General features: G+C 37.3%; 49 protein-coding genes and 1 tRNA gene. 13 read left to right on the top strand and 37 right to left on the bottom strand.

The genetic code is table 11. The features are described from left to right. The first annotated feature begins 430 nt into the window (after positions 1 to 430). From Q0W95_RS01275 to Q0W95_RS01300, 6 genes are all read left to right on the top strand, one after another. On the top strand, positions 431 to 619 hold the full coding sequence (locus Q0W95_RS01275) for a hypothetical protein (RefSeq protein ID WP_297788888.1): 189 nt from the start codon (positions 431 to 433) through the stop codon (positions 617 to 619). Positions 620 to 654: 35 nt separating this feature from the next. Further along, a complete protein-coding gene (locus tag Q0W95_RS01280; RefSeq protein ID WP_297788891.1) occupies positions 655 to 810 on the top strand; it encodes a hypothetical protein in 156 nt (51 codons plus the stop codon). Positions 811 to 937: 127 nt separating this feature from the next. Then, positions 938 to 1,120 (top strand): hypothetical protein, encoded by a 183-nt coding sequence (locus Q0W95_RS01285; RefSeq protein WP_297788894.1) that lies wholly within the window; start codon positions 938 to 940, stop codon positions 1,118 to 1,120. A gap of 314 nt (positions 1,121 to 1,434) precedes the next feature. Then, complete coding sequence (locus Q0W95_RS01290; RefSeq protein ID WP_297788897.1) at positions 1,435 to 2,187, top strand: PfkB family carbohydrate kinase; 753 nt, start codon at positions 1,435 to 1,437, stop codon at positions 2,185 to 2,187. Between the two features lie 12 nt (positions 2,188 to 2,199). After that, positions 2,200 to 3,540, top strand: a complete 1,341-nt coding sequence (locus Q0W95_RS01295; RefSeq protein WP_297788901.1) for an MATE family efflux transporter — start codon at positions 2,200 to 2,202, stop codon at positions 3,538 to 3,540. A gap of 61 nt (positions 3,541 to 3,601) precedes the next feature. After that, positions 3,602 to 3,677: transfer RNA gene (locus Q0W95_RS01300), tRNA-Ala, on the top strand. 564 nt (positions 3,678 to 4,241) lie between these two features. On the opposite strand, the gene Q0W95_RS01305 is transcribed toward Q0W95_RS01300, so the two are convergent. From Q0W95_RS01305 to Q0W95_RS01325, 5 genes are all read right to left on the bottom strand, one after another. After that, entirely contained in the window at positions 4,242 to 5,084 is an 843-nt protein-coding gene (locus Q0W95_RS01305) for a PHP domain-containing protein (RefSeq protein WP_297788903.1), read from the bottom strand. A gap of 58 nt (positions 5,085 to 5,142) precedes the next feature. After that, positions 5,143 to 5,379: a Veg family protein gene (locus Q0W95_RS01310; RefSeq protein WP_297788906.1), complete on the bottom strand. Its 237-nt coding sequence runs from the start codon at positions 5,377 to 5,379 to the stop codon at positions 5,143 to 5,145. A gap of 99 nt (positions 5,380 to 5,478) precedes the next feature. Further along, positions 5,479 to 6,861 carry an aminopeptidase gene (locus Q0W95_RS01315; RefSeq protein ID WP_297788909.1) on the bottom strand — a complete coding sequence of 461 codons (1,383 nt, stop codon included), beginning with the start codon at positions 6,859 to 6,861 and terminating at the stop codon, positions 5,479 to 5,481. 8 nt (positions 6,862 to 6,869) lie between these two features. Further along, the gene (gene htpG, locus Q0W95_RS01320; RefSeq protein ID WP_297788912.1) at positions 6,870 to 8,723 is read right to left on the bottom strand and encodes a molecular chaperone HtpG; all 1,854 of its coding nucleotides are present in this window, start codon (positions 8,721 to 8,723) and stop codon (positions 6,870 to 6,872) included. Between the two features lie 123 nt (positions 8,724 to 8,846). Next, a complete protein-coding gene (locus Q0W95_RS01325; protein WP_297788915.1) occupies positions 8,847 to 9,185 on the bottom strand; it encodes a hypothetical protein in 339 nt (112 codons plus the stop codon). A gap of 90 nt (positions 9,186 to 9,275) precedes the next feature. Here Q0W95_RS01325 and Q0W95_RS01330 point away from each other — a divergent pair, with 90 nt between their 5' ends. Beyond that, positions 9,276 to 9,503 (top strand): DUF1858 domain-containing protein, encoded by a 228-nt coding sequence (locus tag Q0W95_RS01330; protein ID WP_297788919.1) that lies wholly within the window; start codon positions 9,276 to 9,278, stop codon positions 9,501 to 9,503. 150 nt (positions 9,504 to 9,653) lie between these two features. Here Q0W95_RS01330 and Q0W95_RS01335 read toward each other — a convergent pair whose 3' ends face one another. The 5 genes from Q0W95_RS01335 to Q0W95_RS01355 form a co-directional block, all read right to left on the bottom strand. Continuing rightward, entirely contained in the window at positions 9,654 to 10,883 is a 1,230-nt protein-coding gene (locus Q0W95_RS01335) for a dicarboxylate/amino acid:cation symporter (RefSeq protein WP_297788922.1), read from the bottom strand. Between the two features lie 144 nt (positions 10,884 to 11,027). Further along, positions 11,028 to 14,228 carry a hypothetical protein gene (locus Q0W95_RS01340; RefSeq protein ID WP_297788925.1) on the bottom strand — a complete coding sequence of 1,067 codons (3,201 nt, stop codon included), beginning with the start codon at positions 14,226 to 14,228 and terminating at the stop codon, positions 11,028 to 11,030. A 100-nt stretch (positions 14,229 to 14,328) separates the two neighbouring features. Then, positions 14,329 to 14,844 (bottom strand): NUDIX domain-containing protein, encoded by a 516-nt coding sequence (locus Q0W95_RS01345; protein WP_297788928.1) that lies wholly within the window; start codon positions 14,842 to 14,844, stop codon positions 14,329 to 14,331. A 75-nt stretch (positions 14,845 to 14,919) separates the two neighbouring features. Further along, the gene (locus Q0W95_RS01350) at positions 14,920 to 16,572 is read right to left on the bottom strand and encodes a putative manganese-dependent inorganic diphosphatase (RefSeq protein ID WP_297788930.1); all 1,653 of its coding nucleotides are present in this window, start codon (positions 16,570 to 16,572) and stop codon (positions 14,920 to 14,922) included. A 9-nt stretch (positions 16,573 to 16,581) separates the two neighbouring features. Continuing rightward, complete coding sequence (locus Q0W95_RS01355; RefSeq protein ID WP_297788934.1) at positions 16,582 to 17,826, bottom strand: hemolysin family protein; 1,245 nt, start codon at positions 17,824 to 17,826, stop codon at positions 16,582 to 16,584. A gap of 176 nt (positions 17,827 to 18,002) precedes the next feature. Here Q0W95_RS01355 and Q0W95_RS01360 point away from each other — a divergent pair, with 176 nt between their 5' ends. Continuing rightward, positions 18,003 to 19,316 carry an NCS2 family permease gene (locus tag Q0W95_RS01360; protein ID WP_297788937.1) on the top strand — a complete coding sequence of 438 codons (1,314 nt, stop codon included), beginning with the start codon at positions 18,003 to 18,005 and terminating at the stop codon, positions 19,314 to 19,316. Positions 19,317 to 19,630: 314 nt separating this feature from the next. After that, positions 19,631 to 20,125 (top strand): tryptophan transporter, encoded by a 495-nt coding sequence (locus Q0W95_RS01365; protein ID WP_297788940.1) that lies wholly within the window; start codon positions 19,631 to 19,633, stop codon positions 20,123 to 20,125. 98 nt (positions 20,126 to 20,223) lie between these two features. Here Q0W95_RS01365 and Q0W95_RS01370 read toward each other — a convergent pair whose 3' ends face one another. Beyond that, positions 20,224 to 20,520 carry an MTH1187 family thiamine-binding protein gene (locus Q0W95_RS01370; protein WP_297788944.1) on the bottom strand — a complete coding sequence of 99 codons (297 nt, stop codon included), beginning with the start codon at positions 20,518 to 20,520 and terminating at the stop codon, positions 20,224 to 20,226. Continuing rightward, a complete protein-coding gene (locus Q0W95_RS01375) occupies positions 20,521 to 21,795 on the bottom strand; it encodes a M18 family aminopeptidase (protein ID WP_297788947.1) in 1,275 nt (424 codons plus the stop codon). Positions 21,796 to 21,880: 85 nt separating this feature from the next. On the opposite strand from Q0W95_RS01375, the gene Q0W95_RS01380 reads away from it, so the two are divergent. Beyond that, positions 21,881 to 23,080 carry an MFS transporter gene (locus Q0W95_RS01380; RefSeq protein ID WP_297788950.1) on the top strand — a complete coding sequence of 400 codons (1,200 nt, stop codon included), beginning with the start codon at positions 21,881 to 21,883 and terminating at the stop codon, positions 23,078 to 23,080. Positions 23,081 to 23,082: 2 nt separating this feature from the next. On the opposite strand, the gene Q0W95_RS01385 is transcribed toward Q0W95_RS01380, so the two are convergent. The 4 genes from Q0W95_RS01385 to Q0W95_RS01400 all read right to left on the bottom strand — a co-directional run bounded on the left by Q0W95_RS01385 (position 23,083) and on the right by Q0W95_RS01400 (position 28,461). Next, on the bottom strand, positions 23,083 to 24,768 hold the full coding sequence (locus Q0W95_RS01385) for a glycoside hydrolase family 13 protein (protein ID WP_297788953.1): 1,686 nt from the start codon (positions 24,766 to 24,768) through the stop codon (positions 23,083 to 23,085). A 249-nt stretch (positions 24,769 to 25,017) separates the two neighbouring features. Next, positions 25,018 to 26,877, bottom strand: a complete 1,860-nt coding sequence (locus tag Q0W95_RS01390; protein WP_297788955.1) for a fructose-specific PTS transporter subunit EIIC — start codon at positions 26,875 to 26,877, stop codon at positions 25,018 to 25,020. After that, a complete protein-coding gene (pfkB, locus tag Q0W95_RS01395) occupies positions 26,867 to 27,775 on the bottom strand; it encodes a 1-phosphofructokinase (protein ID WP_297788958.1) in 909 nt (302 codons plus the stop codon). The genes Q0W95_RS01390 and pfkB overlap by 11 nt, the downstream gene beginning before the upstream one ends. Further along, positions 27,772 to 28,461 carry a DeoR/GlpR family DNA-binding transcription regulator gene (locus tag Q0W95_RS01400; protein WP_297788962.1) on the bottom strand — a complete coding sequence of 230 codons (690 nt, stop codon included), beginning with the start codon at positions 28,459 to 28,461 and terminating at the stop codon, positions 27,772 to 27,774. The genes pfkB and Q0W95_RS01400 overlap by 4 nt, the downstream gene beginning before the upstream one ends. A 135-nt stretch (positions 28,462 to 28,596) precedes the next feature. Between Q0W95_RS01400 and Q0W95_RS01405 the strand changes: the two genes are divergently transcribed. The 3 genes from Q0W95_RS01405 (at position 28,597) to Q0W95_RS01415 (ending at position 30,855) form a co-directional block, all read left to right on the top strand. Next, positions 28,597 to 29,175, top strand: a complete 579-nt coding sequence (locus tag Q0W95_RS01405; RefSeq protein ID WP_297788965.1) for a xanthine phosphoribosyltransferase — start codon at positions 28,597 to 28,599, stop codon at positions 29,173 to 29,175. Positions 29,176 to 29,360: 185 nt separating this feature from the next. Next, a complete protein-coding gene (locus Q0W95_RS01410; protein WP_297788968.1) occupies positions 29,361 to 29,882 on the top strand; it encodes a sigma factor in 522 nt (173 codons plus the stop codon). Beyond that, complete coding sequence (locus tag Q0W95_RS01415; RefSeq protein ID WP_297788971.1) at positions 29,875 to 30,855, top strand: hypothetical protein; 981 nt, start codon at positions 29,875 to 29,877, stop codon at positions 30,853 to 30,855. Before Q0W95_RS01410 ends, Q0W95_RS01415 begins: the two co-directional genes overlap by 8 nt. A 115-nt stretch (positions 30,856 to 30,970) precedes the next feature. Here Q0W95_RS01415 and Q0W95_RS01420 read toward each other — a convergent pair whose 3' ends face one another. The 21 genes from Q0W95_RS01420 to Q0W95_RS01520 all read right to left on the bottom strand — a co-directional run. Then, positions 30,971 to 32,050, bottom strand: coding sequence for a discoidin domain-containing protein (locus Q0W95_RS01420; RefSeq protein ID WP_297788975.1), 1,080 nt, complete (start codon positions 32,048 to 32,050; stop codon positions 30,971 to 30,973). A gap of 21 nt (positions 32,051 to 32,071) precedes the next feature. Next, positions 32,072 to 33,367 carry a discoidin domain-containing protein gene (locus Q0W95_RS01425; RefSeq protein ID WP_297788978.1) on the bottom strand — a complete coding sequence of 432 codons (1,296 nt, stop codon included), beginning with the start codon at positions 33,365 to 33,367 and terminating at the stop codon, positions 32,072 to 32,074. A gap of 42 nt (positions 33,368 to 33,409) precedes the next feature. Next, a complete protein-coding gene (locus Q0W95_RS01430; RefSeq protein ID WP_297788980.1) occupies positions 33,410 to 33,532 on the bottom strand; it encodes a hypothetical protein in 123 nt (40 codons plus the stop codon). A gap of 6 nt (positions 33,533 to 33,538) precedes the next feature. Then, the gene (locus Q0W95_RS01435; RefSeq protein ID WP_297788984.1) at positions 33,539 to 36,331 is read right to left on the bottom strand and encodes a SpaA isopeptide-forming pilin-related protein; all 2,793 of its coding nucleotides are present in this window, start codon (positions 36,329 to 36,331) and stop codon (positions 33,539 to 33,541) included. Between the two features lie 24 nt (positions 36,332 to 36,355). Continuing rightward, positions 36,356 to 36,685 (bottom strand): hypothetical protein, encoded by a 330-nt coding sequence (locus tag Q0W95_RS01440; protein ID WP_297788987.1) that lies wholly within the window; start codon positions 36,683 to 36,685, stop codon positions 36,356 to 36,358. Continuing rightward, entirely contained in the window at positions 36,675 to 38,240 is a 1,566-nt protein-coding gene (locus Q0W95_RS01445) for a SpaA isopeptide-forming pilin-related protein (RefSeq protein ID WP_366800472.1), read from the bottom strand. Before Q0W95_RS01445 ends, Q0W95_RS01440 begins: the two co-directional genes overlap by 11 nt. Before the next feature lie 17 nt (positions 38,241 to 38,257). Next, positions 38,258 to 39,049, bottom strand: a complete 792-nt coding sequence (locus Q0W95_RS01450) for a prealbumin-like fold domain-containing protein (RefSeq protein ID WP_297788990.1) — start codon at positions 39,047 to 39,049, stop codon at positions 38,258 to 38,260. A gap of 18 nt (positions 39,050 to 39,067) precedes the next feature. After that, a complete protein-coding gene (locus Q0W95_RS01455) occupies positions 39,068 to 40,813 on the bottom strand; it encodes a hypothetical protein (protein ID WP_297788993.1) in 1,746 nt (581 codons plus the stop codon). A gap of 15 nt (positions 40,814 to 40,828) precedes the next feature. After that, positions 40,829 to 41,272 carry a hypothetical protein gene (locus tag Q0W95_RS01460; RefSeq protein WP_297788996.1) on the bottom strand — a complete coding sequence of 148 codons (444 nt, stop codon included), beginning with the start codon at positions 41,270 to 41,272 and terminating at the stop codon, positions 40,829 to 40,831. A 377-nt stretch (positions 41,273 to 41,649) separates the two neighbouring features. Then, on the bottom strand, positions 41,650 to 42,366 hold the full coding sequence (locus Q0W95_RS01465; protein ID WP_297788999.1) for a copper homeostasis protein CutC: 717 nt from the start codon (positions 42,364 to 42,366) through the stop codon (positions 41,650 to 41,652). A gap of 184 nt (positions 42,367 to 42,550) precedes the next feature. After that, positions 42,551 to 43,138, bottom strand: coding sequence for a ribosome biogenesis GTP-binding protein YihA/YsxC (yihA, locus tag Q0W95_RS01470; protein WP_297789002.1), 588 nt, complete (start codon positions 43,136 to 43,138; stop codon positions 42,551 to 42,553). Continuing rightward, positions 43,135 to 45,465 carry an endopeptidase La gene (gene lon, locus Q0W95_RS01475; RefSeq protein ID WP_297789005.1) on the bottom strand — a complete coding sequence of 777 codons (2,331 nt, stop codon included), beginning with the start codon at positions 45,463 to 45,465 and terminating at the stop codon, positions 43,135 to 43,137. The genes yihA and lon overlap by 4 nt, the downstream gene beginning before the upstream one ends. A 53-nt stretch (positions 45,466 to 45,518) precedes the next feature. After that, positions 45,519 to 46,733, bottom strand: a complete 1,215-nt coding sequence (clpX, locus tag Q0W95_RS01480; RefSeq protein WP_297789007.1) for an ATP-dependent Clp protease ATP-binding subunit ClpX — start codon at positions 46,731 to 46,733, stop codon at positions 45,519 to 45,521. 6 nt (positions 46,734 to 46,739) lie between these two features. Then, positions 46,740 to 47,333 (bottom strand): ATP-dependent Clp endopeptidase proteolytic subunit ClpP, encoded by a 594-nt coding sequence (gene clpP / locus Q0W95_RS01485; RefSeq protein ID WP_297789010.1) that lies wholly within the window; start codon positions 47,331 to 47,333, stop codon positions 46,740 to 46,742. 25 nt (positions 47,334 to 47,358) lie between these two features. Beyond that, positions 47,359 to 48,720 (bottom strand): trigger factor, encoded by a 1,362-nt coding sequence (gene tig, locus Q0W95_RS01490; protein ID WP_297789013.1) that lies wholly within the window; start codon positions 48,718 to 48,720, stop codon positions 47,359 to 47,361. Positions 48,721 to 48,771: 51 nt separating this feature from the next. Further along, positions 48,772 to 50,112, bottom strand: coding sequence for an HD domain-containing protein (locus Q0W95_RS01495; RefSeq protein ID WP_297789016.1), 1,341 nt, complete (start codon positions 50,110 to 50,112; stop codon positions 48,772 to 48,774). Further along, positions 50,105 to 51,046: a CdaR family protein gene (locus Q0W95_RS01500; protein WP_297789019.1), complete on the bottom strand. Its 942-nt coding sequence runs from the start codon at positions 51,044 to 51,046 to the stop codon at positions 50,105 to 50,107. The genes Q0W95_RS01495 and Q0W95_RS01500 overlap by 8 nt, the downstream gene beginning before the upstream one ends. After that, positions 51,030 to 51,842, bottom strand: coding sequence for a diadenylate cyclase CdaA (gene cdaA / locus Q0W95_RS01505; protein ID WP_297789022.1), 813 nt, complete (start codon positions 51,840 to 51,842; stop codon positions 51,030 to 51,032). Before cdaA ends, Q0W95_RS01500 begins: the two co-directional genes overlap by 17 nt. A 173-nt stretch (positions 51,843 to 52,015) precedes the next feature. Continuing rightward, positions 52,016 to 52,192, bottom strand: coding sequence for a hypothetical protein (locus tag Q0W95_RS01510; RefSeq protein WP_297789025.1), 177 nt, complete (start codon positions 52,190 to 52,192; stop codon positions 52,016 to 52,018). Then, positions 52,179 to 52,721 (bottom strand): GNAT family protein, encoded by a 543-nt coding sequence (locus Q0W95_RS01515; RefSeq protein WP_297789028.1) that lies wholly within the window; start codon positions 52,719 to 52,721, stop codon positions 52,179 to 52,181. Before Q0W95_RS01515 ends, Q0W95_RS01510 begins: the two co-directional genes overlap by 14 nt. A 58-nt stretch (positions 52,722 to 52,779) precedes the next feature. Then, a partial coding sequence (locus Q0W95_RS01520) for a ZIP family metal transporter (RefSeq protein ID WP_297789031.1) occupies positions 52,780 to 53,085 on the bottom strand: 306 nt, incomplete at its 5' end.

Here is a 53,085-nt window from a genome sequence, read left to right on the forward strand (position 1 = left end):
ACTATATTATTACTTATATTATATATTATTATTTATAAAAGTAAGTTAACCTGACCGCCAAATAAACATGATAACTAAAAACTTTTAAAAAATGGTTCACTTACGGTTACACGAATGTTATATTTATAGTAAGAAAGGAGGATAAAAAAGGAATATAGCAAGAGAAAAGAACGAACCAGAAGAGTTGACAAGACTTGAATTTTTAGGCTTCTTATTATCTCTAAAAAAATTATTAGATGATAACAAAATAGAAGAAATTAAAAAGCTAATTGATGAATTAATAAAAGAAGCTAAAAAATAAGCACAAAAAAAGACAGGGTAAAAGCTAGATAAGCCCCCTATCTTGACAAGATTGTAACTGTACCTTGGTAGGTCTTGCCTCCCACCTTAGTAAAATTAATATACCTTAATATAAAAGAAAGGGCAAGAAATGAAAGATAAAAAGAAAATGGGACGACCAACAAATGACCCTAAAAAATATCAAACAAGAATAAGGATGACCGAAGATGAAAAACAGACTCTTGAGTTTTGTGCCAACAAATTAAATAAAACTAAAACCGATATAATTAATATGGGAGTTAAAAAAGTTTTTGAAGAAATTAAAAATAATAATAAATAAAGCTTATTGAATAAGGTAAGAGAAAGGAGAAACAAATGGAACAAATGGGAATGACTGATAAACAATTCAACGGTTTTTTAAGAATGTTATTGGATAGACTTGAAGAATTAAAGAATGAAGATAATGAAGAAGAAAGACTTGAAAGACTCAAGAAATTAATTGAAGACTTACAAAAGACACTAGAAGACTAAAAAGCCCCCTTAAAAAGAGGTCAAGCAAAATTAAACGGTAGGTCTTGCCCCTACCCTTTTATTAATTATATATAAAAGGCAAGAAGCGACCAAATAACTTTAAGACTAGCAAAAGAAAAACTAGGAGATGATAAAAATAAATAATAAAGAAGAAGGAAAAAAGGATATATGGTTAAGAGCCAGAGGTTCAAATGATGACTTTAAAAAATTTGACTTAATAAGTAAAGAAACATACTTGAACGCCTCACAAATAATTAGAAAAGGTATTGATTTACAATACAAGGAAATAATCAATAAAAAGGAAAAGTAAACAAAAAAAAGATAGTCGGTACTACCAATACCAACTATCTAACAAAAATAAAGTAGTTTGAACCCCACTTTATAACATATAAGCAAGGACTTTTAAAGTACCTAAAACACCTATACGCTTATAAAGACTTTACAACAAAACTACTTTATAAGCAAACAAAAATTATAAAGGAGTAAAACCATGAAACAAAAAGCAACAAGACAAACAATAAAAAATAATTATACCCTATTATATCATTTTCTTAGAAAGATTACACTTAGATAGGTTGACAAGAGATTTATAATTCATAAGATATAAGGTGAGGTGAAAAAAACATGAAAAACATACTTATTATAAATGATTTTGTTTCTCTAGGTAAAATCGCAGGCAAAATGATGGAAAATGTCCTTTCTTACAAGGGACACAATACCTTTTTCTTGCCAACAGCCCTTATAGCAAACAACTTTTCCTATGGAAAAAATGCAATCCTAGACTGCACTACATACTTAGAAGATGCTTTGAAAAATTGGCAGAACCTAGACTTTAAATTCGACCTAATCTCTATAGGATACATTCACACGACTAAGCAAAGAGATATAATCTATGATTATGTAAAAAATCTATCCTACAAGGCTACTATTCTCTTTGACCCAATAATGGGCGATGATGGTAGCCTATATCCTACAGTAGATGAAGCAATTCTTGAAAATTACAAGTCCTTGATCGACATAGCCGACATTATCACCCCAAATTCAACCGAGGCAAAGTTCCTTGCTATAGACTACGATAAATACAAAAAAGCTGGCAAAAAATTCCTAATAACATCAGTCAAAGAAGATAATAAATACTTTGTCAAAGGTTACGATGTCTACGACTTTGAAATTCCTTATGAGAAACTCCCAAAAAGACTTACAGGAACTGGAGATCTCTTTGATGGACTCTTCATTGCCTACTATTTGGAGGGAGCTTGTATAGAAGAATCCGCCAAAAAAACTGTAGAAACAATATCTAAAATCTACAAGATGGTCATAGAAACAACCGACCAAGACAATATAAACATCGAAAAATACTTGAATTTTATCTATTAGAAAGAAGGAGACTTGGAACGTAAAACTTATTGGAAAAAGTCTATAGGGGTTGCTTGGCCAGCCCTCTTAGAATTTTTCTTTATTTCAATCGCAGATATAATTGATACCTTCATGGTATCGGGGATGGGCCCAAGTGCAGTCGCTGCAGTCGGTCTTACAACCCAACCAAAATTTATAGCCCTAACCATATTTTTCTCAATCAATGCCGCAGTTTCTGCCCTAGTCGCAAGAAGGCAGGGTGAGGGCAACAGAGAAGAGGCAAATAGAACCCTTGTTACTGCCATCTACATAGCAATTGCTTTTGTAGTCCTAGTAGACTTATTAATGATGCCCTTCCTTGACCCAATCCTAAAGTTTGCAGGCTCAAATTCCCAAACCCACGACCTATCCATCCAATACTTTCAAATCATAATGGGTGGAATAATTTTTAACGCCATAGCCATGGTAATAAATGCTGGGCACAGAGGTTGTGGAAATACAAGGATAGCCTTCATATCAAACCTAGTAAGCTCTCTTGTCAATATGACCTTTAACTACCTACTCATCTATGGCAACTTTGGCTTTCCTGCCCTAGGAATTAGAGGTGCAGCTATTGCTACAGTTTTGGGAACAGTTGTGGCAAGTCTTATGTGCATAATTTCCCTAACAAGAAAAGCATCCTACCTTAACTTTGTTCATTTTGTTAAAGTAAAATTCGCCTATAGCAAAAAAATTGCTAAATCCATAGCCAACTTAGGTTTTAATATTTTTGTAGAAAATGTATCAGCAAGAATAGGATTTCTTGTTACAGCCATAACTGCCGCAAGTCTTGGTACAGAAATATTCGCTGCCCACAATGTTGGAATGAACCTCCTATCCCTAACCTTCTCTCTAGGTAATGGAATGCAGGTTGCAGCAATAGCCCTCTCGGGAAATGCTCTAGGAGCCGAAGATAAGGAAGGTGCCAAAACTTACGGAAAAGTCTGCCAAGAAATCGGATTTCTCCTATCAGTTATAGTTTCTATAATTTTGATAGTATTCGGAAGAAATATCTTTAGCCTCTTCTTTACAGACGGAAAAATAATAAATTATGGCGTAATAATAACAAGATTTTTAACCCTCATAGTCCTCCTCCAAATATCCCAAACAATCTATGGAGGATGCCTAAGAGCTGCTGGAGATGTCAAATATACCCTAGCAGTCGCCCTAGTATCTGTAACCTTCATAAGAAGTGCAGTAACCCTCCTTGCCGTAAACATCCTCCACTTAGGAATAGTTGGAATCTGGCTAGGTATCCTATCCGACCAAACATCACGATTTGTAAGCCTAAGATACCGCTTCCACCAAGGAGACTGGGTCAACAAAAAAATATAAGCTTAGCCATCGCAAGATGGCTTGTTTTTTTTCCTTGAATATGTTAAAATAAAAACGACTTGGGGAATTAGCTCAGCTGGGAGAGCGCTTGACTGGCAGTCAAGAGGTCAGGGGTTCAAGTCCCCTATTCTCCACCATACAAAAAATATTCAGAATATACAAGAATAAGACGGAATATAAAGGAATTAGCTTTATAAATATTCTATTTTAATAATAAAAAGGAATAAATAATAATTAAAAGTAATGAGTTTGTAGCTAAAATGTAGCTAAATAATAAAAATACATTCGTAAAATTTAGAGGTCTCGAGCCTCTTTTTTATTTTAATAAATACCATTAACCCAATACAACAAAATATCCAACAATCACCTAAATAAAAACATTAACCTTATCCGCTCCTTGCAATTACTAGCATCACCCCTAGGTTAAAACACTCAAGATATGAAAATGGTTATTAAGCATAAGTTTAGATGTAGGGAGTTTGAGAACTTTACTAGAGCTTCTAGCAGACCCTCCTTTAGTTTTGATAATCTTTTGGAGGTTAACAACAATTGGAAGCACTCAGGAAGAAAGCTCTTAAAATTCACGAGTCCTTTGGTTTTAGGCTTATAAAGTAAGGATAAGTTTGTAAATATCCTACTAAAAAATCAGAACCTAAGTAATACAAGCTCTGACTTTTTTATTCTTTGTCCAAAATCATCTACTATTGATCCAATTGTCTGCCAGACTTTTCTAGCAAAGTATCAAATTCTTCCTTGCTTAGCCCAAATTCTCCAAAGTGTAGTTTTTGTGGGTCGTGGAAATCGGTACCTCCTGATTCTAGGAGGTCGTATTTTTTTGCTAAATCCTTGGTTATCTTATAGTCAATCTCTTTCATTTTTGAGTGAGAGATTTCGATTCCCTCTAAGCCAAAGCCAAGGTATTTTTCTATTTCTGGGTAGTTTTCATACTGGCAAGGATGGGCTATGATTGGGATTGCTCCATCAGCAAGAATCGCCTTAATCCCTTCTTCTACATCAATATAGCCCATTTTTATATTTTTCTTCTTATCCTTCATAGAACCAAATACGGACTTAAAGGTAATTTCATCAGCTTTTTCTGGATATCTCTCCTTGAGGGCTGAGATTATATTTGACTTAAAGACTATAGAATATGGAGAAAATTTTTTGCAAGCTTTATAATCTATATCATAGCCCTTAGTTTGTAAGTCTTTGATTAGTCTCTTGTGGTTGTAGTCCCTTCTTTTTAGAAAACCATCGCACAAGCGGTCTATATGCGGAGTTTTTTCTGGCATAAAAAGAGCTACTATGTGGACTTTTTTATCTACTTGATAATCATAACAACTCATCTCGAGTGCCTTTAGGGTTTTTATTCCTATCTCATCAGCTTTTTTCTTGATTTCACCAAAGTGGTTGCTAGTGTCGTGGTCGGTTATGGCAAGCACCTCGACACCAGCTTCTTTGGCTAGGGTCAATACTTCTTCTATTTCCAAAAGTCCATCCGAGTGGTTGGTGTGTGCATGTAAATCTGCATATATTTTTTTCATCTTTCCTCCTTTATGGCAAAAAAAGAACTGCTGCAAAAGTCTGCAACAGCCCTTAGTCTTAATTACCTACAAGTTTAACAGTTGATGTTAGGATGTCAGAATAAGTATAAGATACTGTTCTTTCTACATCAAAATCATTGTTAACCTTTACTGTAAATACACTTGGGAAAGCATTTACGATTATACCCGTCTTGGTTTTAACCCTTTTCCTTCCCATGTCTGCTTTGAGAATAACTTCCTTACCCACATTACTTCTTACTTCATCTCTAATGTCTTGAACTGATTTATGTGCCATTTAATCATCCTCTCATTCGTTATGTTTACTATTATACTATGAATAAGAAGTAATGTCAAATTAATTAATTAATTAATTATACGCTTGTAAATAGCCTTGTCAAATATTTTTATAAAAACTTTTGTAGGCCCTGTAAGTCTCATAAACATCGGCTTTGCTTACGAGTTCTAGGGGTGCGTGCATGGATATAACAGGTGTTCCACAATCGACTACTTGCATACCATATTCTGCCAAAATATAGGCTATTGTTCCACCACCACCTTGGTCGATTTTTCCTAGTTCTCCTGTTTGCCAAATTGTTTCTCCCTTGTCAAAGGCGAGTCTTACTTCTTGGAGGTATTCTGCATCAGCATCGTTAGAGCCTGCCTTGCCCCTTGAGCCTGTGTATTTGGTTAGACAAACACCATTGCCAAGTTTGGCTGTATTAGTTTCTTCTGTTGCCTCTAGGAAATTTGGATCTTCAGCTAGGGTTACATCTGCTGATAGAACTTTGGAAGTTTTCATGGCTATTTTAAAGCTTACTAGGTCGACTCCTCCTAAAAGGTTCATTAGCTCTACAACTGTATTTTCAAAAAACTTAGAGGTCATTCCTGTAGCTCCAACGGATCCTATCTCTTCCTTGTCTACAAAAAGTCCTACCAAAGTTTTCTCTGATTTTTCACATTCAAGGATGGCACGAAGAGATGTATAAGCACATACCCTATCGTCATGACCATGAGCCATAATCATTGAGGAATCAAGTCCTACAAGTCTTGATTTATCAGCTGGCACTACTTCAAATTCCGCTACTTGGAAGTCCTCTTCCCTGATAGCATATTTTTCATTTAAAATTTTTAGGATATTTTTCTTGACTGGATTTTCTTTCTCGTCTGCTAGAGGGATAGAACCTACTATGATGTTTAGTTGTTCTCCTTCGATAACATTGCTTGCCTTCTTTTCGTTCAAGTCCTTGGATAGGTGGATTAGGAGTTCTGATATGAAAAATACTGGTTCATCGTCATTTTCTCCTATGGAAACCTCAATTTTCTCACCTTTTTGGTTGTAGATTACCCCATGAAGAGCTAGGGGAATATTGGTCCAGTTATATTTTTTAACTCCACCATAATAGTGGGTTTTGAGGTAGGATATTCCCTTAGCTTCGTATAGAGGTAGGGGTTTTAGGTCAAGCCTTGGGCTGTCCAAATGGCTTCCAACTATGCTCATTCCTTCCTCAAAGCCCTTATCTCCGATTACAAAAAGTGCTACTGCCTTTTCCCTGTTTTTGGCATAAACCTTGTCTCCTGCCTTTAGGGAATTTTCTTTTATCACTTGGTCAATATTTCTAAATCCAACAGCTTCAGCCCTTCTTACAATCTCTTTTACGGCAAGTCTTTCTGTCTTTGCCTTATCAAGAAAGCTCATATAATCTTTAGCAACATTTTCTAGGTCATCTCTTTTGGCTTGGTCGATATTCAACCACACATTTTTTCTTTGATATTCCATATCATCTCCTAAATTAATTTCCAAATATTTTTTGTATAGGCTACAGGGTCATCTATTTCTAGTCCTTCCATAAGCCTTGCTTGGTCGAGCAACAGTCCTACAATCATCTTTGCCTTAGCCTCATCACTTCCCACATTTTCCTTTAGGATTGTGTAAGCCTTGGTATTTTTGCTAATTTCAAGAACCTTATCTGCCTTAATCCCCATAGCTTGTGGTTGATTTTTCAATGTTTTTTCCATCTCAATAGATACTTCTCCCCTTTGTTTGATGAGGGAAGGTAGGTCTTTTAGCTTGTCAGTAAACCTTACATCTACCACATCATCAGGGGTATTTTCCTTAACAAAGTCAATTAGCTTGCTTGTAGACTCGTCCTTTTCTTCGCCCTCCTTGTCCTCTTCTTGGTTGATAGATTTGAAAGGCAAATTCTTGTAGTCCTTGAGCATTTTGATAAGGAACTCGTCAAGTTTTTCATCAAGGAGAAGGACATCTGTATTTTCATCAACTAGACCAAGGGCTGGTGAATTTTTGATTTTATCAAGGCTATCTCCAACTGCATATAGAATATTTTCATCAGTTGACTTCATAGCTTCTTTGTACTCGGAAAGACTAACCAACTTATCTTCCTTCCTAGAATGGAAAAGCAAAAGATCTTGGAGGTCATCTTTGTTTGCTCCAAAGGATTCATAAATTGCAAGCTTCAAGCTATTGCCAAACTCCTTAAAGAAAGACTCGTATTTTTCTCTATCATTTTTCATCAAATCTGATAAGGCTTGCCTAATCTTCTTATTGATTTGCTTGGCTATAACTCTCACTTGCCTATCTTGTTGGAGGGTCTCTCTCGAAATATTTAGACTGATATCATCGCTATCAACAACTCCCTTCACAAAAGAAAAGGCATCATCAATTAGGTCTTCTGACCTATCCATAATCTTTACACCATGAGAGTAAAGTTCAAGACCCTTCTTGTAGTCCTTAGCATAGTAGTCAAAAGGAGCCTTCTTAGGAATATATAAAAGAGCCTTAAAACTTACCACTCCTTCAACTGCAAAGTGTATCCATGAAAGTGGCTCATCAAAGCCATAGTGACTTTCCCTATAAAAATTGATGTAGTCCTTATCTTTAAGGTCAGACTTGTTCTTTTTCCAAATTGGCTCCTTGGAATTTAGGATATCATAATCCTTATAGTCCTCGTATTTTGGCTCATCTTCTGTAGAATCAGCAGATTTTCTAGTCTTATTTACAAGCATCTTGATAGGGTATCTGATGTAGTTGGAATATTTTTCTACTAGATTTCTTATAGTATATTGGTCAAGGAAATCATCATAATTGGTATCTTCTGTGTTTTCCTTGAGCAATAACTTAATTTCTGTACCATGGTCTTTTTTATCTGCCTCTTTTATTTCATAGGAGTCAGCATTTACAGACTCCCACAAATAAGACTTATCTTGCCCAAATTTCTTAGTCAAAACCTCAATCTTATCTGCCACCATAAAGGCTGAATAAAAACCAACACCAAATTGACCTATAAGATCCTTCAATTCAGCTTTATCTGAACTTTTTTTGAAAGCCTCTGTCCCGGACTTGGCTATAGTTCCAAGATTTTCAACAAGGTCGGTCTCATCCATACCGATACCTGTATCCACAATAGTAAGGGATCTCTCTTCCTTATTTGGTATTATTTCTATATAATAATCTGCCTTATCGGTAGAATTATCTGATGAAAGATCCTTATAGTATAATTTATCAAGGGCATCTGAAGCATTTGAAATCAATTCTCTTAGGAAAATCTCCTTGTTTGTATAAATAGAATTAATCATCAAATCCATAACTTTTTTGGCTTCAGCCTTAAATTCTTTTTTCATATTTCCTCCTTAGCACTCTTAGTCTTTAACTGCTAATACTATACTGAATATAAATTCTTTTTCAATCTTAATCTAGTCCAAAGAAAAACTAAGAAACTTACAAAACCTAAGTTAGGAAGAGCCCTAGTCTTTTAGAAGTTTTCCTTGTTCAAAAATCCTATGTTGAATCCTCTTTCTTTCATCAATTAAGATTTCTCTTTGTTTTTGTTTGTTTTTCTTGATATTTATTGTGAAAATTCCAAGGGAAACGAAGAAAGTCGCCAAAAATATACCGATTTTTTGACCATTGCTAAGACTGGTTTTCCAAACCAAGCCACCTATGCCTAAAGATATAACAAGTGGAATTAGAAAAACCTCCCAAAAGGGTAAAGCCTTGCCCACTTCTTCGATTTCTTTATTTATAGTAAATAATCTTTTCCTATCTTCACTTATGTTTTTCAAAATATTTTCTTTCTTATCCATACAACCTCCACTACCTATATGATACCCTAGTGAAACACTTTGAATATGAAAATTTTTATAGTAAAATAATACTAACAAGGAGGGCTGTATATGGCTTTAGAAGAAAACAAAACAACAGACAAAACAGGTGATAAAAAAATTACTCGTGATATGATTATCGGAGAAATAATTCAAATAAAACCAGAAGCTATCAATACACTTTTGATGGCAGGAATGGGTTGTATAGCATGTCCATCATCCCTATACGAGACTTTAGAAGAAGCTTGTATGGTTCATGGTATGGACTGCGAATACCTACTAAATGAATTAAATAAATAAACTACTAGGAGCCTAGTAGTTTTTTTGTACATAAAAGGACTGGTTATATGAACAAATCCCTCAGATCATTAGAGCCTAAACGGTCTATTGCTTCTTAGACAAACCTCTAATGATGGGAATTTTATTCATAGTAATGACCAGTCCTTTGTTTTATGCAATTTTTCCTTTTTTCCTTAGCCTTGATGTGTTGATGATTGCTGCTGTTGCATCTCCTGTGATATTTAGTGTAGTTCTTCCCATATCAAAAATCCTATCAATGCCAGCAACTAAGGCTATTCCCTCTACTGGGAGGTTGACTGACTGAAGAACCATGGCAAGCATTATCATACCAGATCCTGGAACTCCCGCTGTTCCGATTGAAGCTAGAGTTGCAGTTAGCACTATTGTTAGCATTTGCCCCAAGTTTAGGTCTATCCCATAGCAAGATGCTATAAAAATAGCACAGACGCCTTGGTAGATGGCCGTTCCGTCCATATTTATAGTCGCTCCTAGAGGAAGGACAAAACTTGTTACATCCTTGTCTGCCCCCAAGTCCTCGCAACATTTAATATTGATTGGAAGAGTACCAACTGATGAGGCTGAGGAAAAGGCAAACATAATAGCGGGTAGCATCCCCTTAAAAAATTCCTTTGGACTCATGCCTGCCATAGTCTTTACTGTGAATGAATAAACGATAAGTCCATGAAGTAAGTAGGCCAGATAGGCAACAAGTAGGACTGATGCAAGGGATCCAATAATTTTTGGTCCATTTTCTGCTATAACTGGTAAAAGCAAGCAGAAAACTCCTATTGGAGATAGGCCTAGGATAAGTTCCATAGCCTTCATAAAGATTTCATTAAGAAGATTTACCGCATCAATCGCTTTTTCTTGTCTAAGCTTATCTATTACTAGGATTGAAAGTCCAATTATGATTGCTCCAACAATTATCTGGAGCATATTTGCCTCATACATTGGGGCTAGGAAGTTCTTAGGAAAAATATTGACCAAAGTATCGACAAAGGATACCTTGTTTTGAACTTCATACTCCAAGTTGCTCGTTCCTATCAAAGGAAAGATTCTCTTAAATATATTCCCAAAACCTAGGCCTATAACTAGGGCAAAGGCTGTCGTAAAAAAATAGTAAAGAATGGTAAAAATTCCAACTTCTCCTACCTTTCTAACATCTCTCATTGAAATAATCCCACCGATTATTGAGAAAAATACTATTGGAGTTACTATAAACTTGATTAGATTTAAGAAAATATCTCCAATTGGTTTGATGTAGGCGTTTAGCATTTGTGCCTTACTTTGTAGCAAAAGACCGAGCACTATCGCAGAAATAAGGGCGATAAAGATATTGCGAGTCAGGCTCGACTTCTTAGGTTTTTTATTCTTTTCCATATATTCTCCTTTTTCACTGCTATATACTATATCACAAAAGCAAAATTTTTTCCAAGTTTTTCCTAGAAAAATAGCCTTTGCCCAGAAAAAGACCAGCTACCTCGAGGACAGCTGGTCTTTGTAACTTTGGCAAAAGCTTTCTTACTAATCTTCTTTTTTCTTTCTATTTTTAACTAGACCCATTAGGGCTAGAAGGCTTAGACCAAGACTTGGAGCCTCAGAGCCTATACCTGTTTTAGGATTTTTCTTAGTATCCTTGCCTGCAATAATATTTGCTACCGCCAATTTTTCGCTTGTGGCTTTCTTTGAAGGGTTTGCCTTGCCACTAGGTTTTTGTTGGGTCTTCGCTGGCTTATTTTTTTCTTTTTGAGCATTTACTTGTGGAATTACAATCTTTTCCCATACAGCCTTGAAATTCATATCTCCAAGAACCTTATAGACAGATTCTGCCATGAGTTTTTCTCCATTAGCCAACCAATAGCTAAAGGCATAGCCTTCTCTTCTTGGCCTTTGGAGGGTGATTTCACTGTTAATAAGTTTTTCCATTGTTAGCTTATCACTTGAACCTTCAAGACTTCCACCGTCAAGGTCAAAAACAAGTTTTTTGGCAAACTTGTTAAGTTCTAACTCAGCTAATTTGAAGGTAGCTAATTTGTTCTTATAATCTTCTTCAAGTTTTGATTTTTTCTCAACTAGGTCAGCCTTTTGACTTTGGAGAAGGGCGATTTTATTAGAAAGTTCCTTTTGCTTCTCGGAAGTTTCTTTTTGCCTATCGACTACACTTAACATATCAGCTTCCAAGTCTTGAATTTCTTTACCTAGCTTAGCTATTTTTTCTTCCTTAGCCTTTATATCCTCGCTAGTATCCTTCAAGTCGTCTACAGCCTTTTGAGCCTTAGCTGTGGCTGTTTTTTTGTTAGTTAGGTCAAGGGCAAGAGCGTCCTTTTTATCTGCAAGTGCCTTTACATCTTCTTCAAGTTTTGCTTGGTCAGCCTTCTTTGTTGCAAGAGTTTTTTCATTTTCTTCAAGCTCAGTCTTAGCTTCCTCTAAAGATTTTTCATCCTTGGAGATTTTTTCTTCAAGCTCTGAAATTTCCTTATCAAGCCCACTTCTCTTGCTATCAAGACCTGCCAAATAGGCTTCCTTGCTTTTCTTCTCGCTTTCAAGTTCTTTCTTCTCATCAAGTAAGGTATCTAGTTTTTCCTTATTAGCAGTTAGGTCTTGGTTTCTTTCTGCTAATTCTTTCTTAAGGGCATCCTTCTTACTTTCATAGTCCTTGTTCGCATCCTTAAGCTCTTGGATTTTAGCATCGATAGCCTTGATTTCATTATTAATTTGACCTACTTCGGTATCATAGCTAGCCTTGGTATCTTGAATTTGTTTCTTAAGTTCAGCAATTTTTGACTGAAGGTCCTTAATCCTTTGGCTATCTTCACTACTCATACCTGGTTTTGCTTCCATTTTTCTCTTTAGGTCGTTATAGTAGGTATCAAATCTCTTTAGATATTCATCTACAGAATAGATTTTTGATGATGATCCACCTGCTGCTCTAAAGCTTACATCAGTATCCTTCCTATAGTTAAGAACCATAGATTGAACTGTTGGTTTGCCTTGGGTGTAATGTGGAGCTAGTGATTGAGTATATGATGAGTGCCTATAAGCATAACCAGCTACTGTCGAATCTCTTTTAGAGTAATCCACTGGCCACATCAAGTGATCGACAATATTAGTATAGTGGCCTACCATTGGGTGTTTAGCCATACGCTGAGCTGATTTCTTCGCTTGGTCGTCATTACCTAACTTTTCAGCATAGTATTTTGCAAGACCTGCTCTTTGCTCGTCAGTTAACTTCGCTCTGTCCATCTCTGTTCTGGACTTATAGCCAAGACTTCTCAAGTAGTCAAAAACATATTCTTCGCTATACCAGGACTTCAATGCAGTATCTGCATCTTCGGTAAAGCCCCAATATAGGTTTTCGAATGGTGGGTTGTATTGGGTAGCGTGATTTTTTTTATCTTGGGAATAGTTGGCATTTCCTTGGGCTACTGCCATTTCAAAGTCAGAAATCCCTACAATAGAGAGCAGTCTTTTATCAATTCCCCCTCGTTTTTGTCTAATCTCATTGAGTTTTCTAATATACTCAATAGATTGTCTCATCCTATCTAAGTCTCTGGAGTCATTTTCTCTGAGATTTTCTCCATTGGCTTCTAGGTACTTGGCTGAATTTTTTCCTGAATAAGCGTCAGCCTGAACTTGTTTGGTAAAAACATCCAAGGCATCTTGAGAGCCCATAGCCTCATAAAAGCCCATAGCTCCCCTAGCCCACTGAGCCTTAGCCTTGTCAATATCTTCTTGGCTTAGGGATTCCTTTGTTTTTTTCTTGAGATTTTCAAGTTCTTCTTCATAGGCCATAAGGTCTTTTTGAAGCTTGTCTTGCTCATCTTCTTTGGCTTTAAGTTGGTTTTCCTTAGCCTTTTTGTCATTTGCAAGTTTATTAGCCTGGTAAGTATAGGCTTTGTTTTCCTTCTCTAGTTGGTCGATGGCTTGTTCTTTGGCCTTCTTATCCTCAGTTAGGGTAGTTTTCTCAGCTTCAGCTTTTTTTACTTCTTCTTCATTTTCGGATAATTTTTTTGTTGCTTGGTCTATTTCAGCCTTAGCCTTCTTGTAAGCTTCACTTTCACCACCAAGCTTGCTAAGGTCTTGCTTTTTATCTTCCAAAGATTTTTTGTCTTTTGGAAGGTCTTTTTCTAGTTTTTCAGTCTCTTGCTTATTTTTATCAAGACTAGCTTTTAGATCATCTGCCTCTTTTTTAACCTTATCCAAGTCTTTTTCTTTGGCTTCTAGGCTAGCATTTGCTTCATCAAAGGCTTTTTGGCTTTGACTTTCTTCTTCTTTTGCCTTTTCCAAGGCTCCTGTCTTTTCTTCTTCTTGGGCTTTTAGGTTGGCATTAGCTTCCTTAGCCTCAGCCAAATCAGATTCAAGAGTCTTTTTCTCCTCTTGTTTTTCATTTAGGTCTTTTTGAACTTGTTGTTCTTTATCCTTTAGGCTTTCTGCTTGCTTAGCAGTTTCTTCTTCCTTTGTTTTTTCTTCGGCAATTTCATCATCCTTAGCCTTTATTTCTTTATCGGTTGTGGCAAGGGATTTTTCTGCCTCTTTTTTAGCTTTTTCAGCCTTATCAAAATCTTCCTTTGCTTTATCGTAAGTTTTAGCACTTGATTGATTTTCATCGGCTTTGGCTAAAGTTAAATCACTTGTCTCTGCATAAACAGGCTTTAAGCCCATAGATAAGAGACTTGTAGAAAGTGCCATAGCTACTGCCATTTTGGCAAAATTTTTATTCTTCATAATATCCTCTCAATCAGTTTTTTAATTTACTTAGTTACATTAATTATACAATAAATTCACAATTCTTACAAGTTTCTTCTGACCTTCTCATGTGGTTGTGCTAAATTTCCACAATCCTATCGTCTTTTCCTAGGTCGAAGATGAGCCTTACAAAATTTTTCTTGTATTTTACGAATTTCCCCTCATCAATCAACTTCATTACCAAATCCTCACTAGCCCATCTGGCATCTTGAACTTCACTTGTTTGCAGGGTCAAATCGCTTAGGGAGAAGTCCCTATGGACTAGGTAAAAATCATCAAAGCCATGTTTGAAATTAGCTGTAAATATAGGTCTTATATCAAAAAAATCTATATCCAAACCAAGTTCTTCCATAACCTCCCTTCTTATTGCCTCTTTGGAGCTTTCTCCTTTATCGCTCGCTCCTCCACAAGATAAGTCCCAGAGGTTGGCCATAGTCTTTGTAGCCTGCCTTTGTTGGATGAGAAGTTGGCCCTTAGCGTTAAAAATAGCTGCATGGACGATTAGCCTGTAGGTATTTTCTGGCATCTTCTCCCCTCTTATGTAAGTTTTTCCTGTCCTTATCCTGTTTTCATCATATAAATCTAATATTTCCATAAACTACCTTCCTATAAAAAATCCTAGAATATTTCCAAGTTTTCACTAAAAACTAGGTTATTCTAGGATTATTGCTTACTTATCAGCCATTACTGCTGCTGTTATTCTTGGTATAACTTGTTTCTTACGGCTTAACACCCCTGGAGCGTTGATTGTTCCACTTTCTTTTAGGTCGCCAAACTCTTGCTTAATAGAGTCAAAATGCTCACCAACAACAAGAAGTTCACTTCTCTCATTAAAAATATCCGTTAGGACGAGGACAAAGGTAGACTCGTTCTTAGCCTTTATCTTTTCTGCCATAAGAGTCTTTAAATCCTCCATTATAGGGGTCAGTTCTTCAGGATTCATGGTCATTACTTGACCAACCCTAAAGTCTTCCCCAGCTATATTAAAGGTCTTGACATCGCCCTCAACAAGATCTCCCGCAGATTTTCCCTTTAGAGAAGTCGCTGCCCTAAACATTTTGTCTGCAAATTCTTCTGGATTAAGGTCGGCAATCTTGCTCATCCTATCTAAGATTCTCTTATCAGTTTCTGTTGTTGTAGGAGATCTGAAAAGGAGGGTATCAGAAATTATAGCTGCACAAAGAATACCAGCTATTTGCTTGCTTGGTCTTATTCCACTTTCAAGGTACATCTCAGAAATAATTGTTGCAGTTGAGCCAACTGGTTCTGCCCTAAAGAAAACAGGCCCTGTAGTAAGGATATTTGCAACCCTATGGTGGTCGATTATTTCTTGGATTTCTGCCTCTTCGATATCATCAATAGATTGGTTTCTTTCGTTGTGGTCTACTAAAATTAGTTTTTTCTTATCTGAAGAAATTAGGTGGTATCTGGAGATAGAGCCTACGATTTTTTCAGAAGAATCAACTACTGGATAGGACCTAAACCTAGACTTTGCCATAGCCTCTCTTACTTGGTCTAAGCTATCTTCTGTTGTGAAATAGACAATATTATCGGTTGTCATAACATGACTAATAGGAATTGTCATAGGCAAAAGCCTTGCTGTCATAAAGGAGTTATATTCAGTCGAAAGAACTGTTACATTATTTTTCCTAGCAAGGTCAATCATTTCTTCGTTCATGGCTGCCCCGTGAGTTAGGATAAGTAGGGCAATTTTCTTATTTAGTAGGTACTCATAATAATCATCCCTATTACCAGAAATTATAATATCTCCCTCTATCACAATCTCCTCAAGGTTAGTATCATCGCTTTCATTCATAGCAAAAACCGTCATCTTGCCATCATATTTTCTAGGATTTGTTGGTAGATTAATTATCTTTGCAGATAAGACATCAATGATATTATCAATAGGAGTCTCGCTCCTTCCCAAAATCTTATCATCCCATACATCCATATATGCACGAGTGATGTTTGATAGGGAGGCAATGCCCACAATCTTTCCCTCAGCATCAACTACTGAAAGAGAGTTCGCATCCCCCATCTGAAAAATATCCCAAGCATTTCTTATGGCTATAGAAGGATCTATGATATTTCCCTTATCAATATCCAAATCCTTAACCTGAAGTTGCATAGATTCTTTGATTTTTGGAGGTTTTACCCCGAAATAATCTAGGACAAACCTGCTTTCTGGATTAAGTTTACCTAGTCTTATAGGGATGGCTTTTACTTCACCCAGCCTATTTTTAAGGTCTGCATAGGCTATGGCACTCATTATGGAATCAGTGTCAGGGTTTTTGTGTCCTGTGATATAAACTACTTCTCTCATACTCTCTCCTTATACAAAATTCACCTTCAACATCTCTATCTTATACCTATCCACCTTATAGACTGTGATATGGATATTATCAACCGTAATACTATCTCCAAGTTTTGGAATCCTTGAGAGTTTGTCTATAACAAAGCCTCCTATGGAGTCGTTTTTCATCTCTACCAACTTGGTATCAAAATAATCATTGAAATCATTTAGGTGGATAGATGGATTTACCAAATACTCCTTGTCATTTATCTTATAAATAGTCTCATAGGCAGTATCGTATTCGTCATCAATCTCGCCAACAAGTTCCTCTACTATATCTTCGATTGTAACAAGACCGCTCGTTCCCCCGTACTCATCGATTACTATAGCTAGGGAAAGATTTTCCGACCTCATAGTTGTAAAAAGATCAAAGATATGCATATTATCATAGACATAAAAGGCTGGTCTAATCACATCAACAAGCTTCCACGTCTTATCTTCGGCAAGAAAACTTACCAAGTCTTTCATGTGAAGGATGCCCAAAACATTGTCAATGTTTTTTCCATAAACTGGTATTCTCGAATGGTTTGACTTTTTTAGAAAATCCTTCAGTTCATCAAGAGGCATATCGGAAGCGATTACCTCCATATTTGTTCTTGCAGTCATTATATCAGAAACGTCTGAATTTCCAAATTCAAAAACGTTGTTAATCATTTCACTTTCTTCGTTATTGATAACCCCTTGCTCCTCAGATACATCCACAAAAGTCTTTAGGTCTTCTTCTGTAACTCTATCAGAATCAACAGTATCTGGCACAAAAATCTTGGCTATAGAATTTGTGATAAGACCCAAAACAAAGGATAGGGGTGTTAAAATTATATTAAAAAACCTTATTGGTTTGGCTACTCTAAGGGCTAGGCCTTCACTGTTTGATGCAGCTATGTTTTTGGGAGTAACCTCTCCAAAGATAAGAACCACAATAGTAAGAACTATAGGTGAAATCACCGCCCCCTTAGCCCCAAAAACATCTGTAAAGAACAAAGTGGCTATAGTTGTGGTTACGATATTTACTATGTTGTTGCCTATAAGGATTGTTGTAAGCACCTTGGTTATGTTATCAACTAATTTTTTTAGGATATTAGAGTTCTTGACTCCATTTTTTTCCATCTGTCTAATTTTAAAAGTGTTTATGCTAGTAAGAGCCGTTTCTGATGATGAGAAAAATGCTGAAAAAAGTATTCCTACCACAATCAAAACTAGCTCAATTAAATTCTTAGTCGTCAAAACTTCCTCCTAAATCTATTATAAAGGAGATTTTAATAAATTAAAAGCTTAAATCGCAAAATTTTTTTCTTCCTTATGAAGAATAGTTTTTATGTATATTTTTTAGGAATATGCTAGCTAGAAATTAAAATAATTAGGTATATAATGTTTGTGTATCATAAGAAAGGGAGGAAAAAATGGCAGAAAATTCATTTTTTGAAAAAGCTTTTAAATTAAAAAAGCATGGTACGGATACTAGAACGGAGATAATGGCTGGTATAACCACATTTATGACCATGTCATATATCTTGGCAGTAAATCCTCAGATTCTTTCGGAAGCTGGTATGGATTATGGGGCAGTTTTCACAGGCACTATCATCGCAAGTGTGATAGCAATGCTAATAATGGCTTTTTATGCAAATCTTCCATTTGGACTTTCAGCTGGTATGGGGCTTAATGCGTTTTTCACCTACACAGTTGTTATGCAAATGGGTAAATCTTGGCAGTTCGCACTAACTGCAGTGTTTTTAGAAGGAATTATTTTCTTACTTTTATCTTTCGTTGGCGTAAGGGAGGCAATTTTTAACTCTATCCCTATAAATCTCAAAAAGGCCGTTTCAGTAGGTATCGGTTTGTTTATAGCAGAAATCGGACTATTAAACACAGGAATTATCAAACCTGGCGAGATATCTCTATCCCTTGGTGAGCTTACAAACGCTAATGGATTTATATTTTTCTTTGCACTAATTATAATGATCGTTCTTACAGCAAGAAATGTTAAGGGAGCTTTGCTTTGGGGAATCCTAGTTTCTACAGTCCTATCTCTTATTTTGGGAGTTACACATTTTCCTAATGCTCACGTTGTTTCCCTACCACCATCAATTGCACCAGTATTTTTCAAGCTTGATTTTTCAAATTTATTCTCACTTGAGATGTTTTCAGTCTTGTTCTCATTCTTGTTTGTAGATATTTTTGATACTCTTGGAACTCTTACTGGTGTTGCAACTAAGGCAAAGATGCTTGATGAAAATGGCAACCTACCAGAAGCCACCAAAGCACTTGTTGCAGATGCAGTTGGTACAACTTGTGGAGCAATTCTTGGAACAAGTACAGTTACAACTTTTGTTGAATCATCTTCAGGAGTTGCCGAAGGCGGAAGAACAGGTCTTACAGCCCTTTCAACAGCAGCCTGCTTTGTAATTGCAGCTTTCTTCTTCCCTATTTTCTCAATAATCCCAGCTCCTGCCACAGCAGCAGCCCTAGTTACAGTTGGTCTATTTATGATTACAACTGTGGCAGAAATTGACTTTTCCGATATATCAGAAGCTTTTCCAGCATTTATGACTATCCTCATGATGCCACTAACTTATTCTATAGCAGAGGGTATATCTTTCGGAATGATTTCTTATGCAGTAATCAAGTTGTTTACAGGCAAAGGCAAGGAAGTTTCTCCGCTTGTTTACATCCTTGCAGTAGTATTTATCATTAGATACCTCTTGCCACTTTTATAAAATCTTTAGCTAAAACTTGACAAGTTAGTAAAAAAGATTTATATTTATACTAATATTAATCGTAAATAGAAGTAGTAGCAGACCAGAAAGTCTACAGAAAGAAAATGGTTGATGGAAATTTTCGGCGGATGGTTTGTGAATGGATCTATTAGATCAAAGGTGAATAAAAAGTAGCCTGCGGGTTCTCCCACCTTACAGGGATAGGATATGAATGTATCTCAAAGATGTCTTTGGACAAGATGGATGGCACCGTGGGCTTGTGGCTCGCTCCTTATATGGAGCGGGTCTTTTTGTTTTAAGCAAAGGAGGATTTTATGAAAACTAGAAACATAACTATTTCAGCAATTTTTATGGCACTTGGACTTGTGATGCACTTTATGGTTCCACCAATTTTTGGTGGTGTTAAACCTGATTTTCTTTTGTCAATGATGTTTATGTGTTTGATAATTACAGATGATATCAGAGAAGCAATCCTTGTAGGTCTTTGTGGAGGCGTGATGAGTGCCCTAACGACAAGCTTTCCTGGAGGACAAGTCCCAAATATGGTGGAGAAAATTCTTACAACCTTTTTTGTCTACTACCTATTAAAGGCTATGGGCAGGGATTTGTCTAACCTACAGATAATCATACTTTTTGCCCTAGGTACATTGGTAAGTGGGGTAAGTTTTCTTGCTATAGCCCTCTTTATAACAGGTCAGTTGGCTCTATTTATTCCATCTATGTCAGTTGTCCTTTTGGCTATGGTTGTAAATTCAATTTTTGGGGTAATTCTTATGAATGTTTACAAAAAAATAAAAGCTTATATTTGAAGATAAAAATGAGGCCCTAAGTAAATCTTGAGACCTCATTTTTTATTATAGCTTTTTAGTTTTTAAAATTATAGGCTTTTTTTAGCTAAATTCGGTTTTTATAGTTTATCTTCAACCGACTTGATTTTTTGCTCCATAGTTGCTTTTTTGTCTCTCCTGTCATCCATTTTGATTACAGAATAAACCCTATCGCAACCCTTGGCAAATACAGATTCTTGCATTTTCCTAATAACTTCGAGACACTTATCAGCATCAGCCTCTATTACAGTTCCCATAGGATTTAATTTATATTTTACACCCTCTGCCATGAGAATTTTCTCTGCTTCTGCAACATACTTACTTACTGATGTTTCCTTAGTTCCAATTGGTATTAGGCATACTTCTACTACTGCCATCTAGTCCTCCTCATAAAATTTCTTGTAAATTTGGTAGGCATCCATGTGATCATCAATTCCACCAAGCTCTCTTATCGAATGCATGGCAAGGATTGGTTCACCGACATCTATACTTCTTATACCCAGATTTGATGCAGTTATTGGACCAATTGTTGAGCCCCCTTGCTTGTCGTTTCTGTTGTGGAAGGTCTGAAGCTTAACTCCAAGCTCCTTTGCTATTCTTATAAGCCTTGCCTTGGTTTCAATACCTGTGCTATAAGCACCATTAGCTGCAATTTTTATTACAAGTCCCTCATTCATCCTAACCTCGTTGGTTGGATCAGAAAAACTCTTGAAATTTGGGTGGATAGCGTGGGCTTGGTCGGCACTAATTAGGTAGGAATTTTCTATAGCTCTAAAGTAATCTTCTTCGCTCTTTCCTAGGGCTAGGATTATCCTTTTTAGGCAAGTAGCTAAAAATGGTGAGAAAGCTCCAGTTCTTGTTCTTGACCCAATTTCCTCATTATCATTTAAGATTAGGACCTTGGTCCTTTTTGAGCAACTAGCCACAAAAGCCATAAGGGATGCGTGAACAGACCCTAGATTATCAATCCTTCCTACTTGGTACATATCGTTGATGATTGCTCCCTTTTGCCTGTCGTAGAGGGCAAGGTCATAGTCAATAACATCCTTGTCAGCTATGCCAAGCTCACTTGCTACAAGCTTTTGGACAAATCCATCAGCTTCAGCCACATCCTTTATAGTTTTAACTATAGGATAGAGGTTGTCTTGGGGGTTGTAAGAAAAGTCTTTATTTACAGTCCTATTCATATGAATAGCGGCATTGGGAATTGTTAATAGATCCCTGTCGATATTTACAAGGCTATTAGTAAGCTCTCCATTTTTTTCGTAAACAACCTTTCCTGCAAGAGATAGGGTTCTATCAAGCCATGTTGAATAAATCATTCCTCCGTAAAGTTCAACATTGAGCTTTAGATATCCATTTTCTGCCATTTCAGCCTTAGATTTCAGCTTAAAGGTAGGTGATTCTGTGTGCGAGCCAATTATATCAAAGCCATTTATAGGATTTTCTCCTAAGTCTATAGCAAAAAGGGCAGTCCCATCCCTTACAACAAAATACTTGCCCAGCTGGTCAAGCTCCCACTTGTCTTTTTCCTTTAGTTCCCTGTAGCCTTTTTCCCTCAAAATCTCACTAGCATTTTCAACTGCATAGTAAGAAACAGGGCTTGCGTCAATAAATTTTATTAAATCTTTTGTTAATTCTATCTTGTTCATAATTATATGATACCCAAATTTTTCGTGTAAGCATTAGCTAATAAAGGGTAGAATACTAATAGATATATTTTGAAATGAGGTTATTATGGAAAATACAATTATCAAAAATCCGACTAAGAGGGCAATTTTTATTGAAATTCTTATGTTTCTTGCCTATGCCTTCTTTGCGGTCAACTGGATTGCAGGCTCATCCCTCACTCCTCAAATTCTCGATACCTACGGAGTTTCCGGCCCCCATGCAGTTAGTCTTATAACAAATGTGGTAACTTTGGCAAAAATTATAGGAAACCTTCTTGCGGCTTCAATTTTCGCCAAGCTCTTTCCTAAAAAATCAATCTCCCTCGGAGCTTTGTTGATACCTCTGGGCTCTTTGTTGGCAGCCCTTGCCCCAAGTTTTCCTATCTTTTTATTAGGAAGATTTGTGATGGGCTTTGGTGGAGCACTATTTGTTGTTTACTTCTCACCTGTTGTCATGAATTATTTTGACCACAGCCACAGGCCTGTGGTAAATGCCATAAATAACGTCGCCTATAATGTGGGAGGAATAATCGCCCTCCTCATGGTTAAGCCAGTTCTTAGGATGATTGGTCACGGCAGGGGAACTCTTGTGGCCTTTTCCCTTATTTCCATGCTTGTTTTCATCCTTTGGATTTTCGTTGGTGAAGACTTTGAAATCAAGCAAACAAAAACGGCGACCAAGGAATTTTCCCTAAAGGATGCCTTCAAGGAGAAAATCGCCCTCCTTATGCCAACTATGTACTTCGGCCACCTAACCCTCTACATGGTTATGCTTAATATCTTTCCAAATACCAACTTTTTGACAATACCAGCAGAAAGAGTGTCAACCTACTTTACCATAGGAGCTATGGCAGGTACGCTGATTTCTATTGTTGTTGCCAATAAAATCAAAAAGAGAGTGCCTGTCCTAAAGCTTGGAGGAATACTTGTAACGTTAATTGGTCTTGGCCTAATTAATGCCAAAAATCCAACCCTTGTTACAATCCTCGCTCTAGGTCTTGGAACGATGATGTATGTTCCCCTAACCAACTTCGTCTTGGTTGTCCAAGAACTACCCAGTATGTATCCAGAAAAGCTCACCCAAATCATGTCAGTTTTCTGGTCTTTGGTCTATACTTTCGAGACTATAGCCTACCAGATAATCGTCCTTATCCAACACAATTTCGGAGATAAAACTGCCCTCACAGCGACAGTAATTCTTTCAGCAACCTTCATAGTAGGCTCTTTCTTCATGCCAGAGCCAAGCGAAGTTAAAAATAACCAGTAAGCCTAGAGCTTGCTGGTATTTTTTTCTAAAACTATAAAAGAATTTTTTAGAAGACTTCCATCTTCATACTTATTTGAAGTAAGGATAGTAAAACCTCCTAGGTCTATTTGTCTATCCTCTCCGAGATTAATTACAAGCTTAAGCTCAGAAGATTGGTAAAATCTTTGGATTATTAAAAGCTCGTCCTTGCTCTTAATCCTAATTCCACCTTCTTTGATACATTCCTTGCTTTTAAGGGCAAATATCCCCTTAATCTTTCTTATCAAATACTCCTTCTCGCCTAGCCTATCCCAAAGGAAACTCCTCCTAGAATCTGGATCATATCCACCTTCAAGGCCGATTTCTGTCCCATAATACATACAAGGAGTCCCAACAAAGACTGTCATCAAGGCGATTCCTGCGAGAAGCTTATCTTCTGACCTATCCACTTCTGTAAGAAATCTCAAAGTATCATGAGTATCAAGGAGGTTTAGGTTCATCCTATTAACTTGATCCTTATTTCTAATAAGAACCCTATTTAACCTAAAGGCCATAGCTCTGGCATCAATCTTGCCCTTAAAATAATCAAGACTAGCCTTGGTGAAGGAATAATTCATAATAGAATCAAACTGGTCTCCCATTAGAAAGCTTGACCCATCGTGCCAATTTTCTCCAAGAATCACTGCATCTTTCTTTAGCTCCTTAATTTCTTTCCTAAAGGCTCTCCAAAAGTCGTGGCTAACCTCATCAGATACATCTAGTCGCCATCCATCAATGTCAAACTTTTCTATCCAATATTTTCCAACATCAATCAAATATTTTTGAACCTTTTTGTTAGAAGTATTAATCTTTGGCATAGATGGAACTTTAGCAAAGGTTTCGTAAGTCTTATCCTCATTCATATAAAACCAATCATAATAGATTGACTCCTTTTGCTTGGCCATAACATCAAGGAAAATAGGATTTTCCTTGCTCATATGGTTGAAAACACCATCAAGAACTAGCTTCATCCCCCTAGCATGGAGATTAGCTACAAGCTTTTTGAAGTCCTCCTCATCCCCAAAATGAGGGTCGATCTGAAAATAATCTATTATATCATATTTATGGTTGGAAATTGACCTAAAGATTGGAGTAAGGTAGATGGCACTTATCCCTAAATCCTTGAGATAGTCAAGTTTATCAACTATACCCAAAAGATCTCCTCCAGCAAAGCTTACTGGATTTGGTTTAGCTTCCCAGGCCATATTGATGTAGGACGCATCTTTGCTAAAGTTGCCCCTAGCGAACCTATCGACAAATATCTGATAGAAAACAGCCTCCTTCATCCAAGCAACTGTCGGAAAAAGGTCAGCTTCGTTGATATAAGGCATATGGAAAAAATTATAATAGGCATCGGTGAAATCATAAGTTTCAGTAAGTCCATCTTCGCTAAAATAATACTCCTCCTCCCCATCATTAATCTTAAAAACATAGCAAAGTCTTCTATCATCAAGCCTTAGCCTTGCTTCATAGTAATAAAAAAGTTCATCCTCATAGGCAACTTCCATCTTAATATTCTTCCAAACAATTGGAAAGTCAAACTTCCTTCCATAAACTAAGTCAACCCCAAGCTCTTCCTTGGCAGTTCTAAACCTAATGATAATTTCATCAACCCCAATAGAATTTGCCCATTGGCTCTCCATCCTATGAAAAACAGCTTCTTTATTCAAATTAACTCCTTATTTCAAAATATTCGCTAGGTGCAAGTTCCCTCACCAGTTCATTGACCTTAAAGCTAACTAGTGAGATTAATTTTAAGCAATTTTATAATTAAAATTATATCAACTTAGCTACCCTTAGTCAAAACTTCCAAAGCTTAGCTTTTGCGTAAATTTTTGCAAGATAAAAGACTCAAGTTAGCCTATAAGCTTACTTGAGTCCCCAAATAAATTTATGGAATTATTTACATTTTACCCATCTTAATCCTTTTTCTTAATAAGACCATAGATGATTCCTCCAACAATTGAACCTACTAGGACAGCTCCTACAAAGAGTCCTGCTTGACTTAGGCTTGACATGGCTGGTAGGACAAAGATACCACCATGTGGGGCTGGAGCTGATACATTGAAGGCTCCGACAATTGCACCTGCTAGGGCAGATCCTATAACTGAGGCTGGAATTACCTTGCCTGGTTCTGCTGCTGCAAAAGGAATTGCGCCTTCTGTGATAAAGCTTGCTCCTAGGATATAGTTGGTAATTGTTGTCTTTCTTTGCTCTTCAGTAAATTTTTCCTTGAAGAAAGTTGTTGCTATTGCTATGGCAATTGGAGGAACCATTCCTCCAACCATAACTGCTGCCATGAAGGTTCCGATTCCTGTATCTGTGAAAGCACCTATAGCAAAAGCATAGGCTGCCTTATTGATAGGCCCACCCATATCTACTGCCATCATGCCCGCAAGGATTGCCCCAAGAATGAGCATATTAGCTCCAGATAGGCTCATCAACCAGTTGTTTATGACTGTGTTAATGCCTGTAAAGATTGGATCGACTATGAAAAACATCAAAGCTCCAACGATAAGTAGTCCAAATACTGGATAAATTAACATAGGCTTTAGACCTTCGATTGATTTTGGAAGATTTCTTAAAGCTTTCTTCATTAGGTTTACTATAAAGCCTGCAAGGAAACCACCGATTAATCCACCAATAAAACCTGCACCCCTGCTTGCCATAAGTCCTGCCACCATACCAGGCATTAGGGCTGGTCTATCTCCAATTGACATGGCTATAAAGCCTGCAAGGACTGGAATTAGGAAGGAGAAGGCATCCCCACCAAGACCATTGAGGAAGTTAAAGGCAAGGGCGTTTTCTCCAGCAAATCTTTCTACTAGGAAGGATATGGCCATAAGGATGCCACCACCGATTACAAATGGTAGCATATGGCTAATACCATTCATGAGATCTCCATAGGCTTTTTGCCAGAGGCTTTGACCTTCGTGGCTTTCTTCTGCTTGTCCTCTTCCTTCCTCAGCATGGAAGATACTAGCCTCGCCCTTGATTGCCTTTGCGATAAGCTCATCAGCTTTTCTAATCCCATCAGAAACTGGTCTTTGGATTACTTTCTTGCCGTCAAACCTGTTAGTTTCAACCTTCTTATCTGCTGTTATTATTATTGCGTCTGCCTCTTCTATTTCCTTGGCTGTGAGCTTATTTTTGATACCATCTGATCCATTTGTTTCTACTTTTATTGATACTCCAGCCTTAGCTGCCGCCTTTTCTAGGGCTTCTTGAGCCATATAAGTGTGGGCGATTCCGTTTGGACAGGCTGTTACTCCAAGAAGTTTGATAGAACTTGTTGGGTTAGTTTCCTTGGCTACTTCTTCTTTTTTGTCAGAATATTTCTCGATTATCTTATAAACATCATCAGGGCTAGTCGCCTTTTTCAAAGCTCCAATAAAGCCCTCTTTCATAATCATCTTAGAAAGCTCTGCCAAAGTTTCTACATGGAGGTTGTTTTCCCCAGCTGGAGCACCTATGGCAAAAAATATTTCTGTAGGTTCGCCATCAAGAGAGTCATAGTCAAGCCCACCTATTTTCTTTGCAAACATAACCGCTGGCTCTTTAACAGTTGAGTTTTTTGTGTGGGGTATAGCTACAGATTCTCCTAGGGCTGTTGAGCCTTGGGCTTCCCTATCTACAAGTCCCTTCTTGAAGTCTTCCTCGCTTTTGGCATAGCCTTTTTCATAAAAATTCTTGGCAATTTCCTTAATCGCCCCCATCTTATCCTCTGCCTTTAGGTCGAAGACCATAAGGTCAGCCTTGAGTAAATCTCTAATTTCCAATTTCTCTTACCTCTACTTTCTCCAAAATTTCCTCAATCTTTTCTCTACTAGCAATATCAGGACTAAAGGCTGTCGCACTCCCACAAGCAACACTTAGCTTGTAGGCATCAAGCTTGGAATAACCCTTGCTTATTGCATAAATGAAACCACCTACCATCGAATCTCCAGCTCCTACGGAATTAACAAGCTCTCCCTTGATGGCACAAGCCTTGTAGACCTTATCTTCATCCACAAAAATCGAACCGTAAGCTCCCAGAGATACTATAACATTTTGGGCTCCCAAGGAAATCAACTCCTTAGCATACTTGATTATTTCATCCCTTGACCCTATTTCAGTCTCGAAAATATTGCCCAATTCTTCTTCATTTGGTTTAAGCAAGACTGGTTTATACTTCAAGTAGTCCAAAACTTCCTTAGTAGCTATATCTACAGAAAACTTAGCCCCAGTTGTCTCGATAACTTTTTTATAAAAATCCTTATCCAAACTCTTTGGCAAAGAGCCAGAAATCACCAAATAATCATCTTCCTTAATATCATCTAAGCTCTTAAAGAAAGCTTCGACTTCTTGACCTCTAATCTCTGGTCCACCTGCGTTAATCTCTGTTTCAGTCCCATACTTTAGCTTGACATTAATCCTCGTATCTTCAGCTATTGGGGTGAAATGCTCACTAATACCAGCCTTTCTTAGCTCATTTTTGACAAATTCACCAGGAAAACCTCCTATAAAGCCGAGATTTACTGGATTTTCTCCCAGATTTTTGAGGATTTTGGCAACCATAATTCCCTTGCCACCAGCATATTTTTCCTCAGTCTTTGACCTTAGGGTCTTGCCATCCTCAAAGCTTTCAAGCCTCATTATATAATCTATGGATGGATTAGTCGTTAATGTATAAATCATTTATCCTCCCTTATTAGTTCACAATCCTCTCTCCTACAAATCTTTGAATGATAGAGGAGGTTTTCCTTGCTTGAATCAGCAAGCACATAGCAAACATCGCTCATCTGCTTTGCCCTTCTCTTTAGCAAGGCCTCGTTTAGGTCAGCTGTGTAGTAGAAGTCTCCATCAAAACCATTAGAACCCAAAAAAGCAAGGTCAAACTTGTAATTATTAAGCTCCTCCATAGCGATAGGTCCAAGACTTACACCAGTCTTAATCTTGATTTCTCCTCCCAAAATACTAGTAGGAATCTTTCTTTCCATAAGCTTGCCTAAGTGGGTAATCCCATTGGTAACTACTTTAATATCTCTTGCCTCAATATAATCAATTAGGATATTAGTAGTTGAACCTCCATCAATAAAAATTAGCATCTTATCCTTAATCAACTTAGAAGCCTTCTTGGAAATGGCCTTTTTAGCCTCTAAATTTGTAAGCTCATTATCTGAAAAACTTAGCTCATCTTGGTTTATAGTGAGGACTGCTCCCCCATGAACCCTCTTAATCTTTCCCTCATCTTCCAAAAAGTCCAAATCTCTCCTTAGAGTCGATTCGCTAATACCAAGTCTTTGAGTCAAATACCTGTTGGATATTTTCTTTTCCTTATTGAGTGTAGCTAATATCACATCTAATCTTTCTTCAAATATCATGCTAAGATTATAACATCATTTTCATTCATTTTCAACCAAATTCTTTCAAAACTAGTCAAGCCCATTCTTATTTGACTAATTATCGAAAAACACTATAATTATTAAAAGCGTATAAATTCTACATAAGGAGCAAGTATGAGAGAACTAGAAGAAAGAATATTAGAAGAAGGTATTGTAATAGGACCTAACATCCTCAAGGTCGATTCCTTCTTAAACCAACAAATCGACTGCAAACTCATCCAACAAATGGGCAAGGCCTTTGCCGAACATTTCAAGGACAAAAAAATTGATAAGGTTCTTACTGTGGAATCTTCAGGAATTGCCCCAGCCCTTGCCACAGCCCTCGAACTAGGTGTCAAGTGTGTCTTTGCAAGAAAGCAACAATCCCTAACCACAGGCGATAATGTCTACCACTCAAGCGTATATTCCTTTACCAAACAAGTTACAAACGAGCTTATAGTTTCCAAAAACTTCCTCAAAGAGGACGAAAATGTCCTAATGATTGACGACTTTTTGGCAAATGGTCAAGCTGCCAAGGGCATGGTTGCCCTAGTAAGACAAGCTGGAGCAAACCCAGTTGGTTTTGGTATAGTAATTGAAAAGTCCTTCTCTGAAGGTCGTGAAGTAATCGAAAAAGAAATGGACCTTGAAGTTTATTCCCTAGCAAGAATCGCCAAACTTGAAGAAGGCAAGATTACCTTTATTCAAGATTAAAATCTCATATAAAAAAGGAGCCTCGGGCTCTTTTTTTGTGGCGATTTTTACCATCTTCTCCTAAGCTTTCAATTACAAGCTAAATTCTTTCAAAACCTTTCATCCTTCCAAGCCTTTAAAACTTATTATATAATGATGATAGAAAATGACTTCCCCTTACGAATATATAGGTGAAGGAGGATGGAATGGATGAGAGAAGAATAATTGATGGAATAAAAATCAGAGATGAGAAACGTCTTATCGAATTTATTGATGTCTATGGCAAAATTATGAAGGCGAGTATCGTTAAGACAATTGGCTCTAGGAATGAGCTTGTTGAGGAAGTCCTAAATGATAGCCTCCTTGCTATTTGGGATAATATTGATTCTTTTGATGAAACTAGGTCATCTTTTAAAAATCGGTGTGCAGGACTTGCTAAATACAAGGCAATTGATTGTATCAGGAGGGAGAATCGCCACAAGACCCTTGCCCTTGATAGACTCAGTGAGCCCATCGCCTACGAGGAGGACTTTGACCTTGATGAAGCAGAAGAAATCTTAGAACTTTTATCTGATGAAGATAGGGAAATTTTTGTGAAACTTTTCTTGGAAGGCTACAAATATGAGGACCTAGAAAAGGAAACTAGGCTTTCCAAAGAAAGACTCTACAACAAGGTCTCTCGAACAAAGAAGAACTTACGTCTTAAACTAGGAGGAACTTATGAATAATATTTATGATAAGATTAACGATATGGATTTTGCTACAGGAGAAATCGACCTAAGCGACTTAGAAAGAGCAAGGCTTATAAAACTTGCCAAGACCTATAGCAAGAAATCTTACAAAAAACAAATCATATCCATAGCTTGTGCCTTAATTCTCGTAGCAGGATTTGGTATAAGCCCTGCCAGGGCTGAGCTTGTAAAAGTTGCTACAGATGTCAAGGTTAGCATGATGGAGGCCTTTGGAGCAAGCCCTGACTCCTACAAGTATGTAACTAGCCTAAACCAACCAATAAGCCTAGGCGATGATGATTTTGTAATAGGCAATCTCGCCTTTGATAACAAGTTTCTTTTTATAAATACCCTAAGAAAGGCAGATAGTCAAGATACTAAGCTTAATTCAAGCCTCTACAAGCTTGTTATTAATGGAAAAACTTATAAGCTGAGGGGAGCATCAGGCTCGGAAGTTCTCCTCAAGGATGGAAAGACCACTAGCGAAAATCTTATGTTAAACTTTGATAAGGACTTTCCAAGCCTAGAAAATGCAGATGTCGACCTCTACTATATGAATGGGAATGCCACAAAAGTTGTCTCCCTCAAGGCAGATATAAATACTGTAAATAATGATAACAAGATATTAGCAGAAAATATGCCCCTAAATAATCAAGCAAGACTAAGCCTTATGAAAATAAATCCTATAAGCCTAACTTGCCTTATTGAAAATCTCGATGATGGATACGTCTACGAATTGGAAGGACTTGATGAGGATGGCAGGAAAGTTTCCCTTGATGAAAGGCTTATGGAAGATGGCAAGGCAAGCTTCGTCTACAATGCTAGTTTTTCAGACCTTAGCCTTGATGAAATAAGAGATGGCAGAGAAATAAAATTTAGCCTAAAAGCAAGCAAAAGAAACAAAGAATCTGGCAAAGAAACTGATGGCACCTACCAGACAATCGCCGAATTTACTTGTTCTTGCAAGTAAAGCACCCCATCCTATGATACAAAAAAATCGTCACACCCTAAGAGGTATGACGATTTTTATTTTATCTATCTATTGAAGTTTTCCTTTGGTAGAAGAAAATTCCTAGGCTCATCACCTAGACACCGATTATTGAGAAGAGAATTACTCCCATCCCACCAGTTCTTGGATATGTGAACCTGTGGTTTTTGATTGTGATTTCTACAATATCATCACTTGTAAGTTTGCTAGTTGCCATATGCTTTTGGCTTAAAACATCGACCTTAGCCTTACCATTTTCTTCCTTCAAATCCAAAAGGATTGGCTCTTTTAGTTTCAAACAACCTTTTGGAGCAGTCTCTTCTACTATGATATACTTACCTAGTTGGTCTATATACAAGTCCCTACTTTCAAATATAACTTCTCCATCTATAAGGTCAAAATTCTTCTTGATTTCTTTTACATAACTCTTATTTAGGAAGGTTATTTCACTTACCTTGTATTCTCCCTTATTCTCAGAGTTTATTCTGTCATCTAAGACCTTATAAAGACTGAATTTCGCTCCAGAAACTTTCTTGTTGCCATCATCATTCTTTATAATTTTAACCCTCGGCTTATTGATATTATCAATCTTTGCTGGGACAACAGTATCATTTTTACTAAAGTTTTTGATTTCCTCTACCTTATAGCCTGTTGCAGATATATCTCTTATTTTTAGCCAGCGTCTTTCGCCTCTGCTTAAGTTTCTAATCCTTATATATCTAGCATAGGTATTGAGATTTTCGCTTATATCATAAACCTCATTACGCTTATCATCACTAGGCTTGTTTGTTCCATTTGGATTCTTATACTTTCTAAATCTCCTATAGTTGACACCATCAAGTGAATACTCAATTACATATTCATCATAGGCATCATTTCCATTATTAGACCCCTTAGCTGGACCTTGGTTAAAGTCAAAGGAATCTATCCTATAAAGTCCCTTTAGGTCAATTCCAACAAATTCGTCCTTATCTACATGATCACCAATTGATTGGCTCCATAACTTAACCTCGCCAACACTATTTTTGTCGTTATCAAACATTCTCTCCTTATCATAATCAGCAATATACTTACTGTACCTGTCTGAATAAATTAAGTTATCTTTAGTCAAAGTAATTTTGCCAACTTTTTCCTTGCCCTTAATGGTAAATAAGCTTGTATCTCCATACTCATTCACAAAGGCCTTTAAGATTTTATCTTATTTCATATAACCATCTGGAAGTCTAGTTTCTTCTAGGGTGTAAGTGCCTGGACTTAGGAAGTCAAAGACGTACCTATTTATTGTTTCATCGTATCCATCACGAGGAATAAACTTATCGTCATCATCCTTAGCCAACCTGAAATCTGCTCCCTTTATGATGAATTTATCTTTCTTGTCGACCTTCTCAAAGGCAAATTCTCCCAAATCATCCCAGTAGTTTTTGACTTTCAAAGTTATGGTTGGATTATCTTCAAAAAGTTTTGAATAGTCTATTTCGATTTTATCATCAAATTTCTTGTTAGCATCTTCTGCTTTAAAGTTATAGACATCATTGGTTAAAGACTCGCTAACTAATTTCCATCCAAGACTAAGCTTTGTCCCACTAACTCCCTTTATCTTTACCAAGTCGAGAATTATTGGATTCATTATTTGGTAACCATCAGGGTTGGAAGTTTCAGAAAGGAGATAACGACCAAGCTCTGTTATAGGTCCATCATCAAATTCTGCCCTACCATTTACTAAAGTAATATCTTTTACTTTTCTAAAAGTACCATAGTTGAGATTTTCCGTACTTGTAATATCATTTGGTATCTTGTATAGGGCAAATTTCGCAGTGAAGTCTTTATTGACCTTGTTAGTATCAATTAATTCATTAGTTTTACCGTCGATTTTTTCAAGGACGAGCCTTGGGTTTTGGAGATTTCCAATATCAAAAGGCTTTAGGTTCTCTTGGTCTTTTTGGCTAATTGAGCTTATATCCATAAGCTTATGACCTTCAACAGCAAACTCATCAACTCTCAACCAGCGACCAGATGACCAAAGCTTGTTTCTAACTCTTATATATCTAGCATATATTGGCTCTGTATAAGTGATGGTGTTGATTGTATTTGCCCTATTATTCTTGTCAGGGTTAGTGTTTTGATAATCCTTTAATTTGAAATAAGTTTGTCCATCAAAAGAATATTCTAAAGCACAATCATCAAAGGCATCATTGCCAGCTTCACCAGTATTAGCCTTGTTTGTGATTAATTTAATCTTACTTATCTTATGAGTCGTCTTTAAGTCAAGACTTATATAATCATCCTTATTCAAAGAATTATTATTCAAATGGAAAATAGCTTGGCTATTTTCGTTACCATCTGTAACATTTTCTATATTTTCAACTTGACACGCTAAATTATGGCTTAATTGGACATCTTTTACTCTCTCATCTCTTGGATTTTTGCTATCCTCATAAACCCTAACTGTACCCTCATCATCAATGCTAATCTTATAAAGCTTGTCAGTTTTCATAAAGCCTTTTGGAGCAAGAGTTTCTTCAAGGGTGTAGTCTCCCTATCTTAGGTAGTTAAATTCAAAAGTTTCATTTACTTTTTTGGTCAAAGTTTGTGAGAAGGTCTTATCTCCATCCTTGGTGAGCTTGAAAGTAGCAGTCTTATCACCCGCTATATCAACCATAGGTTCTTACAAGGAGGTTGCCTTTTTCTTGAAAGCAAACTTAGACTTTAGTTCCTTGTTGGTTACCCTAAATACTGCCATTACACCATTATTTGTGTCGATACTTAATTTCGCTATATAAGTGCTTGGCTTTATTTCAAACCAAGAGATTTTCTTCTTACCACCATCAACTTGGTCTTCCTTGACATTTAGAAGGATTGGCTTGTCGAGCTTCCTATATCCTCTTGGAGGAACTTTCTCAACTAGGATATATTTTCCTAGCTTTTGAATTTGAAGTTGATTATCAGAAACCTCTCTTCCATCCTTATCTTTTACCTTAGTAAGACTATTTTCTATAGAAATCTTGTGAACATGTTCTCCAGAATTTTCATTCAGATTATTAACATCCGCTACAGAATCATCAACTTTTCTAAGCTCAAATTCTGCATTAGCATTTGATATTGCTCTTCCATTCTCATCTTGCTTGATTATCCTAATCTTAGGATTTTCCAAGTTTCCTATATCAAACAAATCTGTGTCTAGGATTGTATCTTGTCTTTCGTTTGCTAAATCTTTTACAGGCTCAACCCTATAGCCTTGGGCTTCAAAGCTTGTAACCCTTAGCCAACGACTTCCAGATTCAACATTGCTCCTTATGCGTACATATTTTGCTACAAAAGGATTAGAAAGATTAATAGTCTTGATTTCGCTATCATCTACCAAAGTCTTATTGTAGGAATCAGCCTTATAGAAGTTTGTTCCATCAAGAGAATACTCTATGTCAAAGTCTTCAAATATATCCTTTCCTGCATCCTTGCTAACAGTATTTTGCAAGAATTTTAGGCTTGTTACATAATGTGCTTCATTAAAGGCTAGTTGGAGGTAATCATCCTTCTTTAATTTTGAACCAGATAAGCGGAAGGTTGCTTCATTGGTGTCATCATCATCAGTTGCATTTCCCACATTATCTATTTGGATGCTTCCAAAGTTATGGCTTAGACTCGCATTAATCTTTGCTGGCGTTTTGTTAGTAGCATCCTTATAAACAACCGCATTTAAATAATCGTCTACTTTTGCCTTGTAGTCTAAATTTGCTCTCATATAACCTGATGGAGCTAGGGTTTCTTCGAGAGTGTAATCTCCCGCTAAAAGATTTGTAAATTCAAATCTTTCAGAGACCTTCTTCTTTTGAACCTGTGGTGCAAATGAATTATCCCCATCCTTGGTCAACTTAAATTCAGCCTGAAGATTTCCATTAGGAATATCTTGCATTGTCATGTTAGGAGCACTTTGGATTTTCTTCTTGAAGGCAAACTTAGACTGGATTTTCGTGTTTTTAACGCTAAATTTAATCAGTCTACCATTTTCTTCAAGACCTATGGTCAAGTTGCTAACACTTGCAACATTTCTAAACCAAAGTACCTTCTTCTTACCACCAGTTATCGCTACTTGGTCTTGGTAGGCCTCTAAAAGTATTGGCTTAGTAAGTTTCTTGTAGAATTTTGGAGAAGTTTTCTCTACAAGGATATACTTACCGACCTTGTCTAGGCTTAATTGACTGTCCGAAACTTCATTTACTTTGCTATCAATTAGCTTGCTTGTTCCATTGTCAACTATAATCTTATAGACTAAGTCTCCAGAGCCTTCTGTGAGATTATTAACATTTGTACTAGCATCATCGACTTTTCTTAGCTCAAACTCTGCATAAGCTTTTGCTATATCTCTTCCATTTTCATCAGTCTTTATAAGCTTGATTTTTGGTATTTCTAAGTTGGCAATCTCAAAAACATGGGAATCACTAGTTGCTAAGGTCTCTTGATTTTCAAAGGATATTTCCTTCTTCTGGCTTACAGGATAACCCTCAACCCTAAATTCATTTAGCCTCAACCAACGACCACTAGACTCAACCTTATTCCTAATCCTAACAACCTTGGCACAGAAAGGAGTATTTTCATCAATCGTCCTAATCGTGTTGGCGTAAGTTCCCTTGGTCGGATTGGTGTTAGCGTAATTCTTAAACTTGTAGAAGTTAGTCCCATCAAGGGAATACTCTAGGTCAACATCATCAAAGGCATCATTGTTTCCACTATTTGCTCTTATATTTTGCAGGAGTTTTACCTTGCTGATGTAATGGAGGCTACCTAGGTCTAATTGGATATAATCTCCCTTGTTAATTTTCGAATCTTTCAACTTAAAGACAGCTTCATTTCCTTCATCCCCATCTGATGCAAAAGAAATATTAGCAACTGAATTAGTTTTTAGCTTGTGGGAGAAAGTTGCCCTTACTTTCTTAGGAACTTCATCAGCTGTTGGCTCGAAAATCCTAACACTTCCGTCTTCACTTACGCTTATCTTGTAGTTCTTGGCTGTCTTAAGGTAACCCCTCGGAGCTTGAACTTCCTCGAGAGTGTACATCCCTTTTTTGAGATTTTCAAAAATAAACTTCTCAAACGCTTTCTTAGTTTGCTCAAGAGCCTTGAAAGACCTATCGCCGTCCTTGGTCAACTTAAACTTAGCTTCCAAGTTCCTATCATAAAGCTCAGCCATATGGCTTGTAGTAGATTCTGCTCTCTTGTAGAAGGCAAACTTAGCCATAGGCTCTTGTCTGTTTTCGATTCTTATGAGGTTATTTATATCATAAAACCAAGATCCAACATGAGTCTCATACTCTTTAATATCATAGTGGCGAACTTCTATACCATTTTCAAAAATGTAAAAGCCTATAGAACCTTTATCATCAACGAGAAGTCTGTAAGTTGCCTTTGGATTTTTCACAAAACCCTCAGCAGCCTTAGTTTCCTCAAGGTCGTAGTAACCCATGGTTAGATTATCAAAAACATAGTTTTATTTAAGCTTCCATTTTTTATTTACCGACCCATTATTTCCAAAAGTCCTATCAATGTCAGAATCTCCAATCTTTACTCCAGGATCTATCCTATGCTTTATTTTGGTAAGTTTAAATTCAACTTCTTCTTGGACTGAAATATCTTCACCGATTGGATTTTTCGTTTTATTTGTCGTTTCTTTTACCTTTCTTAGGGCAAACTTTGACCTAATCACGTCATTTTTGCAAGTAAATTCAAACATATTGTCCTTACCAGATAAGCTAATATCCTTATTATCCCCAAGCTTTTTTATAGCAACATTGCCCTTTTCATCTTTGCTAAGCTCCACTAGAAGGGGTTTTTTTTATAATATCGTATCCATAAGGTGATTCGTATTCTGCAAAAATATACTTGCCAGAAATCCTAAATTTGAGAGCTTGGCTTTCAAGTTTACAATCTTTTACTTCTAAAATCTGATAATTAATACCAGTATTTGCTTTCTTAGGTAGGTAATAATCCTTGCCTTTAAGTCTTATAAGGTCATCACCCTTATCATCTGTATACTCATGCCAGCTACAGTTAGTTTTGTTTTTAGCTAGGCTCCATCCATCATTGTTGGCTAGGGCTTCGTTGATATCTTCATCGCTTACATCATCTCCAACTTTAAAGATGCAGAATTTTGCGACTCCCTTCAAAGGCTTATTATTTTCATTATTTTTGATTATTCTAATCATCGTTTCCTTATTGTTGGTGAAGGTGTAAAAGCCAGCTGTTTTATTTATCCTTTGTCCATTTCTTCTTACAGTTACAGTCAATTTGTCATCAACCACAAGCTCAAATGGACTCCTACTAAGGTGGTAGCCTTCTGGAGCTTTTGTCTCATAAAGTCTATAGGTTCCTGGCCTGATATCCTCAAAGTGAATCAAGCCATTTGAATCGGATGTTTGCCTATCAACTTGTTTGGTCTTGTTGTCTTTCCCAAGCCAAAATAGAGTAAACTCCGCTCCCTCTAAGGGGAGTGTTCTATCATTGCTATCAACCTTTTTTATATTAAAACTTGTCGATTTTTTTGTATTAGAAACATTGATTATTTCATCATTGATTTTTTTATCATTAACTTTGTAAACATACCCGCTTCTATTTACCTCAGAAGAAGCTAGTTCTTTGGCAATAACTCCACCTTCAATTTTAGAAAATCCTCCAACATCATAGACTAGTTTATAATCATCGAAGTGCGTAAAATTATTAGTTCTAATTTGCTCAACTATCCAATATTTCCCTTTACCTAGACCATCAAACTCAAACTCTCCAGTTTTACCATTCATAAAAGTCTGTAAATCACTACCATTGACAAAAGCTGGATATATCTTTACTCCATCCTTGGTGGTAAATGACCCATAATTACCAAACCCATCAGGATAATCCCTATATAAAACAAAGTCGGTAGATTTTGTAAATTCATTTATGAGCATATATATCTTTTTATATTTGTCTTCACCATAAACATTACCAAACTCACCATTTTCGATTTTTTCTTTAAGAACAGTATACATATCGTCGGTAAATCTTCTGCCGTATTGGTTGGTCTTTATGAATTTAACCTTGCCCTTCTTGGGCTTACTTCCACTATCGTTGTAGATTTCGATTTCGTAGGCTCCATTTACAGGATTTTCATGGATTTTTGAACTAGCCCCATAGGGGTCTGACTGGTTAACTAAGGCTGTACCCTTAGCTACATCAAATTGCAACTCCATTGGTGCAATTTTCTTATAACCTTTAGGAGCTTCAACTTCCTCAAGAATATAGGAACCCTTGGCTAGACCATTAAAGGTAAATTCAGAGATTGATTGACCCTTGCCTAGGGTCATATTGTAAATAGGAGTATTAGCGTCCTTGTTTCTTATCCTAAAGACTGCCCCACTTAGGCTTTTTTGGAATTATTGTCAAGTTTCTTGATTCTAAGTGGATAGAGCCTTTGATTGACAAAATCGTAAGGCTTGTCATAGGAAATAGATACGTCTTTACCAGCTACTGTCATCCTTATATCATTTACGTTTGTTTTTGAAACAGTAACCTTGTAATTTGTATAATCTTGTATATAGCCTTTAGGCGGTGAAATTTCTTTTATATAATAGGTCTTGCCCTTTTCCAAATTATCAAAAAATGCATAGCCATCCTTGTCAGTTTTCACCTTTCCAAGACTCTTATCATTACTATCTTTTATTTCAAAGATAGCTGGATTGTTGCTTATAGGTTTGGTGACATTGTTTGCCTTATAAACTTTTCTAAACCTAAAGTTTCCCCTTTCTCCAGTACCAGGAGAAATTATTCCTCCTGCATCAGCTGGAGCAGTTGCATAGGCATTCTGGTAACCATATTTCCTACCGTTTGTGGCTACTACTTCAACCCTATTATAAGAATACTTGTTTCCGTTGTAGCGATAATTTATATAGTTGGATAAGTTTCTTTCAGCTATCTTCCTAGCCTTCATCCTAATCAAAAGTGTTCTGTTCCTAAGGTCGGGACTCTTAAAGGTTATTTCATATTTTTCTAGCACCTGACTTCTGGACTTGGTTTTAGAATTTGGATCTTTTAGGTTGATTGCACGACCATTTATCTGAATTTGAGGAGATGAAACTTGCCTATTAGGATATATTTGTTTCATGGTATTTTTATCAACTGTGCAACTTGCTGTTGGATCGCCAACATACACTTCTATATCTTGGGCAAATTATGCCTGACCATTACCATGATAGAGTTCAATAGTTTCCGATAGATAATCCTTAAAGCTTGTAATGTTACTATACTGACCTGCATTAATCACAAGCTCATAAAGCAAATAGTTGTCATCTTCATCATCTTCTATTACATACTTGTTGGCATGAGTCATATTTTCCATTATTTTGGAATCATTGTAGTTGATTGATGCTTGAGCTTTAAGACTCACCTTGCAGGTTCTATCAAGATTTGCATTGTAAAAAGAGGACAAATATTTAACTTGTTTAATAACATTTTTGTTTTGTGGATTTTGCTTATCATAAAAAATTGATGGATCCTGAACTACACCCCAATAATATTTTTTTGCTTGCTCTTCAGATACTCTTCTTCCATCAACACTAAAGAGCTGAGTTTTATTTTGGACATTTCCTATATAAAACTTTCCTGTATAGGATTTACTTTTCCTTGCAGAATTATTTAATTTGAAGGTAACTTCATCTTTTTGTGTAAGGAACATTTCCCCAATAGGATTATTCGATTCATCACGAATATAGGCCCATTTCATGGAATCATTAACTGCTTTTTCTATCTTTAATTCTGGCGGAATCTTCAAGGTGAAATAGGAACCTAAACCAACATCGGAAGGTATTCTAAATTCTCCTTCTATACCTCCACCATAACCAAACCATTCATCCTTGCCTTCTATGCCATACCTATAGGAATGAATATCCACGGGGTTGACCTTAGTAACACCATAGACTTCGCTTCCACATTGAGATGTGTCATCGTCCTCATCTTCGGTGGGCTTAGTTTCAGTAGCGAATTTCTTTTTTTCCCTATTGGCAAAGGTGTAGATTAAGTTTTCCCTATCTACAGTTGACCAACTTAGAATGTACTTTTCGTTTTCTAATTCTTCTACACCATAAGATATTCTTTTGTAGAAAGATGGATTTGAAGCTGTCTTTTCAAACTTAAGCTTGTTGGTTTCTTTGAGCATAGTTGTTGGATTTCCATCTATTGACTCAGCCAAAGAAGTCTTTTTTATTGTTTTTTCTTCTGATTTATCCCCTGTCCAGATTCTAAAAACACTAGCATCGGGCTGGATTTCTTGCCAGATTTTTTGGATGGTGAAATTAGCAAACATAGCCTCAAGGCTTGCCCCGCATCCAAGACTATGATCCTTAACTTTTTCTTTTATATCAGTGTCAAGGACTGCCTGAACTATTGTTCCCGGCTCTATCTCATTTATCCTAAACTTACTTGCCTCAACTTCTCTAACTTCTGTTTGAACATAACCCTTATCACTCGATTTATAGAAACTTAGTCTAACTTTACCCTTGGGAGTTTGGCTGTGATCTGGTGTGAAGTTAAAGAAAGCACTTTCTTTGGTGCTTGGGCTATCATTCATGTAAATTGCAGTCCACCTAATATTATTTTCATCTATATAATAGCCCTGGCTTATTACATCATCAGAAGATGATTCCGTGAAATTCGGACCATCCTTTTTAAGGTCAACTAGGCTTATATTATTCTCATCTCCCCAGTTATCTTCGGCTTTAACTGTATCTTTAACGAGACTTGGAGCTTTTATGAGGGTCTCTTGACCAAGTTCGTAAACTTCTACCCCACTAGGTGCGAGCTTCTCCCTTGCATACATCATAGCCGTAAGTTGAGTATTGGCGTAGAGGCTATAATTGTCCCTTACTTCTGTGATGAGAGTTTCTATAACAAATTCATAGCTTCCATCTTTAATATACATTTTTTGACTGTCAAACTAATACTTGCATGTATTTATATCAGTAGTCGAACTAAAGGCTATATTGTCTAAGTCATTTCCATCAGGATCGATAATTTTTTTTATAGTAGGCGTCCCTAAGCCAGATGTTTTTGTTGTGGAGAAAAAGTGCTCTATTTTATCAGCTGGATCTAAGAAATCTATTAATCCTTCTAAATTAACCTTGTATTTCCAAACAATAATCTTCTGTCCATTCCTAACTATAATCCTATCTTTATATAGGTCGGCTGATTGTTTATATCTTCTTAATCTTATTGGCTCTTTCTTCTCAAGTTTTGGGAAAAAATCCCAGATATTCTTAGCTCCATTTCCTTCAACATCACTCGTGTTGTAGGTAAACAAATAGGCAAAGCTTAGGATAAATACAACCATGACCAATAGGTTTTTGTGCTTGGCTAGATATTGGTACGCTCGACTTTTCATAAGACCTCCGATGATTTTTAGAATATTTTTTCTTTTAATATATATTTTTAGCAGACTTTCTTTTCATGCTAATCAATTATTAAAATCGAAAAACCGACCTATGAAAGTTTTAGTGAGATAAGCCTTCCTTATCCTCTAGCTTCCATATGTCGGCTTTTTTATAATAACTATTAAATTGGTTGTTCAAACAAACAAAGTGAAATTTATCAAGTTGAATATATATATTTTTACCATATTTTTTTCGCACTTGTCAATAGTAATTAATTATTTAAAATCGGATTAGTTTCATAGGATAACTTGCTAAATTAAAGCAAAATCAAAGTCTACTATCTCATTGCAAAGCTTATTAAAATATCTCTAGTCTTCCGAGTGTCTTGTTAAAGTTTATCTATAGCCTCTCTCGCTTTTTTGATTAGGCTTGGGTCGGGGTAGGATAGGTCTTGGTAAAGGGGGTTTTCTCTTAGGTAAGTCATGGCTGTTGTTCTGGGCTTTTTGCCAGAAAGGTGGAAGTTTTCTATACCAGTTTTTCTATAGATTTCTTCTATGTTTTTGTAGCTTACACCAGAGCCTGCCATTATTTCTATATCCTTGCCATATTTTTTGTTGATTGACCTGAGATAGGCACATCCGTCTATCGCTTTTTCTTTTCTCCCCGATGTGAGTATCCTAACAACTCCCATTGAAATAAGGTCTTTAATTGACTCATCTCCTCCTTGGGCGTAGTCGAAGGCCCTGTGAAAGCAAACTTTTTTGGGTGAGCAAAGGTCAACTAGGATCTTGGTTCTTTCTAGGTCGATTGTCCCATCTGTCTTGAGAATACCAAAGACAAATCCATCTATATCATAGGATTTTAAGGTTCTTATTTCTTCTTTCATGGTTTCAAAGTCTTGGTCAGTGTAGCAAAAATCGTAGGGACGGGGTCTAACCATCACGAATTTTTCTATATTTTTCTCCTTAGCAAGGAGGCTTACAAGTCCTAGCGATGGGCTTATCCCATCAAGGTCAAGACTTCCACATATCTCGAGCCTATCTGCTCCATTTGCTATGGCAGTTCTTGCCCCTTCAAGGGAGTCTATACATATTTCAAGTTTCATCTAATCACCTCAATATTATCATCCCTTTTATAAAAGTTAAGTCAAAAAAACCGACCTAGGTCGGTAAATTCTTGCTATTATTTTTTGAAAATCATCTCTTATGATAGAGTTTACAAAAGACTTGGACTGTCTCTTGGTAATTGTAGAGTTTATTGGGTAGGTCTTAAATCCCACCCCATTTCTACTAAGCCTTTACTATAACTTCGACTTGCTCTTCTAGGACATCCTTGTTGTGTTTGGTTTCGGATGAGTAGGCAAAGATTAGACCTTCATCTGCTATATTTAGTTTTTTCTTGATTTGTTTGATGTGCTTTTGGACTTGTCCTCGAGATATCTTGTCGTACTTGGTCGCTATTACAAAGCCTGTAAAGCCCGATTCTATAATCCAATCATACATTTGCTTATCTAAGGTGGTTGGCTCGTGCCTGATGTCAACTAGGAGAAAGACTTCTCTTAGGTTTTCTCGCTCGTGGAGGTACTCATTTATGAGCCTGTCCCACTTGTCCTTTTCCGCCTTGGAAACCTTGGCATAGCCATAGCCTGGAAGGTCTACCAGCCTAAAGTCGTTGTTAATTCTGTAAAAGTTAATAGTCCTTGTCTTGCCTGGTTTGGATGAAGTTTTGGCTAGATTTTTTCTGCCCAAAAAGGAATTTATGAATGATGACTTGCCAACATTTGACCTGCCAACAAAGGCAAGCTCGACCATCTCATCCTTGGGCCATTGCGCCTTAAAGCCAGCCACTTGTTCAAGTTCTATTTGCTTGATTTTCATACAAGAGCCTCTTTTATTACTTCTGCCACATTTGCTACTGGAATAAAGTTTATCTTATCCCTGATTTCCTTTGGGATATCTTCGGTATCCCTTTGGTTTTCCTTTGGAATAATCACGTTTCTAATTCCATAAGCATAGGCTGCAAGGGCTTTTTCCTTTAGACCTCCTATTGGAAGGACGTTTCCTCTGATTGTAACTTCTCCCGTCATGGCTATATCACTTCTAACTTTTTTGCCTGTTAGGGCTGAGACCATAGCTGTTGTCATGGTTATTCCTGCTGAAGGACCATCTTTGGGGGTTGCTCCTTCTGGAAAATGGACGTGGATATCCTTATTTTCATGGAACTTTCCTCGGATGCCTAGCTTACTTGCATTTGACCTGATGTAGACCATGGCAACTTGACCAGATTCTTTCATAACATCACCGAGAGAGCCTGTCATTTCCACATTGCCTTTTCCTTCCATCACGCTTGCTTCAACTTGGAGCATGGTTCCTCCTACAGAAGTCCACGCCAAGCCGTTTACAAGGCCTACTTGATTTTCTTTTTCTATATTCTCATCAAAAAATCTTTCCTTATCAAGGTATTTGGTGTAGTTTTGTTTGCTGACCCTTACGCTTGTCTTTCCTTCAAGGATTTCCTTGACTGCACGCCTACAAATCTTGGCGATTAGCCTTTCAAGCTCCCTTACTCCAGCTTCTCTGGTGTAATTTTTGATGATTATATCTAGGACTGAGTCGGATATGGTTAGTTCCTCATCTTTTAGCCCGTTGTTTTTCTTTTCCTTGTCGATGAGGTACTTTTTGGCTATTGACTTCTTCTCATTCATAGTATAACCAGATAGCTCTATTACTTCTAGCCTATCGTAGAGGGCATCTGGAATCTCATTTGCATCATTAGCAGTTGTGATGAAAATTACATCGGAGAGGTCGAAGGGAATATCCAAATACCTATCAATGAACTTATCATTTTGTTCAGGGTCTAGGACTTCAAGGAGGGCACTTGATGGATCTCCCCTAAAGTCTGAGCCGAGTTTGTCAATCTCATCTAGGAGAAAGACTGGATTCTTGACATTGATCCTATCAATATTGGCAAGGACCCTACCTGCCATAGCTCCCACATAGGTTCTCCTATGACCTCTGATTTCAGATTCATCAGTTACTCCTCCCAAACGCATAGAGACGAACTTCCTGTCAAGTGCACGGGCTATGGACTTGGCTATGGAAGTCTTACCAACTCCTGGAGGGCCTACCAAACAAATTACCGAACCCTTGGTGTCCTTTTTCTTTTGTCTAACAGCGATTGACTCTAGGATTCTTTCCTTAACATCTCTAAGACCGTAATGGTCAGCATCCAAGACCAAGCTTGCCTTTTTGATATCCATTATATCCTTGGACTTTTTCTTCCATGGGAGGGATACGACAAAGTCGAGGTAGGCGGAAAGCACTCCATAGTCTGGACTCATTTCTGGGATAGAGTCAAGTCTTTCGAGGTCTTTTTCTAGGGACTTCCTGCTTTCGCTATCAAATTTAATCTTGTCGAGCTTTTGCCTATAATAGTCTGCTTCACTGTAGGCAGTTCCACTGTTGGCGTTGATTTCCTTTTTCAAAACTTCCATCTTTTCCCTTAGATAGTAGTCTTTTTGGGATTGGTTAATATTTTCTTGAACCTTATTTTCTATATCGGATGATAGGTTTTTGAGGGTTATCTCTTTTCTTATAAGCTCGTGGAGCAGTGTCATCCTTTCCTTGGTGTCAAGGGTTGAAAGAAGGCTGTAATATTCCTTTGGGGCAAGCTCTAGGTGAAAGCAAATCACATCAACTAATCTTTGGTAGTTCTCAATCTCGATTAGGGAGTAGGATATTTCTTCCAAATTGTCGTTGGCTAAGTTGATATATTCCTTGAAATCGTCAATCAAAATTTTCTTTAGGGCATCAAGCTCAAGCTTTCCCATATCCCTTTCTTCTTGGTAAAGGTACTCATCTACTTCTGCCTTTAGGAAACCTTCAGAAATATTTACCTTTTTGAGTTTGCCGACTCCTAGGGGGTTGACAAAAACTCTGGTAATACCGTTGGGCATGGTGAACATTTCCTTGACTTGGGCTATTACACCATATTCATAGAGGTCTTCTTGTTTGGGATTGTCCTCAAAAACATCCTTCTGGTTGACCAAAAACAAGTTAGTTGACCTAAGTCTTGCATCATCTACTGCATTGGTTGAAATACTTCTCTTGCAATCAAAACTTAGGAAGGTACTTGGCATTGGCCAGTAGCCTCTTAGGGGAATGAGGGGGTATTCACTTGTATTTATTTCATAAACATCTGTCATGGTTTACCTCGCTATAAAAGGGACGCTTGCAAATTTTGCAGCCATCCCCTTTCCTATCTTTTCTTATAAACTAATTTTTCCTTACAAGCTATGGATTCCTTGGTAACAATTACCTCTTCCAAATCGTCGATTGATGGTATCTCAAACATCAAGTCTAGGAGAAGATTTTCCATAATTGTCCTTAGACCTCTAGCACCTGTCTTTTGGTCGTTGGCTTTCTTGGCAATTTCGTAAAGGGCTTCATCTTCAAAGGTAAGCTTGACTCCATCAAGGTCAAAGAGCTTTTGGTATTGTCTGACTAAGGAATTTTTTGGCTCTTTAAGAATTTCTACCAATGAAGCAACATCAAGAGGATCAAGACTTACAATGATTGGCACCCTTCCGATAAATTCTGGAATGAGTCCGTATTTGAGGAGGTCTTGGGTATTAACTTCCTTTAGGCTTGGTTTATCTTGTTTGTTGACCTTTGCACCAAAACCGATAGTTTTTTCTGTAAGTCTCCTGCCAATCACATCTTCTATCCCATCAAAGGCTCCGCCTAGGATGAATAGAATATTGCTAGTATCTACCTGAATGTATTCTTGGCTTGGATGCTTTCTTCCTCCTTGGGGAGGAACGTTAGCCTCTGTTCCCTCGATTAGCTTAAGTAGGGCTTGTTGGACGCCTTCTCCCGATACATCACGGGTGATGGAAGGATTTTCGCTTTTTCTAGTAATCTTGTCAATCTCGTCAACATAGATTATCCCACGTTCAGCAACTTCTATGTCGTAGTCTGCCGCCTGAACTAGCTTTAGGATTATATTTTCCACATCCTCCCCAACATAGCCTGCCTCTGTAAGACTTGTCGCATCTGCGATGGCAAATGGCACATTAAGTTTACGAGCAAGGGTTTGAGCAAGCAGGGTCTTTCCTGAACCTGTTGGACCTAGCATAAGGATATTTGATTTTTGAAGTTCTATATCAGAGTCTTCTTCATTGCTATTTATTCTTTTGTAGTGGTTGTAGACAGCAACTGAGAGGGTCTTTTTGGCCTCATCTTGACCAATAACATATGAGTCTAGGAAGTCCTTTATCTCTTTTGGTGTTGAAAGTTCAACATTTTCAAAGGATGAATTTAAAGAATCACTCTCTTGGGCAATAATTTGCTTGCACAAGTCGACACACTCGTTACAAATATACGCATTAGGACCTGCAATTATTCTCTTTACTTGCGAGCTATCCTTGCCACAGAAAGAACATCTTACTTCTTTTTGTTCGTAATCTGCCATTATTTCCTACTTACTTTCAATTACTTTATCAATCAGACCATACTCTAGTGCCTCAAAAGCACTCATAGCAAAGTCCCTGTCTGTGTCTTTTTCTATCTTCTTTAGAGATTGTCCAGTATTATCTGATAGAATTTTGTTTAGTTTTTCTTTTATTTTAATTATTTGTTCTGCCTGAATTACTATATCACTAGCTTGTCCCTGAGCACCACCAGAAGGTTGGTGGATCATGATGTTGGAACTTGGTAGGGAAAATCTCTTGCCCTTAGAACCTGATGATAGCAAAACTGCAGCCATGGAGGCGGCTTGACCTATGCAGATTGTAGAAACATCTGGTTTTATATAATTCATTGTGTCATAAATGGCAAGGCCACTTGTTACAACTCCCCCTGGAGAGTTTATATAAAATTGGATGTCCTTGTCTGGGTCTTCACTTTCAAGAAAGAGAAGTTGGGCTATGATTATATCTGAAATCTCATCACGCACCTCGCCAGATAGGAAGATTATCCTATCCTTTAGAAGTCTTGAATATATATCATAGGCTCTCTCGCCCCTATTGGTTTGCTCAACTACAGTTGGCACTAAATAATTTTTAGCGTTCATTATTTCTCCTTATCTTGGATGGAGCTTATTTGTCTTCGCCTTCCTCGTGGTGGTCGTGATGGTGGTCATCACCAACTGCCTTGTGGTATTCTTCGTGAGGAAGAACTTCTGCCTTAGCTACTAGAAGTTCAACAGCTTTTCTTCTCTTGATGTTTTCTTCTAGGGTCTTGTCAGAAATGTTTTTAGCGAAGATTTCTTTGAATTTCTCTAAATCTTCTACTCCATAATTTTCTGCTGCTTCTTTGATTTCAGCTTCTTTTTCTTCTTCTGTAACTTCGATTGCTTCTTTTAGGGCAACTTCGTCAATTACAAGGTTAGCCTTAACTCTTGCTTCAGCTTGAGCTCTGTATTGGTCACGGATTTGGTTGATATCCATTTTTGTCATTTCGATATATTGAGCAAGGCTTATTCCCATTTGTTGGAGTCTTTGGTCAAGGTTTTGTAACTCAAATTCGATTTCTGAGTTTACCATGCCATTTGGGGCACTTACTTCTGATTTTTTAACTAGGGCTTCGATAGCTTGGTTTTGGATGATGTTTTTAGCATAATCTTCCTTATCTTTTGCTATCTTTTCCTTTAGGTCAGCCTTTAAATCAGCAAGGGTATCAAATTCTGAGATATCTTTTGCAAATTCGTCGTCTAGGGCAGGAAGTTCTTTTCTTGTGATAGAATTAATTTCTACTTCAAATTTTGCATCTTTTCCTTGGAATTCTTTGGCTTGGTAATCTTCAGGGAAAGTTACATTAACGTCAAACTTATCTCCTACGCTATGACCTTTAACTTGGTCTTCAAAGCCTTTGATGAAGGTATTAGAACCGAGCTCTAAGTCATAATTTTCAGCCTTACCGCCTTCAAATCTTTCCCCATCAAGGTAGCCATCAAAGTCGATGTTTACTGTATCGCCCATTTCTGCCGCTCCTTCTTCAACTGGAGTAAGTCTTGCATTTTCTTCTTGTTGTTTTTTAAGTTCAGCTTCGATATCTTCTTCTGTTACTTCTACTGGCACTTCTTCAACGATAAGTTTTGAATAATCTCCAAGAACTGGGTGTGGTTTTGTTTCAACTTCTACCTTGAAGGTGATGTCTTTTCCAGCTTCTATGTCGTCAAGATCAACTGATGGTTGGTCGATTGGTTCAAGTCCTAATTCTTCTACTGCAGCTTCATATGGTTTTGGGAAAACTATCTTGATTGCTTCATCATAGAAGATTTCTGGACCGTACATTTTTTCTAGGACTTTCCTAGAAACATGGCCTGGTCTAAAGCCATCTACCCTATATCTTGATTTATTTCTTTTATATACTGTGTCAGTTGCCTTCTTAAATTCGTCATAGCTAACTAAAAATTCAAATTTAGCTATATTATTTTCATGTGATTTTAATTCTGTCATTTTTTCCTCCTGGTAGTTCTTACTCATTTGAATAATATACTACATATTTGCCTAGCTATCAAGGTTTATCCCCTTTGCCAGAAAAGCAAAAATAGCTTCTTTATTATTTTCTAATCTATCATCTATTATTTCTTCTTCAACCATCGCCAAGACTTTTCCTATAACTTTGCCCTGAGGATAGCCCAAGGCTAGGAGGTCTTTGCCATTTATGGCTAAGTCGGACCTTTTCTTGGGACTTTCATCAAGCAAAACTTCATCAAGGATTCGCTCTGCATGGTCGATATTTCCTGTGTCTGTATGGACTGTGGCTAGGATATCTGCCCTCTGAAGGTCAAAGAGCCTTCTGAGATTTTCCTCGCCTAATTTTCTTAATAACTTCCTTATGGACTTTTTTGTGTAGGTATTTGAGGAGTCCATGTGTCTTTTGACAAGACTTGTAGCGTCAGATATGAAGAATTTCGGAAATTTTAGTCCTTTAAGTCTTTTTTCCAAAAGCTCTGCTGAAAGTTTTTGGTGTCCAAAAAACCTCCCCTCGCCTTTCTCATCAAGAAAAAAAGTATCGACCTTGCCAACATCATGATAAAGACCAGCCATCCTTGTAGCGAGATCAGCCTCCGTCCCATCCAAGACCTTCAAACTATGGCTATAAACATCCAAATTATGGTGGGAAGAATGTTGGTCAAAGCCAATAGTCCTCTTTACTTCTGGGAGAATCTCTTGCAAAAGTCCAAGGTCATCAAGAAGCCTAACTCCCCTTGAAGGCTCATCTTCAAGGAGGATTTTACCAATTTCATCGGAAATTCTCTCATTAGAAATAAGGTTGATTTTTCCTGAATTTTCCCTAATAGCTTTCTTTAACCCATCCTCAAGCTCAAAGCCAAGCCTTGTAGCAAAGCGCACTGCCCTAAGACTTCTCAGGTAGTCCTCAGAAATTCTCTCGTAGGGATTTCCGACAGCCCTTATGATTTTTCTTTCCAAATCATCTCTTCCCCCAAAGGGGTCGATTATATTGCCCTTATCAAAGGCCATGGCGTTTATGGTGAAGTCCCTTCTTTTCAAATCATCAATGAGTGTGTCAGAAAATTGAATTTCATCGGGATGTCTACCATCTTTGTAGGCTCCCTCCGACCTAAAGGTCGTTATCTCAAAAGCTTCTCCATCGGCTATGACCTTGATTGTGCCAAACTTCTTGCCTATATCTATAAGTTTCTTATCAGAGAAAACTCGCCTAATATCATCAGGTCTTGCGAGGGTTGTTAGATCCACATCCTCAACCTTGCGATTAATAAGGCTATCTCTTACACACCCTCCCACAGGATAGGTTGCAAATCCCGCTTTTTCGAGCCTTTCCACAAGATTTTCATAGGAAAGGTCTGTATTTAGCCTATTCATTGGCTCTCTTTTTTCCTACTACAATCTTGAAGTTGACTGGATTTTCCCCATCATAAAGGCTTACTCCTTCCGGAAGATTGAGCCTAATGTCTCCCTCCTTGTCCGTCTTTATGTTTGAAATATTTACAGGATAGGTATCAACATTGTCAATTGTTTTTAGGACTTGACCATTTCCCTTGAGGACTAAGTCATCTGGTGATACCATGGTTGACTTAACTTCATAGCCATCTGCTACTTCTCCGTAGGTTTTTAGGTTAATCTTGACCCTCTTGGTTTCTGTTACAGTAAAAGATACATTTACGTCTGTATCTGACCTTTCAACATTGACAACTTCCTTGCCATCCTTGCCTAGGATGTGAATGTCGATATTGTGCATCTTTCCATCAAGGTATTCTGGGTCGTTTATATCTACCTCAACCCTATCAATCTTGTTAACTTCGGAGGCAGGTCCTTTTACTGTGATTTCCTTTAGAGATTGCTCCTTGACCTCAACTGACTTGCCATCCTTTAGCGAATCCTTGATTACAAGATTAACTGGAAACTTCTTTGTAATAATCTTTTGGACGTTGATATTAATTTCTGCTGGGTCGATCCCTGCAAGATTTACCCCACTTGGAGTATCTACCCTGACCTTTACCGATTGGATGCCCTCTCTGACATTCATCACATCAATTGATGCTTGCACATCACTTTCCTTGAGGTTGACCATCTTATCCCTTGAGCCTTCTAGCTTGATATTCACATCATTTACTTCATCAATGCCGATTATGGTATAGCCCTTATTTTCCAACTTGTCATTGTTTTGAACAAGGATTGGCACATTCCTAAAAGTCCTATTTACTGAAGGGTTGGTTGATGTAACCACAAAGGCCCACATCACAACAGCCAAAAGAACTGATAGGATTATCAACTGCATATCATTTCTTTTCTTCATTTTTACTTCCCTTCTTCATATCGATATTAACTAAGTCATTTTTGAGCCTGATTTTTAGGCTTTCTTCATCAAAATACCTATTGATTTTCCCGTTTTCAGCAACTGAGATATTGCCAGTTTCTTCTGAAACAACAACTACCAAACAATCACTCTTTTCTGAAATACCAATAGCTGCCCTGTGCCTTGTGCCAAGTTCCTTAGAAATTGTATTAGAAGAGGACAAAGGCAAGTAGCAGGCAGCTGCCGCTATAGTGTTTTTCCTGATAATTACAGCTCCATCATGAAGTGGAGTGTTGGGAATAAAAATATTAATCAAAAGCTCGCTGGATATATCTGCATCAAGCTTAGTTCCACTTTCAATAATATCGGCAAGGCCTACTTCTCTTTCAAGAACTACAAGAGCCCCTATCTTTTGCCTAGCAAGCGAGCTCATAGCAGAAACCAGCTCATCTATGCTCCTTTCATCCCTCTGAATCTTGTCGGATGAAAAGATGCTCCTACCCCTACCTAGTCTTTCAAGAGCCGAACGTAGCTCTGGTTGAAAAACTACAATAATAAAGACGAGAGCCACAGTTAAGAACTGGTTCATCACCCAAGAAACAGTGTTGAGGTTTAAAATATCGGCAATAGATGCGAATATGAGGACGAAAATAAGCCCCTTCAAAACCTGCTCAGCCCTAGTGTTCCTAAGTAGTGAGAAAAGCTTATAAATAACAAAGGCAATAATTGCAATATCAATAATATCTGTAACTCGAATTAACATCAAAGATGTAATAATATTTTCCAAAAAATTCATACTTCCTCCCTAATATTAATGTACTATTCTAATAAATTATTGGTAGGAAATATCAAAAAAACAAATAAAAAAGACTTTTAAACTTTCCTAGGATAGCTTAGCCAATAGGTGTTTTTCCAAACATTTAAGCCAAAGTTTTCTTAGGTCAGTTTAAAAATCTAATCAAGTTTAAATTATTTATTTTTCTCAATCCAATAGTCAGCGAGGGAACCTAGGGTTATTCCTAGACCTAGACCTAGGCCTACCCAAATCCCCATATTTCCCCTACTTACTCCAAGAGCTGATCCAAAGATCATTCCTAGGCTCATGCCCATCATCATGTTCTTTCCTTGATTTTTATATTCTTTCATTTTTCCACTCTTCCCTTAAAATTCCAAAGGTCAGGCTATCATAGTAGGTATTTTGATAGTACCTTACCTTCCTAATCCTTGCTTCCATCTTCATGCCTAGTTTTTGGGCGGCCTTTATCATCCTTTGGTTGCCCGACCAAGTTACCAAGCCTATGTGTGCAAGCTTTTCTGTTGTTTTGAAAATCTCATCTATCCACAAACTGAGGGCTCTTGTGCCTATGTTTTGGTTCCAATTTTCTTTCCTATAAATTGTAATGCCAATATCTAGCCATCTGGTCCTTTCATCTTCCCAATATTTTGTAACTACTCCTACAAGTTTTTCCTTAGCTATTATCGCCCTTAGCCTATCGCTTAGAAAGAACTCCCCCTCTTTGGCCTTGAAGTCATCAAAACTTTCATATTTTTGGTAGTCGCCTACAAAATAAGGCCCATCCCACTTTTTCCACTCTGGTTGGTCCTCTCTAAAGCCAAGCTCCCGAATTTTCCTAAGATTTTTTTCATCAATCCTAACCAAACTTATTTCAGTCAAAGTCCACCTCTTTTTCTTTCAAAAAAGGGCATAAGCTTTCGCCTATGCCTAATATATCTCATCCTAACATAACATCTAGGATCATCATCACTACAAAACCAGCAGAAAAGCCAAGAGTTCCAACATTGGTGTGGCCTTCTCCCTCTCCTGTGGCTTCGGGGATAAGTTCCTCTACCACAACATAAAACATAGCTCCAGCTGCAAAGCTTAGGAGATAGGGTAGGATTGGAATCATTATTCCTGATAGTAATATTGTTATTATTGCTGCTATCGGCTCTACTGCCCCTGAAAGAATGCCATAGACAAAGGCCTTGTGCTTGTTAACTCCTACTGCCTTTAGGGGCATGGAAATTATAGCTCCTTC

The sequence above is a fragment of the uncultured Anaerococcus sp. genome (assembly GCF_947253225.1).
Lineage (GTDB): Bacteria > Bacillota > Clostridia > Tissierellales > Peptoniphilaceae > Anaerococcus.

Bases quoted from the DNA above. Each gene is read 5' to 3' on its own strand.
- Q0W95_RS01275 (WP_297788888.1), top strand. From the start codon at position 431: ATGAAAGATAAAAAGAAAATGGGACGACCAACAAATGACCCTAAAAAA.
- Q0W95_RS01370 (WP_297788944.1), bottom strand. From the start codon at position 20,520: ATGGCAGTAGTAGAAGTATGCCTAATACCAATTGGAACTAAGGAAACA.
- Q0W95_RS01495 (WP_297789016.1), bottom strand. From the start codon at position 50,112: ATGAATAGGCTAAATACAGACCTTTCCTATGAAAATCTTGTGGAAAGG.
- Q0W95_RS01350 (WP_297788930.1), bottom strand. From the start codon at position 16,572: ATGAGAGAAGTAGTTTATATCACAGGACACAAAAACCCTGACACTGAT.
- Q0W95_RS01340 (WP_297788925.1), bottom strand. From the start codon at position 14,228: ATGAAGAATAAAAATTTTGCCAAAATGGCAGTAGCTATGGCACTTTCT.
- Q0W95_RS01325 (WP_297788915.1), bottom strand. From the start codon at position 9,185: ATGGATAAGAAAGAAAATATTTTGAAAAACATAAGTGAAGATAGGAAA.
- Q0W95_RS01345 (WP_297788928.1), bottom strand. From the start codon at position 14,844: ATGGAAATATTAGATTTATATGATGAAAACAGGATAAGGACAGGAAAA.
- Q0W95_RS01405 (WP_297788965.1), top strand. From the start codon at position 28,597: ATGAGAGAACTAGAAGAAAGAATATTAGAAGAAGGTATTGTAATAGGA.
- Q0W95_RS01375 (WP_297788947.1), bottom strand. From the start codon at position 21,795: ATGAACAAGATAGAATTAACAAAAGATTTAATAAAATTTATTGACGCA.
- Q0W95_RS01510 (WP_297789025.1), bottom strand. From the start codon at position 52,192: ATGAAAGAATATAAAAATCAAGGAAAGAACATGATGATGGGCATGAGC.
- Q0W95_RS01500 (WP_297789019.1), bottom strand. From the start codon at position 51,046: ATGAAGAAAAGAAATGATATGCAGTTGATAATCCTATCAGTTCTTTTG.
- Q0W95_RS01430 (WP_297788980.1), bottom strand. From the start codon at position 33,532: ATGGTTGATATAGCGGGTGATAAGACTGCTACTTTCAAGCTCACCAAG.
- clpX (WP_297789007.1), bottom strand. From the start codon at position 46,733: ATGGCAGATTACGAACAAAAAGAAGTAAGATGTTCTTTCTGTGGCAAG.
- Q0W95_RS01310 (WP_297788906.1), bottom strand. From the start codon at position 5,379: ATGGCACATAAATCAGTTCAAGACATTAGAGATGAAGTAAGAAGTAAT.
- Q0W95_RS01435 (WP_297788984.1), bottom strand. From the start codon at position 36,331: ATGGGTTACTACGACCTTGAGGAAACTAAGGCTGCTGAGGGTTTTGTG.
- Q0W95_RS01460 (WP_297788996.1), bottom strand. From the start codon at position 41,272: ATGAAAAGTCGAGCGTACCAATATCTAGCCAAGCACAAAAACCTATTG.
- clpP (WP_297789010.1), bottom strand. From the start codon at position 47,333: ATGAACGCTAAAAATTATTTAGTGCCAACTGTAGTTGAGCAAACCAAT.
- Q0W95_RS01290 (WP_297788897.1), top strand. From the start codon at position 1,435: ATGAAAAACATACTTATTATAAATGATTTTGTTTCTCTAGGTAAAATC.
- Q0W95_RS01305 (WP_297788903.1), bottom strand. From the start codon at position 5,084: ATGAAAAAAATATATGCAGATTTACATGCACACACCAACCACTCGGAT.
- htpG (WP_297788912.1), bottom strand. From the start codon at position 8,723: ATGAAAAAAGAATTTAAGGCTGAAGCCAAAAAAGTTATGGATTTGATG.
- Q0W95_RS01455 (WP_297788993.1), bottom strand. From the start codon at position 40,813: ATGTATATTAAAGATGGAAGCTATGAATTTGTTATAGAAACTCTCATC.
- yihA (WP_297789002.1), bottom strand. From the start codon at position 43,138: ATGAAAATCAAGCAAATAGAACTTGAACAAGTGGCTGGCTTTAAGGCG.
- Q0W95_RS01280 (WP_297788891.1), top strand. From the start codon at position 655: ATGGAACAAATGGGAATGACTGATAAACAATTCAACGGTTTTTTAAGA.
- Q0W95_RS01400 (WP_297788962.1), bottom strand. From the start codon at position 28,461: ATGATATTTGAAGAAAGATTAGATGTGATATTAGCTACACTCAATAAG.
- cdaA (WP_297789022.1), bottom strand. From the start codon at position 51,842: ATGAATTTTTTGGAAAATATTATTACATCTTTGATGTTAATTCGAGTT.
- Q0W95_RS01365 (WP_297788940.1), top strand. From the start codon at position 19,631: ATGAAAACTAGAAACATAACTATTTCAGCAATTTTTATGGCACTTGGA.
- Q0W95_RS01285 (WP_297788894.1), top strand. From the start codon at position 938: ATGATAAAAATAAATAATAAAGAAGAAGGAAAAAAGGATATATGGTTA.
- Q0W95_RS01415 (WP_297788971.1), top strand. From the start codon at position 29,875: ATGAATAATATTTATGATAAGATTAACGATATGGATTTTGCTACAGGA.
- Q0W95_RS01360 (WP_297788937.1), top strand. From the start codon at position 18,003: ATGGCAGAAAATTCATTTTTTGAAAAAGCTTTTAAATTAAAAAAGCAT.
- Q0W95_RS01465 (WP_297788999.1), bottom strand. From the start codon at position 42,366: ATGAAACTTGAAATATGTATAGACTCCCTTGAAGGGGCAAGAACTGCC.
- Q0W95_RS01425 (WP_297788978.1), bottom strand. From the start codon at position 33,367: ATGAAAACTGACAAGCTTTATAAGATTAGCATTGATGATGAGGGTACA.
- Q0W95_RS01330 (WP_297788919.1), top strand. From the start codon at position 9,276: ATGGCTTTAGAAGAAAACAAAACAACAGACAAAACAGGTGATAAAAAA.
- Q0W95_RS01315 (WP_297788909.1), bottom strand. From the start codon at position 6,861: ATGGAATATCAAAGAAAAAATGTGTGGTTGAATATCGACCAAGCCAAA.
- Q0W95_RS01380 (WP_297788950.1), top strand. From the start codon at position 21,881: ATGGAAAATACAATTATCAAAAATCCGACTAAGAGGGCAATTTTTATT.
- pfkB (WP_297788958.1), bottom strand. From the start codon at position 27,775: ATGATTTATACATTAACGACTAATCCATCCATAGATTATATAATGAGG.
- Q0W95_RS01410 (WP_297788968.1), top strand. From the start codon at position 29,361: ATGGATGAGAGAAGAATAATTGATGGAATAAAAATCAGAGATGAGAAA.
- tig (WP_297789013.1), bottom strand. From the start codon at position 48,720: ATGACAGAATTAAAATCACATGAAAATAATATAGCTAAATTTGAATTT.
- Q0W95_RS01335 (WP_297788922.1), bottom strand. From the start codon at position 10,883: ATGGAAAAGAATAAAAAACCTAAGAAGTCGAGCCTGACTCGCAATATC.
- lon (WP_297789005.1), bottom strand. From the start codon at position 45,465: ATGACAGATGTTTATGAAATAAATACAAGTGAATACCCCCTCATTCCC.